45 protein-coding genes and 1 other RNA gene (2 of these 46 only partly in view) are annotated in these 57671 nt (G+C 52.3%); 13 read left to right on the top strand and 33 right to left on the bottom strand.

All coding sequences use genetic code 11. The features are described 5' to 3' along the window. The 3 genes in view from P6574_RS04065 to P6574_RS04055 are tightly spaced (at most 50 nt apart) and all read left to right on the top strand, a layout consistent with a single transcriptional unit that may run on beyond the window. Positions 1-308 carry the 3' portion of an SspB family protein gene (locus tag P6574_RS04065; RefSeq protein ID WP_310619110.1) on the top strand. It extends 292 nt beyond the left edge of the window, so 308 of the gene's 600 nt are visible here — the last part of the coding sequence; the start codon falls outside the window, past its left edge; its stop codon occupies positions 306-308. Between the two features lie 50 nt (positions 309-358). Then, complete coding sequence (locus tag P6574_RS04060) at positions 359-589, top strand: DUF4169 family protein (RefSeq protein ID WP_310619109.1); 231 nt, start codon at positions 359-361, stop codon at positions 587-589. Then, on the top strand, positions 576-863 hold the full coding sequence (locus P6574_RS04055) for a ribbon-helix-helix domain-containing protein (protein WP_310619108.1): 288 nt from the start codon (positions 576-578) through the stop codon (positions 861-863). Before P6574_RS04060 ends, P6574_RS04055 begins: the two co-directional genes overlap by 14 nt. Here the strand turns inward: P6574_RS04055 and P6574_RS04050 are convergent. Further along, entirely contained in the window at positions 816-4856 is a 4041-nt protein-coding gene (locus tag P6574_RS04050) for an AsmA family protein (protein ID WP_310619107.1), read from the bottom strand. The genes P6574_RS04055 and P6574_RS04050 overlap by 48 nt on opposite strands. Before the next feature lie 524 nt (positions 4857-5380). Here P6574_RS04050 and P6574_RS04045 point away from each other — a divergent pair. The 3 genes from P6574_RS04045 to P6574_RS04035 all read left to right on the top strand — a co-directional run bounded on the left by P6574_RS04045 (position 5381) and on the right by P6574_RS04035 (position 8309). Next, positions 5381-7000: a chloride channel protein gene (locus P6574_RS04045; protein WP_310622101.1), complete on the top strand. Its 1620-nt coding sequence runs from the start codon at positions 5381-5383 to the stop codon at positions 6998-7000. A gap of 243 nt (positions 7001-7243) precedes the next feature. Beyond that, positions 7244-7987 (top strand): AzlC family ABC transporter permease, encoded by a 744-nt coding sequence (locus P6574_RS04040; protein ID WP_310619106.1) that lies wholly within the window; start codon positions 7244-7246, stop codon positions 7985-7987. Continuing rightward, positions 7980-8309 (top strand): AzlD family protein, encoded by a 330-nt coding sequence (locus P6574_RS04035; RefSeq protein WP_310619105.1) that lies wholly within the window; start codon positions 7980-7982, stop codon positions 8307-8309. Before P6574_RS04040 ends, P6574_RS04035 begins: the two co-directional genes overlap by 8 nt. A gap of 87 nt (positions 8310-8396) precedes the next feature. Here P6574_RS04035 and P6574_RS04030 read toward each other — a convergent pair whose 3' ends face one another. The 4 genes from P6574_RS04030 to P6574_RS04015 form a co-directional block, all read right to left on the bottom strand. Continuing rightward, a complete protein-coding gene (locus P6574_RS04030; protein WP_310619104.1) occupies positions 8397-9509 on the bottom strand; it encodes a phytanoyl-CoA dioxygenase family protein in 1113 nt (370 codons plus the stop codon). Positions 9510-9623: 114 nt separating this feature from the next. Next, positions 9624-11444, bottom strand: coding sequence for an aminopeptidase P family protein (locus P6574_RS04025; RefSeq protein ID WP_310619103.1), 1821 nt, complete (start codon positions 11442-11444; stop codon positions 9624-9626). Positions 11445-12467: 1023 nt separating this feature from the next. Further along, positions 12468-13370 carry a 50S ribosomal protein L11 methyltransferase gene (locus tag P6574_RS04020; RefSeq protein WP_310619102.1) on the bottom strand — a complete coding sequence of 301 codons (903 nt, stop codon included), beginning with the start codon at positions 13368-13370 and terminating at the stop codon, positions 12468-12470. Between the two features lie 241 nt (positions 13371-13611). Next, positions 13612-16047, bottom strand: a complete 2436-nt coding sequence (locus P6574_RS04015) for an ATP-dependent helicase (protein WP_310619101.1) — start codon at positions 16045-16047, stop codon at positions 13612-13614. A gap of 282 nt (positions 16048-16329) precedes the next feature. Between P6574_RS04015 and P6574_RS04010 the strand changes: the two genes are divergently transcribed. Further along, on the top strand, positions 16330-16866 hold the full coding sequence (locus P6574_RS04010; protein WP_310619100.1) for a DUF4142 domain-containing protein: 537 nt from the start codon (positions 16330-16332) through the stop codon (positions 16864-16866). Positions 16867-16918: 52 nt separating this feature from the next. On the opposite strand, the gene P6574_RS04005 is transcribed toward P6574_RS04010, so the two are convergent. From P6574_RS04005 to P6574_RS03900, 22 genes are all read right to left on the bottom strand, one after another. Then, on the bottom strand, positions 16919-18070 hold the full coding sequence (locus tag P6574_RS04005; protein WP_310619099.1) for a nitrate- and nitrite sensing domain-containing protein: 1152 nt from the start codon (positions 18068-18070) through the stop codon (positions 16919-16921). 151 nt (positions 18071-18221) lie between these two features. After that, entirely contained in the window at positions 18222-20393 is a 2172-nt protein-coding gene (gene ligA, locus P6574_RS04000) for an NAD-dependent DNA ligase LigA (protein WP_310619098.1), read from the bottom strand. 115 nt (positions 20394-20508) lie between these two features. Continuing rightward, positions 20509-21747 carry a glycosyltransferase family 87 protein gene (locus P6574_RS03995; protein ID WP_310619097.1) on the bottom strand — a complete coding sequence of 413 codons (1239 nt, stop codon included), beginning with the start codon at positions 21745-21747 and terminating at the stop codon, positions 20509-20511. Between the two features lie 109 nt (positions 21748-21856). After that, positions 21857-23527, bottom strand: coding sequence for a DNA repair protein RecN (gene recN / locus P6574_RS03990; protein WP_310619096.1), 1671 nt, complete (start codon positions 23525-23527; stop codon positions 21857-21859). Between the two features lie 37 nt (positions 23528-23564). Beyond that, on the bottom strand, positions 23565-24428 hold the full coding sequence (locus P6574_RS03985) for an outer membrane protein assembly factor BamD (protein ID WP_405048128.1): 864 nt from the start codon (positions 24426-24428) through the stop codon (positions 23565-23567). A 154-nt stretch (positions 24429-24582) separates the two neighbouring features. Then, positions 24583-25545 (bottom strand): UDP-3-O-acyl-N-acetylglucosamine deacetylase, encoded by a 963-nt coding sequence (gene lpxC, locus P6574_RS03980; protein WP_310619094.1) that lies wholly within the window; start codon positions 25543-25545, stop codon positions 24583-24585. A gap of 239 nt (positions 25546-25784) precedes the next feature. Then, positions 25785-27530: a cell division protein FtsZ gene (gene ftsZ, locus P6574_RS03975; RefSeq protein WP_310619093.1), complete on the bottom strand. Its 1746-nt coding sequence runs from the start codon at positions 27528-27530 to the stop codon at positions 25785-25787. A 100-nt stretch (positions 27531-27630) separates the two neighbouring features. Beyond that, on the bottom strand, positions 27631-28956 hold the full coding sequence (ftsA, locus tag P6574_RS03970) for a cell division protein FtsA (RefSeq protein ID WP_310619092.1): 1326 nt from the start codon (positions 28954-28956) through the stop codon (positions 27631-27633). Next, entirely contained in the window at positions 28953-29867 is a 915-nt protein-coding gene (locus tag P6574_RS03965; RefSeq protein ID WP_310619091.1) for a cell division protein FtsQ/DivIB, read from the bottom strand. The genes ftsA and P6574_RS03965 overlap by 4 nt, the downstream gene beginning before the upstream one ends. Then, on the bottom strand, positions 29855-30778 hold the full coding sequence (locus P6574_RS03960; protein ID WP_310619090.1) for a D-alanine--D-alanine ligase: 924 nt from the start codon (positions 30776-30778) through the stop codon (positions 29855-29857). The genes P6574_RS03965 and P6574_RS03960 overlap by 13 nt, the downstream gene beginning before the upstream one ends. Before the next feature lies 1 nt (position 30779). Next, the gene (gene murB / locus P6574_RS03955; RefSeq protein ID WP_310619089.1) at positions 30780-31751 is read right to left on the bottom strand and encodes a UDP-N-acetylmuramate dehydrogenase; all 972 of its coding nucleotides are present in this window, start codon (positions 31749-31751) and stop codon (positions 30780-30782) included. Further along, on the bottom strand, positions 31751-33166 hold the full coding sequence (murC, locus tag P6574_RS03950) for a UDP-N-acetylmuramate--L-alanine ligase (protein WP_310619088.1): 1416 nt from the start codon (positions 33164-33166) through the stop codon (positions 31751-31753). Before murC ends, murB begins: the two co-directional genes overlap by 1 nt. Before the next feature lie 4 nt (positions 33167-33170). Beyond that, positions 33171-34286, bottom strand: coding sequence for an undecaprenyldiphospho-muramoylpentapeptide beta-N-acetylglucosaminyltransferase (gene murG, locus P6574_RS03945; RefSeq protein WP_310619087.1), 1116 nt, complete (start codon positions 34284-34286; stop codon positions 33171-33173). A gap of 27 nt (positions 34287-34313) precedes the next feature. Then, on the bottom strand, positions 34314-35474 hold the full coding sequence (locus P6574_RS03940) for an FtsW/RodA/SpoVE family cell cycle protein (RefSeq protein ID WP_310619086.1): 1161 nt from the start codon (positions 35472-35474) through the stop codon (positions 34314-34316). Continuing rightward, a complete protein-coding gene (murD, locus tag P6574_RS03935; RefSeq protein ID WP_310619085.1) occupies positions 35475-36875 on the bottom strand; it encodes a UDP-N-acetylmuramoyl-L-alanine--D-glutamate ligase in 1401 nt (466 codons plus the stop codon). Positions 36876-36888: 13 nt separating this feature from the next. After that, complete coding sequence (gene mraY, locus P6574_RS03930; protein ID WP_310619084.1) at positions 36889-37974, bottom strand: phospho-N-acetylmuramoyl-pentapeptide-transferase; 1086 nt, start codon at positions 37972-37974, stop codon at positions 36889-36891. 11 nt (positions 37975-37985) lie between these two features. Further along, on the bottom strand, positions 37986-42950 hold the full coding sequence (locus tag P6574_RS03925) for a UDP-N-acetylmuramoylalanyl-D-glutamyl-2,6-diaminopimelate--D-alanyl-D-alanine ligase (RefSeq protein WP_310619083.1): 4965 nt from the start codon (positions 42948-42950) through the stop codon (positions 37986-37988). Between the two features lie 91 nt (positions 42951-43041). Next, entirely contained in the window at positions 43042-44748 is a 1707-nt protein-coding gene (locus P6574_RS03920) for a peptidoglycan D,D-transpeptidase FtsI family protein (RefSeq protein WP_310619082.1), read from the bottom strand. Between the two features lie 9 nt (positions 44749-44757). After that, complete coding sequence (gene ftsL / locus P6574_RS03915) at positions 44758-45111, bottom strand: cell division protein FtsL (RefSeq protein ID WP_310619081.1); 354 nt, start codon at positions 45109-45111, stop codon at positions 44758-44760. A 4-nt stretch (positions 45112-45115) separates the two neighbouring features. Continuing rightward, on the bottom strand, positions 45116-46156 hold the full coding sequence (gene rsmH, locus P6574_RS03910) for a 16S rRNA (cytosine(1402)-N(4))-methyltransferase RsmH (protein ID WP_405048072.1): 1041 nt from the start codon (positions 46154-46156) through the stop codon (positions 45116-45118). After that, positions 46153-46623: a division/cell wall cluster transcriptional repressor MraZ gene (locus P6574_RS03905; RefSeq protein ID WP_310619079.1), complete on the bottom strand. Its 471-nt coding sequence runs from the start codon at positions 46621-46623 to the stop codon at positions 46153-46155. Before P6574_RS03905 ends, rsmH begins: the two co-directional genes overlap by 4 nt. Before the next feature lie 527 nt (positions 46624-47150). Then, entirely contained in the window at positions 47151-47363 is a 213-nt protein-coding gene (locus tag P6574_RS03900) for a hypothetical protein (RefSeq protein ID WP_310619078.1), read from the bottom strand. A 129-nt stretch (positions 47364-47492) separates the two neighbouring features. On the opposite strand from P6574_RS03900, the gene P6574_RS03895 reads away from it, so the two are divergent. Together P6574_RS03895 and P6574_RS03890 are read left to right on the top strand one after the other, a co-directional pair. Next, positions 47493-48392 carry a LysR family transcriptional regulator gene (locus tag P6574_RS03895; RefSeq protein WP_310619077.1) on the top strand — a complete coding sequence of 300 codons (900 nt, stop codon included), beginning with the start codon at positions 47493-47495 and terminating at the stop codon, positions 48390-48392. Further along, positions 48383-48967: a class I SAM-dependent methyltransferase gene (locus P6574_RS03890; protein WP_310619076.1), complete on the top strand. Its 585-nt coding sequence runs from the start codon at positions 48383-48385 to the stop codon at positions 48965-48967. The genes P6574_RS03895 and P6574_RS03890 overlap by 10 nt, the downstream gene beginning before the upstream one ends. A gap of 175 nt (positions 48968-49142) precedes the next feature. Here the strand turns inward: P6574_RS03890 and P6574_RS03885 are convergent, their stop codons facing one another. From P6574_RS03885 to P6574_RS03870, 4 genes are all read right to left on the bottom strand, one after another. Then, positions 49143-49568 (bottom strand): DUF3299 domain-containing protein, encoded by a 426-nt coding sequence (locus tag P6574_RS03885; protein ID WP_310619075.1) that lies wholly within the window; start codon positions 49566-49568, stop codon positions 49143-49145. A gap of 128 nt (positions 49569-49696) precedes the next feature. Further along, entirely contained in the window at positions 49697-50908 is a 1212-nt protein-coding gene (locus P6574_RS03880; RefSeq protein WP_310619074.1) for an ABC transporter permease, read from the bottom strand. Next, entirely contained in the window at positions 50905-51600 is a 696-nt protein-coding gene (locus P6574_RS03875; protein ID WP_310619073.1) for an ABC transporter ATP-binding protein, read from the bottom strand. Before P6574_RS03875 ends, P6574_RS03880 begins: the two co-directional genes overlap by 4 nt. A 9-nt stretch (positions 51601-51609) precedes the next feature. Continuing rightward, positions 51610-52182 (bottom strand): DUF2796 domain-containing protein, encoded by a 573-nt coding sequence (locus P6574_RS03870; RefSeq protein WP_310619072.1) that lies wholly within the window; start codon positions 52180-52182, stop codon positions 51610-51612. 410 nt (positions 52183-52592) lie between these two features. Here P6574_RS03870 and P6574_RS03865 point away from each other — a divergent pair, with 410 nt between their 5' ends. Next, the gene (locus tag P6574_RS03865) at positions 52593-53195 is read left to right on the top strand and encodes a hypothetical protein (RefSeq protein ID WP_310619071.1); all 603 of its coding nucleotides are present in this window, start codon (positions 52593-52595) and stop codon (positions 53193-53195) included. 73 nt (positions 53196-53268) lie between these two features. On the opposite strand, the gene rnpB is transcribed toward P6574_RS03865, so the two are convergent. Then, an RNA gene (gene rnpB / locus P6574_RS03860) (RNase P RNA component class A) lies at positions 53269-53664 on the bottom strand. A gap of 55 nt (positions 53665-53719) precedes the next feature. Beyond that, positions 53720-55141, bottom strand: coding sequence for a MocR-like pyridoxine biosynthesis transcription factor PdxR (pdxR, locus tag P6574_RS03855; protein ID WP_310619070.1), 1422 nt, complete (start codon positions 55139-55141; stop codon positions 53720-53722). Positions 55142-55357: 216 nt separating this feature from the next. On the opposite strand from pdxR, the gene P6574_RS03850 reads away from it, so the two are divergent. From P6574_RS03850 to P6574_RS03840, 3 genes are all read left to right on the top strand, one after another. Then, positions 55358-56752 (top strand): MFS transporter, encoded by a 1395-nt coding sequence (locus P6574_RS03850; RefSeq protein ID WP_310619069.1) that lies wholly within the window; start codon positions 55358-55360, stop codon positions 56750-56752. Between the two features lie 109 nt (positions 56753-56861). Then, the gene (locus tag P6574_RS03845; protein WP_310619068.1) at positions 56862-57362 is read left to right on the top strand and encodes a hypothetical protein; all 501 of its coding nucleotides are present in this window, start codon (positions 56862-56864) and stop codon (positions 57360-57362) included. A 163-nt stretch (positions 57363-57525) separates the two neighbouring features. Further along, on the top strand, positions 57526-57671 hold the beginning of the coding sequence (locus P6574_RS03840; RefSeq protein WP_310619067.1) for a pyridoxamine 5'-phosphate oxidase family protein. Its footprint extends 607 nt past the window's final position; the window shows 146 of its 753 coding nt (coding positions 1-146); it begins with the start codon at positions 57526-57528; its stop codon lies beyond the right edge, outside the window.

The following is a 57671-nucleotide window of genomic DNA, read 5'->3' as shown; positions in this document are numbered from 1 at the left end:
TCTCGGCCATCAAAGGTTTCTTTGACCCGTCTGTCCAGTTCGCTCTTGAGTTTGAGCCGGGCAAGACTGGGGAAGACCTGCCCGAAGAGTTTCGCGCAAAAGATGCTGAACAGCCAAGCATTCAGGAGCGTCACTTACAGGAAGTTTCTTCCAATGCAGATGCTGCGAACGAAACATCTCAGGACGCAGAACTTGGGGAGCCCATCCCCGAAGGAGCCGCCCCACAGCGCAGTGAGGACAACGAGCCTCCACAAAATAACGAGGGAGCTCATGTTGTCTCCCTTGATGCCTTCCGTAAGAAAAATTAACTTGAAGCAGTGCCCCTATTTTGGGGCACTTGTTGTTTGGAGGGTTTGTTTTGACGGCTCAGGTACTTAACCTTAGAAAGTTCAGGAAAGAGCGTAAACGCGCCAACAAAGAACAACAAGCTCAAGAAAACCGTATTCGCTTCGGCCGCTCCAAAATTCAGGAAAACGTCACGTCAAAAGCGAATGAAAAAGCCTTTCAGGCTTTGAACGGGCACCGGCTGGAAAAAGCCGTACCTACGAAAACTTCCGAACAACATTTGAAGAAAAATGACCCTGATTAAGCGCTCGATAACGCTTCATGGGCACCGGACGAGCATCGCGCTGGAGCCGGAGTTCTGGGAGGGGCTACAACTCCTTGCAACTTCAAAGAGCCTGAATCTCACCAGAACAGTTGCTATAATCGACGACCAAAGGGACCCAGAGGCAAGTCTTTCAAGTTGCATCCGCGTAGCTATACTCGATTTTTATAGGAATAAGGTGAAACTTCTGGAGAGGCCGGAGGCCAGTTTAGTTGAGCTGGATAATGCGCCCACCGGGGAGTTCACGAAACCGTAGTGTTTTTCGAGGAACCGGAGGCTTTGATTTTGGCACTCCGACTTTAGGCGTCAATCCAGCATCACCCTGATAATAGTTATAGTGAAAATCATCGTCTCCTGGTGCAACAAGAATTTGCTCACGACCAGATCGTTTTAAAGGCGGCAAATCCCGAACACTGTCAGGCAAAACGGTCCTTTCGCTGTGTGGCCCAACAGTTATAGGCGGGGCAAGTTCCGGCAAGTCGTTATCGTTGGCAGCTGTTCCCTGCACGGCTCCCTCCCCGTCCTGAGGCGCACGGTTTATTGCCCTCTCAACCGTCGCAAGAAAAGAACCGATACCATCATCTCGTTGTGCTTCTTGCTCTTGCACTGGAAGCTCCGTGACCTTTTGACCCTCAGACACACTAACGCCTGAGCTCTGTGCTGGAGCAGCCTTTTGAGACAAAACATCCTGCCCGCCCTCGCCCACCAGAGGTTGGTTCTTTTGCTCCTGTTCCAGTCTATTTCTCTGCCTCTCAAGAAGCTGCAGTTCCCTTCTAGCAGCGTCTTCCAGTTCCAGCTCTCTGAGGCGTTCGTTTTCTTCCTGTTCCCGCTTTAACTGCCGGACAAGCCGCTCCTGCTCAGCGATCTTTTCCTGTTCGACTTCAATACGTTTCACATTTTGTTCGATAGCACGTAAATTCAAATAGGATTCAAAAGGCCCGACATCCAGAGAGCGAGAAGTCCCCTTAACATCGCCAGAGAAAATAAGGGAAATTTGCGGTGTCGCACTCACGCGCTCTTCATCGAACCTCTCCTTTTTCAAGGAAATGTCTGTATTGGCACTCAAATCCTGAAGGTTAATGGTGGTAGACGCGGACATGGTCAGCCCCTCAACATCCATCGTGATATTGCGCGCCCGCATCCGACCGGAAGTAATGGACAGATTCCCCTCTATCGCTTGGTAATCCAGATTTCCATTCTCCAGATGTTTTTCAACTTCTTGTAGTAACGCGCCTTCGTTAATTTCGAGCCCTCGGTCAACCTGTGCAATCACCAAATCAAATACCTGCGGGTTCAGGCCGCGGATCTCGCCGGAAGACAGGGTAAAGCTTCCACTTCCAGAGAGACTGGAGAGGATCGCGGCGACAGATCTACCACTTCCCTCCATCTCTGCAACGACGTCCAGATCACCCGTCATGACGGCACGTCCCTGCCTTACCAAGGACACCTCCTCAACAGCAGCATCCGCAAGTTTGAAGTGCGTAGAAAATGCAGCTTGCTCGCCAAATCTGGAGATTTGAAGCCCCCCAGAAAGGGTGCCACCGGCAAACGCTCCAGTCGCATCTTCCAAAAACAGTCCGGAGGGGCGAAGAGACAACTGGCCGGAAACATCTTGAGCGTCCCAAGCATCAGTAAGTTGAAACTGATCAGCGCTCACATCAATCTTCACATTGAAGCTGTCCAGCATAGAGGTGCCCAGCGGGGTTTCTGGCCATTGACCAGTGCTGGTCAGTTCGTTTTCCCAAACTCCGCCTCCAAGCGCCAAACTGCTAAGGGTCTTGAGGTCCAGTTTGGAAAGCGCCAGATTTCCGTTTCCTTTCAACTGGCCATCCCCGGTAAACGCTCCTGCGAGCTCTCCGCTCAACGCCGTATTTCCCAGCTCTCCCGTCAACTCTTCAAGCTGGAACTTTCCGCCCTGACCTTGGGCGGTAAAACGCAAATTGGCAGAAGAACTATCAAAAAGAACAGGCAGCTGATGTCCAAACATGAGTGCCAGCGGCTGTATGTCTTGCGCTACAAATTCACCGGACCCCGACCATTTCAGCCCTTGTTTGTCCAGTAGTTTGAATTTACCCTGAGACTTGAGCTGCGCACCCGCAAGCTTGCTGTTAAACCCAAAGGATACTTCTTTTCGAGGAACCCCGTTCAGTACCAGCTGGATGTGCCCGGCCTCCAGCTGGTCGATGGGAAGAACTTCAACACCCAGCTGTCTCAAAAGACGCCCACTATCGGCTCCAGCCAGATAAACTTCCGCCCGCACATCACTGCTGCCAAGTTCATCCACTCGTCCCGAAAGGTGTCCGGTTACGTCCAGATCACTAAGCCCCGTTTGGCCGAAAATATTGAGAGAAACATCTGTAACGCCGCCATCCGCATAGGCTTCAAGTGCCCCTTGTAAGTTCACAGGTGCCAGCGCCGGCGCTGCTCGAGCCAGTTGCTGAACAAGAGCGCTATCAGGAATGCTCTTTTTCAAGACATTCACAACACCGTTCAAAGAGGTCGCTTGCAGCGTACCGTTCAAGTCTCCCGAAGGTGTTGTCGAGAGGTTTTCAATCTTTCCAGACCCAGTGAGATAAGCACCAGCAAAGTCTCTCACCCTGAGCTGTTCAAGCATCAAGGTGTCATCTTTTAAGTCAGCCTGCACAACGACACTTTTCGCAGATACCCCTTCAACAATAAGAGCATCTGTAAACACCCGCAAGGACAGGTCCTGACTGCTCAAAGACAGGCTATCCCCCGCAAATGCTTGAGTGTATTTCTGGAGCTGATTTACGTCCAGACGGTCCGTATCCACGTCCACACTCAAAAGAGGAGTTTTCCCCGAATGCCAATCATAGGCCACGCGCCCGACTGTTTTTTTCCCATCCACTTCCAAGCGCATATTATTGAAGGCCAAGGCCCGCTCATCAACATTCAACCGCCCTTCAAGTTTCACAGAATCCAGCCGTTCAAGCTTTCCCTTGTTCGAACCACGCAGCCACCCCGCAAGTTTTTGAGGCACTCTGGAGTTTAAAACCACTTGTCCGCGATAAGCTTTCTCAACCCCCAACTTGAGCGTTCCAGTTGTTTCAAACTTGCTTCCTCCGGGAAGCAAACCGGTAAACCGCTCTAGTTTCCAACCCGAGGAAACTGCAGAAAGTCTCATATCAAAGTCGGAGAGCACACTCCCCCCCAGAACCATTGAAGGAACTTCCACATGAACCCTACCGTTTCTTTGGGAAATCGGTACAAGATCCAGTAGTGTGGTCAATTTTGTGCGCGCAACGGAGATATCAAGCGGATCTTGCGGACCTCCAGCAAACATCCTGTCCAGATCAACCTGCTTGAATTTGACAGAAGCATCGAAGTCCGGATCGCGGGTAAAGTTCACCAGCAAGCGGCCTTGGGCAGAGAGTGGGCGCACTTGGGAGCCCAAAAGAATTTCGCTTTCATCCACACTCAGCTGCTCGGAACTTAACCGAAAGTGCCCACTGGCCGACCAACTGTCTTTAGTGTCTCCATCGCTGACAATAGAGCGGACAATCCCTGCCCCGTCATAAACTGGCTGCCGGTCTTCATGGGAGATATTCCCGTCCAGCGCAAACTCCACCGGTAGAGATGCCGGAGATATCTGGGTTTTCACGCGAATTCGGCCACTATCCTCCCAGCGGCCACTTGCAACACGCAAAGTATAGGGAACTCCGTCAACCGTGAGGGCCCCATCTGCCTTATAAGGACCTTCCAGCGAACGGGCACTCAGCAACATATTGGCATTGGTTGCACGATAGGTTTTTCCGGTTCGCGCATCCGTCACGCTCGCCTTTCCGCCAATCACCTCCACCCTGTCAAACACGAAGGAAGACGGGTCAATATCGGAAAAATACGTTTGTCTTGGAGGTTTTTGTAAAATATCAAGGCGGCCAAATTCGTCCAAAGACGTGCGCAGGTCCGGCTTGTCCAGAACCATATCCAGCACGCGAAACTTGCCTTGCAATAATGGAGGAATTTCTATTTTTCCGGAAAATCGGGAGATCACCAGAAGCGGGTCTTCACTTTGTCCCACCCGTACATCGGAGAAGGACACCCGCGGCGTGGGCAGCAGGCTGATATCCACATCACCCAAAATGGTGACCTCGTGTCCCAGAACCCGCTCGGCATAACGTTCATAAACAGCCCTGTAGTCTGACCAGTCTATAAACATAGGTGCGAAAAGTGCTGCCACCAGCAACACAATCAAAGTCGTTCCAATACCAATGAAAACCGAATTCAACAATGCACTCCTTCAGGGCGCACGCCAGCCCTAAAGACCAGCGCTACAGCGTAGAAACAAATCATGTATGATGCCCACGTATTCCAATAGATATGGTGCCCCTTTGGGCAGGGCCTTGGCAATGTTGCAACACCAATTTTTATGTGTTTTTCGCCCAAATTTCGCAGGATTTTTATAATCGCACTCGAATTCGGCCAATAAATGGCTTCTCAATAAGGGAATACACCTAAACCCAATCAAATTAAGGGTTCCGGCCTAACTCAAGGTCCTATGTGTAAATGCCAATACCATCTAAACATTTATCGAGTAAACAGGGGGAATCCCTAATATATATCAGATGATGTTTGGAGAATCTCTCCAAAGGGTTGTATTGAGATAATCATCACTGGTCTCCTTAGATTACTCCTAAAGAGGCGAATGATCGTTTACCTCACTGCTCATAGTTTTCAAGTATATTGATAAGCATGTCTCGATCCGTTCACTCATTGCGAAAATTCCCATTGCTTCTACGCGGTTTGAGAATAATGCGCAGGCTCACCAGTTTACTGCGCAACTGGGTCGAGCCCAACCTTCGTGTTTTTACCTCCAACAAGCTTCCTCTTGTTTGGGCACAAGCGATCTTTGTGGGGGCAACTGTTGCCATTGCAGCCATATTGTTTCGTATTCTAATTGGCTTGGTCCAGTGGACATGGCTAGGTTCCTTGTCTGAGCGGGTCGCAGGGCCAGCCTCTCATCTGCCGTGGTATGTGGTCCTTCTTGCTCCAGCCTGTGGTGGACTAATCGTCGGCATTCTTCTTCAAACCATTCAATGGAAGCAGCGTACAGGCGGTGTGGCAGATGCGATCGAAGCTCGGGTAAAGGGCGGAAAAGGTTTGCCATTCTGGCCCGGAATATCCTCCGCGATCATAACAATCATTTCCCTAGGTTCCGGCGCCAGTGCAGGCCGCGAGGGGCCCGTGGTTCATCTGGGCGCTACCCTTGGCACAGCTTTGAGCAACAAGCTCAAAATCTCCGATGCATCACGGCGCATTCTACTGGCTTGTGGTGTCGCCACGGCCGTATCCGCAAGCTTCAATGCCCCCATTGCAGGCGTGCTGTTCGCCCATGAAGTCATCTTGGGGCACTATGCCCTTACAGCATTTGTGCCCATTGTTCTGGCCTCAGCAGTAGGCACCTTGTTTTCGTGGTCCTATTTTGGAAACTCGGTCGCCTTTATTATTCCAGATTACGGCATTGCATCCTATTGGGAATTTCCAGCGTTTGCACTGCTGGGTCTCACATGCGCCGCAGTTGCTATTTTATTCCAGTTTACCTTGATCGGTACGGACTGGATCGCCAGAAACATCAATATACCTCTCTGGAGCAGGCCCATTATCGGCGGCCTTCTGGTTGGCGCCATTGCTCTCATTTTCCCTCAAGTCCTCGGCGTCGGCTATGACACCACCGATCGGGCCTTGAATTCCAGTCTACCCCTCTGGCTGATGCTCAGCTTGATTTTTGTGAAAACAGCTGCAACGGCAATCACCCTTGCCTCCCGTTTTGGTGGGGGAATTTTCTCGCCTACTCTCTATCTGGGAGCCCTGACGGGTGGCTCTTTTGGCCTTATCGCTGCAAATCTTTCACCAGAGCTGGCATCCAGTTATGGCCTCTACGCCATTTTGGGTATGGGGGCGGTGGCAGCGGCCGTTCTGGGAGCCCCCTTCTCCACGACGATGATCGTGTTCGAGCTTACAGGCGGTTACGCCCTGTCCATCGCCCTTCTCATGTGCGTATCAATTGCCGCTGGTTTAACACAGGCAGTACATGGACGCTCCTACTTCCAGTGGCAACTTCAAATGCGGGGTATCATGATGCAGGACGGGCCGCATAAATGGCTTGTGCGTATCGTAAACGTGGCCGACTTTGCCGATCCGCTCGAGACAAATGCCGACAGAGACTTTGACAGCACAAGCGACCTTCCCTTCCTTTGGTCTGATCAGACACTGGAGCAGGCTCTCGTGTGCTTTGACAAAACAGGTAAGGAAATCCTGCCCGTCATTGACAAGGCAGACCCGAACATGATCATCGGCACCGCAACACACGTCAAAGCCTTACGGTACTTCAACAGTGCTCTTATCAAGGCTAATGAGGAAGAACACCGCTAGCCACTCACCTGCCAAATCGCGAGAAACAACGTCCAACCTCCAGCATATTGGGAAGAACAGGAAATGCCAAAGACTTCAGGAGACGCTAGATTGCGCCCCGTTTTGACGGGTAAAAGCACAACCTCACCTAAAAAATAACGCCTAGCGACATTTTCTATTGCGATTTAAGGACCCAACGAGTAGGGATTCGGGCCTACTCAAATCGATATGAATATATCTTCTGTATAGAGTTTTAAAATCCCCATGGCTTTCATCACACAAGCGCAGTCAAGGCAGCCCGCCCTTACTTTTAATGACGGAATTTTGACTATTCTTCCGCTTCTCGTCGCTGTTCTGCCCATTGGTTTTCTCTGTGGTGCCCTCGCAGTTCAAAAAGGGCTCACTCCTTTGGAAATCACATTTATGAGCGCAACAGTTTTTGCCGGAGCCTCTCAATTTGTAGCGCTGGATTTATGGGCGGAACCGCTTCCATGGTTCACAATCATCATTTCTTCATTTCTGGTGAATATGCGGCATGTTCTAATGGGAGCATCCTTTGCTCCAAAGCTGCCCCATATTAAAGGTCGTCGCCTCTATGGAAACTTCTTCCTGCTGACGGACGAACTGTGGGCGCTGTGTGAGCGCAAAGCCTTGACCCACAAAATCAGCACTCCCTACATTGTAGGGATCGGCATCCCCATGTATGTGAGTTGGGTGAGCACGACCTTTTTTGGGGCATATCTTGGCGCAATTCTGGGAGACCCAGCTGAATACGGTCTGGATTTCGCCTTTACGGCGCTCTTCATTTATTTGGTTTTGGGATTTTGGAATAGCTATAGAACCGGTCTTGTCATTGCTGCCAGCGGCATAACCGCTGTTCTAGTCTACAAGGTTTTACCGGGGGCTTGGTACATCATCGCCGGATCCCTTGCCGGAATGGTAGTTGCAGCACTTCTTCCTCAAGAAGAGAAGACCCACAACGGCAATGAGGGAGAGCACAATGCCTGAGGCTTGGTATTTCATAGAAACAACTACGCTTCTAACAATCCTTGCTATGGCAGTGGGAACATATGTCACCCGTATTGGAGGTATTGTTCTGGTGCGCTTCTTCACGCTGTCAGGTCGTATCGAGGCCGCTCTTCAAGCGGTTCCTCCTGCCATTCTCATGGCAATTATCGCCCCCAAAGCTTTTGCGACCGGCCCTGAGGAAACCGTTGCCACAATTCTTACAGCCCTTGCCGCCATGAAGCTCCCCTTACTACCTTCCATAGGCGTTGGTGTTGCAAGTCTCGCTATTATGCGTGCCTATCCTGTACTCTCATTTCTTTGATGACGGCTACTATCGCGTACCTTTGAAAAGGGGAAATCCTGTTTTCAAAGGTACGCGCAAACACAAAAAGGGAAAGGTCCGGAATTTTCAAGACTTTGCCCTCGTCTCCCGCCGTACGGCGGGTGTGCTGGCAAGCACCTCTCCCACAAAAACATGGCTTGGATCCTTACCTTTCCACTTAGCTGAAAGGTCCTGCCCCCTTAAGAAAATGAAGGCTTGATGGGATTTAACTAAGGGCAGTGACGCAAGGTCCAGCCCGACCCACGGCAGGAACGGGTTACGCCGCAAAGACCCGTAGAGCCCCATGCGGACACAAGGCCGCGTACTGACCCCGCGCGCATGAAAGCCGTGGGTGTCAGCTATCACCAGAGTATTAGCCGGAACAGTCATAGCAACAGGTTCCCCAAACCCCATTTCCCTCGCCTCTTCCATCGAGGTTCGAAATGAGCCCACCGCATGGAGAACATTTTGATGATGAGCCGCACTCAGGCTCTGCTCATATTCCCACTTTCTACGCCCATCTGTGAGCCTATGAGAGCCCGGAACATAAAGGAACGGCCCATCCTCCATCTCCACATCATCAAGAAACAGCCATGCTTTTGATGTAGGGTGAAAGGTGTCGCTATGCATTTGCGTTTGCGGGTCAGCCCGTTGCTCTTCCGGATTGGACAGTACCGTGTGCAGATAGACTATCGGGTTGCCGTTTGTTCCCGCAATATACCGCAGTCCCCCTTGAAAAACTGGATTCCAAACGGTTTTAGAAAGGGCTGGAGCCCCCTTCAGCACCGACGGTGGCAGGGGAATAAAACGGGTCACTGTGCGCCCCTGCTTCATTTCCCATGCAGGCATTTTGGTAGTATGAACTTCTGCCTTCATCCTTTGAAAAAGGTCATTAGGCAAAAACCTCTCAAGAGCCAAGTAGCCCTTTTCTTCAAAAAATTCACGATGATGTGGAGGAAGGAGATGGTGCATTCGTTTGCGCCGCCATGCGGCCATCTTCTCTGCCAGTTCCATACGCCTTACATGCAGGCCCCGCTCATTCAATCGGGGGCTGCCAATAAGCGGGTTTTTACGAAACGATTTTCCCCCAAGGGCAATATCGGCAAGCCAATAGGGCGATTTTAAAACATCCACAGTCTTCAAAGGCGCATCCTCCCGTTCAAGAGAATAGGAAAGCCCTGCGCCGTTGAATATTCGCAATACTAATGGGATTTAGAGTACATCGCGTTCATCGCATTCACGCTTTGCACTCTATATTTTGCATTTTGAGCAAATGCCTGTCGTTTGACTGAACCCAGTCAAACCGAACGCGCTCTAGGAAACCTGCCGCGTAGCCTCTTTCAACCAGGCAAGCGTTTCCCCTTCCACCAAGGGGCTGATTTCCTTCCAAACGCGTGCATGATAGCTATTCAGCCAGCCCAGCTCCTGTGTGCTCATAATGGATGTATCCACCAAGCGCAGGTCAAATGGAGCAAGGGTAAGCGCCTTGAACCCGAGCATTGGCCGATCCCCGCCTTCAATGTCCGCAGCTGATTGCACCAGTTCTAGGTTTTCAAGGCGAATGCCATATTCTCCTTCAAGATAGTACCCCGGTTCATTGGACAGGATCATTCCCGGCTCCAGCGCAACTTTGTTGCTGCGCTTGGAGATAGAGGCTGGCCCTTCGTGAACACTTAAATAAGATCCGACACCGTGTCCGGTCCCGTGATCATAATCAAGCCCTTCCTTCCATAAGGAAATGCGGGCCAGAGTGTCCAGTTGCGGCCCTGTTGTTCCGGCGGGAAAACGTGCGGTGGCAATGGCAATATGAGACTTAAGCACCAAGGTGAAGTGCTTTCTTTGCGTCTCGCTCACCGCGCCCACAGCAAGCGTGCGGGTAATGTCGGTTGTCCCGTCTTCATACTGCCCGCCAGAGTCAATCAGGTAAAGGCTATTGAGTTCAATGGGCCTGTCGGTTTCATGGGTGACACGATAATGAACAATAGCGCCATTGGGTCCCGATCCGGAGATCGTATCAAACGATATATCTTTGAGTTTCCCCGTATCACGGCGGCACTCTTCCAACTTCTGTGCCGCAATAATTTCACTCAAGGTTTCCGTGGATGCGTTTTTTTCAAACCAGCACAGGAAGTTGGCCATAGCTGCGCCATCACGTAGGTGGGCGGCCTTCGCCCCCTCTATCTCGGCGCTGTTTTTAATGGCCTTTGGCAAAAGCACAGGCTCCTGCCCTTCCACCACGCTTCCCCCGTTTTCGCAAATAGCATCATAAAGCGCTTGCCCTGCAAGGCTGGCGTCTACCAAGATCCGCTTTTTCTCAATGCCCAGAAAAGCCAGAGACTTCTTCAAATCCTGCGGCTCAAAAATATCGGCAAGATCAGTAAGTTCACTACGTACTTCGTTGGAAAGTTTGCGCCCGTCAATGAAAAGACTTGGCTTTCCAGCGGTCGGCAGAATAGCAAAAGACAGTGGAACCGGTGTCCGCTCTACATCCGCTCCGCGAATGTTGAAAAGCCACGCAATCGAATCCGGCTGGGTCAGTAAGGCCGCATCCGCCTCTTTGTCCTTCACCAATTCCTTGATACGAGTAATTTTGAGGGAGGCAGCTTCGCCCGCATAAGCAAGCGGGTGCAAAGACACCTGTCCGGTTGGAAGCGCGGGTTGGTCTTTCCACACCGCATCTATCGGGTTTAGGTCGACAGCAACCAGCTCGGCCCCCGCTGTTTCACAGGCAGCTTTCAACCTTCCTGTAGCTGTTACAGGGTGAAGCATGGGGTCATACCCAATCTTCATACCTTCTTTTGCATTGGCGCTGATCCATTTAAATACAGGCTCCTCAACCAAGTGCCTGTATTCAAAGCTATCACCATCAACCTGTTCACGCACCTGTATCGTATAGCGGCCATCTACAAAAACGGCGGCCTTATCAGCCATCACAACAGCCGCTCCGGCGGAGCCTGTAAACCCCGTCAGCCATTCAAGGCGACAATCGGCTTGCGCCATCTGTTCACCTTGATGGGCATCAGCATGGGGAACAAGAAAACCATCCAGCTTTCTGGTAGCAAGCTCTTGCCTCACAGCAGCAAGATGGATCGGGCCCTGTGTTTTTCTATTCGCAATATCGAATCTTTGAAACATCTTGGATGTTTTCCCCCAATTTGGAGCGGCTGAAACTCTGCCGCTCCTTAAAAAACTTGCCTAAAGTCTAACGGATCAGATCAGTTCTGGAAGTGGAAAACCATAGTGCACCGCACCATTTCCTGCATATTTGCATGAACTTATCCCTTCCTATGCAAAAAACGCAGAACTGACATGCAATCCTGTGACTTTTCATAGGGGCTCAGGGAAGGCATATAGCTGTTCATAGACACACTGCATCGCACCGAGCCGCTTCTCTCCCCATTTATTCGAAGCATGGCTCACCTCCTCCCAATGCGATGCAATATGTACTAGTTAAAAAATTGTCGAGCTGTTCTTCCTCCCAGAGCACGACATACAAAAACCTCTGCTTCTGAATGGCAGCGCTACTCCTCCCAATCAGCGCCCGCCTCCTCCCACAGAAGCGGGGGTTTTTCTTTTTCTCCCCCAGAAAACTACAACAGAAGAATTTAGTACCTCCCACTACTCACACCGGAGTAAGTGTCGGCCTGCTATCAACAGCCCCATGCTTTACCGGATGAAAAACTACAACCAACGGGTAGGTATAAAAGCGACCTCTGCTCTGAGCGCAGAACTGACATGCAAAACTATGCCTTTTCATAGGGGCTCAGGAAAGGCATATAGCTGTTCATAGACACACTGCATCGCACCGAGCCGCTTCTCTCCCCATTTTCGAAGCACGGTTCACCTCCTCCCAATGCGATGCAATATGTACTAGTAAAAATTGTCGAGCTGTTCTTCCTCCCAGAGCACGACATACAAAAACCTCTGCTTCTGAATGGCAGCGCTACTCCTCCCAAACAGCGCTGCCTCCTCCCACAGAAGCGGGGGTTTTTCTTTTTCCATCCTCAAAAAAGAATGACTTTCCACAGGGTGAAAAGCCTATAGCCGTGCCTGTTCACTAAAAAGGGCGCCAAAGGCGCCCCCATGTTGTTCATATGTCAGAGGTACGAAGCGTGAATGATGAACGCGACGTACTCTAAACGGCAACCGTTTTAATGCCTATGGCCGCCAGTTTCCGCGAACCAGTGTCAGAGTTAACCATCCGTCGATCTCACCCCGTTTCACAAGGCGGAACCCTTGTAGGCCATAGGCGGAGATAATCCGTGGTCCCTGCTCGGTGCGAAGGCCGGAGAGGACCAGCGTTGATTTTGGTGCCATCTGGGCCGAAAGAGCCGCAGACATCTGCATAAGCGGTTTTGCCAGAATATTGGCAACCGCCAGATCAAAAGGGCCATTTTCCGCAAAGCGGCGGTCAGAAACACCGGCAGCCGTGAATGCTTTTACAAGGGGACCAACGCCGTTTTTGCGGGCGTTATCAAAAGCTGCTTCCGTCGCGATCGGGTCAATGTCCGTTGCCAGCACTTCACGCTTGCTCAACATGGCCAGTGCAATGGCCAGAACTCCGGTCCCTGTACCCACATCCACCATGCGCTGGTATTCATTGCGCTTCAAAAGCCGGTCCAGCTCCATCAGGCAGCCTGCGGTAGTTCCATGGTGGCCGGTTCCAAAAGCCTGCGCTGCTTCAATTTCAATGGCCATATCGTGGGCTTGAACAGCATCACGGTCATGGGCCCCGTGAACCAGAAATCGACCAGCACGAACAGGTTTGAGCCCCTCAAGGGATTTGGCAACCCAGTTGATTTCCGGCAGGGCTTCCACTTCACTCTCTTGCGGGAGCTTTCCACCTTCCAAATGCGCACCAAGCCGTTCTTCCACAATCTGGCGTGCTTCATCTTCGGTGGATTCCAGAACAAGAACTTCAGCGGTCCAGATAGTCCCGTCTTTGGAACTTTCAAAAACGGCCACAGGAAATCCGTCATCCCCAAAGATCATCTCCATTTTATCGGAGAGTTCTTTTGCCTCTAATTCTGGTGCCGGAATTCTTACGCGAACTGTGGCCATTTTTTACTCCAAGATTGCTTGTTTGCCTTGGCATATAGCCTTGCGGGCCTGCGAACACCAGTAAAAAGAGGGGGCCAAAAATAAAGCCCCAGACTGCATAGAGTCTGAGGCTTTGGTCTTCTCAAAGTAGTGAACCGTTTTATTGAAACAGCCCACTGCTCTAACCTATTGTTTGGGCGCGTATCTTTAACCGAAAACCACCTTCCACTTCTCAGTGCTACGCTTTAGGCTCAAAGAAAAATCAGGCGGGATCTACAAACCCGTCCAGAACCTTCTTGAGACCCGCCTTTTCGAAGTCAACTGTGAGCTTATTACCCTCAATTGTCTCGATACGGCCATACCCGAATTTGAGGTGAAAAATACGCTCTCCCAGAGAAAAGGCAGAGGCCTCGGGGCTGATCGATTTGGCAACAACTTCCCCTTCAATGGTTTTTGGCCCAGCTCGCTGCGCGCGCCTGCTCTGGTTGCCGCCGTGATACTTGCCAGTCCCACGGCCACTTGCCTGCGCTTGTTGGGCCCGTTTCCACCCCGGGGTGGAATAGCTGTTGTTGAAGTGGTCTTGCCCGTCGAAGCGGCTGGCACCATAGCCTCCACCTGATCCCCGTTCGCCATAGCCCCCATAGGTGGAGTTCTGCTCCACAATTTCCACACTATCGGCGGGAAGTTCATCCAAAAACCGTGAGGGAATAGAGGATTGCCATGAGCCGTGAATACGCCGGTTGGAGGTGAACCAGATTTTCACCCGCTTGCGCCCGCGCGTTACGCCCACATAGGCAAGGCGGCGTTCCTCTTCCAAGCCCGCTTGCCCTGTCTCATCAAGTGCGCGCTGGTTAGGAAATACGCCCTCTTCCCAACCGGGAAGAAATACCGTGTCAAACTCCAGCCCCTTGGCGCTGTGCAAGGTCATAATGGAGACTTTGTCTTCCTGCGCATCATTATCCGTGTCCATCACCAAGGAGATATGCTCAAGAAAGCCCGCCATACTCTCAAACTCTTCCATGGAACGGACAAGCTCTTTCAGGTTATCCAACCGCCCAGGCGCTTCGGCAGAGCGGTCCTGACGCCACATCTGGGTATACCCACTCTCATCCAGAATGATCTCCGCAAGTTCCGTGTGGCTCATTGTGTCCAGCTGTAAACGCCAACTGTCAAAAAGATCCAGAACACCTTTCAAAGCGTTGCGTGCCTTGGGCCGCATTTCTTCTGTTTGTGTCAGCTCTGCAGCTGCCTGCATCAAGGGTATCTGGCTTTCACGGGCATATTCATGCACCAGTTTCAGCGTTGCCTCCCCCAAACCACGCTTTGGCTTGTTCACAATCCGCTCAAAGGCCAGATCATCGGTGGGGTGCATCATACAGCGGAAATAGGCCAGTGCATCACGAATTTCCATACGTTCATAAAACTTCGGACCACCGATAACCCGATAAGGCAGGCCTAGCGTCACAAACCGGTCTTCAAACTCACGCATCTGATAGGAGGCACGCACCAAAATAGCCATCTGGTTCAGATCATGCCCCTTAAGCTGAAGACTTTCGATCTCATCCCCAATGGCACGGGCCTCCTCTTGGGAATCCCAGGCAGAAGCAACACTCACCTTCTCTTCATCATCCCCCGTTTGATCGGTGAAGAGCGTTTTACCCAAGCGCCCCTGATTGTGGGAAATAAGATGGGACGCCGCCGAAAGAATATGGCTTGTGGAGCGGTAGTTGCGCTCAAGACGAATGACAACAGCACCGGCAAAATCCTGCTCGAAGCGCAGGATATTATCTACTTCCGCCCCGCGCCAGCCATAGATGGACTGGTCATCATCCCCCACACAGCACACATTGGAGTTCCCTTGAGCCAGCAAGCGAAGCCAGAGATATTGGGCGATGTTGGTATCTTGATACTCATCCACCAGCATATAACGGAAGCGGTGCTGATAGCTTTTCAAGACATCGCTGTGCTTTTGGAAGATGGTGATACAATGCAGTAGCAAATCACCGAAATCACAAGCGTTCAGGATGGACAGGCGTTCTTGATAAAGTTCATAGAGGCGCCGCCCCAGTCCATTGGCAAAGCCCTGCGCTTCTCCGGCCGACACTTTATCAGGCGTCAAGCCCCGGTTCTTCCAGCTATCAAGCAGACCTGCAAAGGTTTTGGCGGTCCAGCGTTTCTCATCCAGCCCTTCTGCCTTGATAATCTGCTTAATCAACCGCAGCTGGTCATCTGTATCCAGAATGGAAAACGAGGATTGCAGGCCAACGAGCTCTGCATTACGGCGCAGGATTTTCACACAAATAGCGTGGAATGTACCCAGCCAAGCCATACCTTCCACATTGCCGCCCACAAACGAACCGACCCGCTCTTTCATCTCGCGGGCGGCCTTATTGGTGAAGGTCACAGCCAGAATTTGACCCGGTGAGGCTTTCCCCATTGCTAGAATATGGGCAATACGCGTTGTAAGCACACGGGTTTTACCCGTTCCTGCTCCTGCCAGCACAAGAACAGGCCCGTCTATGGTTTCCACCGCCCGGCGCTGCTCGCTGTTCAAACCCTCCAGATAAGCAGGAGCGTTTGGCCGTCTTGCCGCCATGGCCCGCGCCGCTATTCCCCCTTCACGAGGCTGAGGGGTGGAGCTGTCAAACTGGGGGTCATGCGCTGCGCCTGTTTCAGGCAAGCGGGAAGAATTCGCCATAGGGCCTATCGCTTCTTTGGTCCACGCTGGCGGGAGGGGCCAGCTCGATTCATTATTTCTAAAGGAACAATATAGCAACAAAACGATGGAAGCGAGAGCCCCCCATAGCTCCTTCACACCCTATTATCCAAGACTACCTGTTTTTCTCTCTAAACTTTCCCATTCAGTTTCAGTGGAACTTAAGCATCTCCATATCCTGTCCTTGCCTCCAATAGCTCTCTTGTACAGGCTAAGTCAAAGAGCACCGCAGAACAAATACGTAGCTATAAAAGGTAGGTTCCAATGCTGCTTAATACGCCCTCTTTAACAAGTGAACTCAACAGAAGAGGTACACTTCTTGGATTATCATCACTCACCCTTGGCTCTCTACTTGCCGTAGCGGCAAAGGCGGATAGTACTGCCAACACAGCGCCAGATGCCTATATACCCAACACTTTAAAAATCGGTATGTTCTCTTTGGAAATAAGCCATATGGCAAAAACCAAGGCCGCCTCTGACAGAGTCCGCCAGTTTGCAGTGCTCGAAGAAGACGAGCAGGCAGCAGTTGGCAGCATCTTATTACCCATAATCAAACACGCACCAAAGCGGCCGGAAAATCTTGAGAAAACTTTTCAAGAACTTGAAAAAATGCAGTCCGGCCCCGCCTTTGACCAGCTCTACATAGAGACAGAAATTGCAGGACACCAAGCCCTACTGCCAATTCAGCGGCCTGAAGCAAAGCAGCCCTCTTCAACCCCTCAAGCAGCCTCAGCCAGAATATTGGTTGCCTTTATTCATAGCCATTTGTACATGCTGGCGCAGATTAAGAAGTCCCTGTAACCAAGCGCGGGTTTGGCAAGATCGGTGTACACGCGCAATGCGCCAAAGCCGATCATTTATCCAAGCCCTTTTTGCGCAGCTCCCGCCCCCACAAGCGCATGCGAATGGCTTCTGCCACCCGTGATAATTCTCCAATTTCATCACGCCGTTCCTGTTGCGGCACTTCAAAATAGGTCTTGCCCTTCGCCAGTTCACTCATGGACTTGAGAAGCCTGGCCATTGCCCCCGTAATGCCGGTCAGGCTGATGATGGAAAAGACAAGTACTGCAAAAATCAAGGTTATCGCAATCACGGTAACAGCCAGCAGCTGCTTTTGAAGTGTTGCCAACTGAGTGGCGGAGACCGCCTTGGCTCTTTCTGCGATTTCCTCGGAAAGGTGGTAAAGTTCATCCAGTCTTTCTGTTGCACTCTCGAACCATAAACTAGCCGTTATCCCTTTTGAGTTTTGGGTCTCTGGCAATTGGGAGAGGATAAGCCGATACACGTTAAAGTCCTGAAATTCTGGACTTTTTGTTACTCTCATCAAAATTTCCATCTGCGTTGGGGTGGCTGCCGCCTCAAATGCGCGCATGAAAACTTTTTCGGCACCCAGAGCTTCCAGCATAGGCATGAAAGCACGTTCCAATGGCCTTTCCGTATTCAGGCGATTGAGCAGATCAACCCCATATCCGCGCTCCAAGCCGCCAGCCTCGCGAAGCCCCACCAATTGTAAAAGTGGCAATAACTCCTGAGATATCTGGATAGAAGGGCTCGCCTCAGTTGCCATTGCCATAATCCGCATGAATACAACGACAATACGATTATAAAGGCCAACTGCCGTATTGGCAGAGACTTTTTTGTTTTGGACCAGCTCCCGCACTTTGGAAAGTTGCCCCGCCACTGCAAAAATAGGCTGAAGCCCTTTAAACTCTTCCGGATTATTTTTTTGCAGCAGCTGGACCAACGCCTCGAACTGCACCAGCTGGTCATCAATCTGCACCCGCAGACCTATCAGATTGCGGGCTTCCTCCCGTCCGTAGCGCGAGGAAATAAGCGCGCTAGTGAGGCTGCGCTCCAGCTGGATTTGATGGATCAAGTCATCCGCACTGTCGGAAAGCTCAATAACCGGACGCAAACGCTCATGCCGGTCCACTTGAGCGTAAACCGTATAAACAAGCCAACACGCAAAAACCAAAGCACATAAAAGGGGAACTGCTGTTAGCAATACGAGTTTGACCTGTAAAGAGCCTGCTTGTCCTATAGCGCCATCTCCTCAACTCACAACTTGGCCTTGCTCAGTTGTACCCCTCTTATATTCAGTTTTATCCCTTCATATGTGGTGGGAAGCTTTTATTGGTTTTCAAAGGGTGAACCCTCTACAAATCTTTAGTCAAATCAAACCAGTCATCCTCGGAGATAACCGAGATGCCCAAGGATTGCGCCTTGGTCAGCTTGGAACCTGCTTTCGGACCGGCGATCACCATGTCGGTCTTCTTGGAGACCGAGCCGGAGACTTTCGCACCCAGCGCTTCGGCTCGGGCTTTGGCCTCGTCCCGGCTCATGCGCTCCAAACTGCCGGTGAACACCAGTGTTTTTCCCGCAACAGGGCTACCCGATGTATCAGCAACAATAAAATCGTTAGGGGTGATCTCGCTCAGCAGTTTGTCCAGAACTTCCAGGTTGTGAGGTTCGCTAAAGAACTCAACCAGAGCAATTGCCACCGCGCTGCCAATGCCGTCAATATCATTCAACTCCTTAAAGGCCTCGCTTCCTTCCTCATGGGCAGCCCGCATAGCTGTCTGAAAAGCCCCCCATGAACCATAGGCCCGGGCCAGAAGTTTGGCGTTTCCCTCTCCCACATGGCGAATTCCAAGACCAAAAATCAGCCGGTTGAGGTCAATCTGGCGACGGGCGTCAATGGCATCGAAGAGTTTACGAGCGGAAACGGCTCCCCATCCTTCACGGCTGCGCAATTTAACAAGCGAGGCCTTATCCCGCTCTCGCAACGTGAAAATATCAGCGGGTGTATGAACACCGCCCTCTTCTAACGAGAGTTCAAAAAATGCTTCAACCTGCTTTTCGCCCAGCCCGTCGATATCAAAGGCGTTGCGGGACACAAAGTGTTTGAGTTTCTCCACCGCCTGCGCAGGGCAGATCAAACCACCCGTACACCGGCGCACAGCGTCCATACGGCCGGATGCTGGATTTTTCTCCCTCACCGCATGAGAACCGCAGGCCGGACAAACTTTTGGAAATTCAAAGGCGCAAGCCTCTTCATCTCTCTTGTCCAAGTCCACATCCACAATCTGCGGAATAACATCACCCGCCCGCTGGATGATCACCGTATCACCTGCACGAAGATCCTTTCCTCCACGAATGGGCTCGCCGTTCTGTCCAATACCCTTGATGTAATCTTCATTATGCAAAGTCGCATTGGAGACAACCACGCCGCCCACGGTAACCGGCTCCAACTTGGCAACCGGCGTCAGCGCCCCCGTGCGCCCTACCTGAATTTCAATCTCGTTCAAAGTGGTAAAGGCCCGCTCCGCCGGGAATTTATGGGCAATGGCCCAACGGGGAGAACGGGAAACAAACCCGAGCCGTTCTTGCAAATCCAAACGATCTACTTTGTAAACCACCCCGTCTATGTCATAGCCAAGGTCAGCTCGGTCCTCTTCAATACCGTGATAAACGGCAAGCAAGTCCTGCGCGCTCTCGCATCGCTTCATGAGCGGGTTCACCACGAACCCCCACTTGGCGAAAGCCTCAACCATGCCCATCTGGGTATCCGCGCTCATCTCGGACATCTCCCCCCACGCATAGGCAAAGAACTTCAAAGGACGGGACTCAGTTATTTTGGAATTTAGCTGCCTTAAAGACCCGGCAGCCGCATTGCGCGGGTTGGCAAAAGCTTTGCCGCCATTGGCCACCATACGCTCGTTCAAACCAGTAAAATCGGCGTGAGACATATAAACCTCACCCCGAACCTCAACGACCTCAGGAACGCCTTCTGGTAATTCTTTTGGAATATCAGCAATGGTCAGCGCGTTGGCTGTCACATTTTCGCCCGTAGACCCGTCACCACGGGTCACCGCATGCACAAGCTTTCTCTTTTCATAGCGCACAGCAAGAGAGAGCCCGTCAATCTTCGGCTCTGCCGTAATAGCAAGTGCACCCATCAATGGATCATAGCGTAAGAACCGGCGCACCTTGCCGATAAAGTCTTCCACGTCCTTGTCATAGAACGCGTTATCAAGGGAAAGCATGGGGACAGCATGGGAGATTTTGCTAAAGCCCTCAGCAAGCTCTCCGCCAACCCTTTGCGAGGGGCTGTCCTGACGCACCAAGTCGGGAAACAGGTCCTCCAGCCTCTCGTTTTCCCGCCGCAACCTGTCATAGTCCGCATCAGTTACCAGCGGCGCGTCTTTGGTGTGATAGGCTTCATCATATTTTTGAATGAGCTGTGCAAGCTGCTCTAACCTTTGCTCGGCCTCAGCCTTGCTCAAATCGTCTTGGGAGATCTCGTTTGGACGAAGCGATTCAGCCACCAGCTTTTCCTATCCTGTCGTTTGAAGTTTTCAGCTATTTTGCATAGCTGTGTTTGAACGACAAGAAAGCTTTAGCCCTCTCCAGCAGTTTCTCAAAGGTAAGTGGCTCTTCCCCTCAAGAACGCTGGGAACTTGCCGCATCCGGTATGTGAAGGTTCTCGCTCCGGGCCTCGGCCATCGCTGCCCGCGCTGCACGCTTTTGTACCATCAGATCATATAGCAAATAGGCCAGAGCACTGATGAGAACAAAGGGCCCAATTGGAAAACCGTGGGCCGCCAGCCCAAAGCCCACCAGCGGCAACAAATAGACCCCCATGAGAAGCGCCGCCCCCGTATAGGACGAGCCCAAAACATTATCGAACACTTTCGATTTACAGGCGAAAATGAACATGAGCGGCACAACAATCGCGAGATCCCACAAAAACACCAGAGGAGAGGCAAGTAGGCAGCACAGGCCAAACGCCAGATTGCGGCTGGAATGCTCCCGAGGGGTCAGGAACAGCCAGAATGTAATGCTAAGAGCGGCCAGAAACGATACTCCCATTACAACAAGAGCCAAACTCCCTGAAAATCCGAGAAGCCTCATAGCCCCATAGATTGACGGCATCAGCTGCAAGGAAACACTATCTGCAGATGTAAGAAGAGAGAAAAGAGCTTGCGGCCCCGTATCCAGATAGTTCAACCATGCTGGTGCCCCGAAAAGCAAAACGCTTCCAACAACTGTGAGCCCTGCACTCGTTAACATGGTGCAAAACCCAATAATGTTGCCTTGCGCAATTAAGGCGAACGGTATCAAAAGGGCTAGTTCCGGCTTTATAAACATAAAGCCCAAAAGCAGTCCCCCTAAAGCCGGACGATTATCAATTAAACGCAGTCCACCACATAATATTGCGGCCACCAGCAACCCGCTTTGTCCAAAAAACAAAACGACTAGAGTTGCAGGTGCAAAAAGAAGGAAGATACTCCGTCTAAGGGGATGCAAATATCCACTACAAGAAGCCAGAAAAACAACAAGGCTCAGGCCGAACCACAGCAGATAGCCATTCAAAAAACTAAAGGTAGAAAAGGGGAGCAGGATCGCCAGAAAGCTCGGAGGGAAAACCCAACTATAATAGTTTCTTCCACTATCATAAACTGGGGACGCCCCCGCATAATTCATCAAGGCTTCCGCCTTGCCCATAACCGCAAGCTTTGCACTGTCATAAAAATACAGAAAATCCCCTCCCACACTGGAAAGGTCCTGAAAGTGGTCCGAGTGGTTCCACAGTGCCCAAATATAAATGGGACCACCAATGCAGGTAACAAGAAGAATAACAGTGAAATAAGCACTCAGACGTGGAAAAACACCCAGCATAGCACAGCAGCTTTCCTTAGTGGGGAACCATGCCTTTAGCCTAGGTTAAAACTGGTTAAATTATTGAAAAAACAAATCTAACTAGTTTTTACAACTGCCTTTTACTGGCTTAGCTAGAAACATTCCCCATCAGACGCATGGCAGCGGCTCTTGCTTCTTCGGTGATAACCGCACCGGAGAGCATTCTGGCAATTTCTTCCTGTCGGTCCGCCTCTGCAATCTGTTGGACCTGCGTGATAACCACGTCTTTTTCCACCTCCCCTTTTTGAATGAGGAAATGGCCGTTGGCTCTTGCGGCCACTTGCGGCGCGTGGGTGACAGTGAGCACCTGAACCGTTGCGGCCAAGCGTGCAAGACGCAAGCCAATAGCCTCGGCCACCGCTCCGCCCACGCCCGTATCAATTTCGTCAAACACAAGCGTCGGCGCAGAGCCTTTGTCCGCCAAAGACACTTTAAGGGCTAGCAAAAAGCGTGAGAGCTCACCACCTGAGGCCACTTTAAACATGGGGCCGGGACGACTGCCGGGGTTAGTCTGGGCCCAGAATTCGATAGTATCTGTGCCATCTGCCCCGCGGTGTTCCAGCTGTGTTTCCTGCTGGATAATGAAGCGAGCCCGCTCCAGCTTCAAAGCCGGCAGTTCTTGGTGGACTACCTCCTCCAAAGCACGGGCAGCTTCCCGCCTTTTCTCGCTAAGTTCCTGAGCAAGTTTGTCATAGGCATCCCGCGTCTGGCCAACAGCGGCTTCAAGCTCAAGCAGCTTGCCCTCCCCTGCATCCAGATCGCCAAGATCCCGCTCCATAGTTTCACGAAGGCGCGGCAAGGCATCTACATGGCAAGAATACTTGCGTCCGGCAGCTCGAAGAGCAAACAATCGCTCCTCGGTCTGCTCAAGCTCGCGCGGATCAAAGTTGGTATCGCGAACAGCATCTTCCAAACCTGAACGTGCATCCTCGATATTATCGAGCGCGGCACCAAGTTGCTCCACCACACCTGTCAGATACTGAGGGGCCAGATCAACTTTGCGTTCCAACCGGCGCCAAAGGCTTGAAAGCTCGGGAACCGGAGAAGATGGCCCGTCCAGCGTATCAAAGGCGTCTTTCAGGTCTCCTGCAACTTTCTCAACCTGCATCATGTCCTGACGGGAAAGGGCAAGCTCTTCTTCTTCCCCCTCTTGCGGGTTCAAAGTGGAAAGCTCATCAACACTGGAGCGCAGATAATCCGCTTCGCGCCTAGCCTCTTCAATGCGAGCGCGAAGTTCCTTCAGAGCTTTTTCTGCGGCTTTGTATGCTTGGAACTTTTCACCAGTGGCGGAAACAAGGTCTTCCAAAGAGCCGAAACTGTCGAGGATCTGGCGATGGCTTTCAGGGTCAATCAACGCTCTGTCGTCGTGCTGCCCATGCACTTCAACAAGGCTCGCCCCAACTTGACGTAAAAGGCCAGCGCTTACAGGAGAATCATTGATAAAAGCACGTGTACGCCCATCGGAAGCCTGAACACGGCGCAAGATTACATCCGCATCCGCTTCCAGATCATTTTCAGCAAGCAGTGCCCGCACCTTGTGGCTCATGGGCACGTCAAAAACTGCCGTAACCTGACCCTGCTTGGTACCATTGCGCACAAGGCCAGCATCACCACGCCCACCAAGAGCAAGGCTCAAAGAGTCCAACAGGATAGACTTACCGGCTCCAGTTTCACCGGTAAGTACACTCATTCCTTCATTGAACTGCAGATCAAGCCTGTCAATGAGCACGATGTCGCGAATAGAAAGTTCACAAAGCATGAGACCCGCGATGCATCCTTAAATCTAGTCCTGTCCGTTAAGACCCCGCAATAGCGCCAAATGCTTTACTAATCCAGCTGCGCTTATTCTCTTCAGGCTCATAACCACCCTTTTGCAACAGAGAATAGGAATCACGGTACCACTGGCTCTGCGGGAAGTTGTGCCCCAGAACAGCAGCAGCAGTTTGTGCTTCATTAATAACACCCAGAGCGTAGTAGCTCTCTGTCAAACGGAACAGGGCTTCTTCCACATGGCGGGTGGTCTGGTAGTTGGTTACAACCACTTTGAAGCGGTTGATGGACGCAAGATAGTTCTTGCGCTTGAGATAGTAGCGCCCCACTTCCATCTCTTTACCGGCCAGCTGATCCTGTGCAATGCGGATTTTCTTGCGTGCCTCAGTTGCATACTCTGAATCGGGATAACGCTGGATAACCTCTTGCATGGCGCCCATAGCTTGGGCTGCCGCTTTCTGGTCACGCCCGATATCCGGGATCTGCGCAAAATAAGACTGACCGATCAGGAACAGTGCATAAGCAGAATCCTCGTGACCGGGATAAAGGCTCACAAAGCGTTTTGCAGCGGAAACCGTTTCTGGATAACGCCGCATGGTGTAATTCAGGTATGCGATATTGATCAGGGATTTACGTGCATATTCCGAGTAAGGATAGACACGGTCCAGTTCAGAGAACTTGCGCTCCGCTTCCTTGAGATTGCCTTCGGCACGCAAAGCCAGACCTTGGTTATACAACAGCTCGGCAGGAGCTTCTTCAAAGTCCAGATCCGAAGTTTGATCCTTGGACGCGCAACCGGCCACAGCGATCAAACTCACAAGTGCGAATGTCTTAACAATATTAGAAAGTCGAAGGCTCGGCTTAGCCCCCCGAACAGTACCAAAAAGCAGCAATTTATCCAGCTCCTCACAACAGAATGGATTCGGAAAACCCTTCCCCTGCTCAGCTTCTAACCTAATGCAACGACCACGTCACGTACCCGTGGCCGTTTTGATGCTAAATTATGCCAGTCGAAGAAGAAAACCTATGTATATTTACTATTTATCAGGCCACTTTCGGACTGAAAGCAGCTGTGTGTAACCCGCCAGCCATTTCCGCATGGCCTTTTTCCATAGGAACGCGATCAGCAATAGAGTGATCAGATTCGACAATCTCGAAAGCCTCTGGGTGCTTGAAGAGTTCCACCAAGATAGCGTGGTTCATGCGGTGGCCGCCTTTATAAGAGCGGTATTCACCCAAGATCGGCAGGCCTGCAAGGGCCAGATCCCCAACGGCATCCAGACTTTTATGACGAACGAACTCGTCGCCCCAGCGTGTACCTTCGGGATTGAGAACCTTGTCCCCGTCCAGCGCAACTGAGTTTTCCAGTGAAGAACCCATGGCAAAACCCAGTTTCCAGAGTTTTTCCACATCGGCCACAGAACCAAAGGTGCGGGCGCGGGAAATTTCATTCTTGAACAGCTCGGGCGTCAGGTCGAATTCGATCTTCTGCTCACCGATCACGGCACTATCGAAATCAATTGTAATGTTGAAACGCTGACCATTATGCGGGTGCAGCTCACACCACTGATCGCCCTGCTCCACGCGCACGGATTCTTTAATGCGAATGTAGCGACGCTTGGCATTGAGTTTGCGCAGACCAGTGTGCTCGATAGCTTCCACAAACGCCTCGGAGCTTCCGTCCATAATTGGCGTTTCAGGGCCATCAATTTCAATCAAGGCATTATCAAGACCCATGGCGCGGATCGCGGCCATCAGGTGCTCAATGGTGGAGACACCGTTGCTGTCAGGGTCACCAATCACGGTACACAGGGCTGTTGCAGTTACAGCTTTCCAGTGTGCCGGAGTTTCGCTTGCAGCTTCATTGTCGGTTCTTTGAAAAACGATGCCCGTATGCGCTTCTGCAGGATGCATGGTGATGGATGCAGGTCGCCCGGAGTGCACTCCAATCCCGTTAAGTGTAACGCTGTCTGCAAGCGTTGTCTGTTGCGCGACACGCATTTTCATAATTAAAGCCTTTATTGATTTGGCCCAGTCATTTCTTACGCTGATTGGCCACTATCTGAATTGCCCCACTGATTAATCCTAAGAATACCGATAGAGTCAGTCAGATTGAAATAAAGCTTTATTACGTTTTGTAACGAAGGACTTTTTATGGGTAGTTTTGCCTAGTTAGTACCCTGAAAAACGCTGCAGCAATCCGGAGATACTCCGAATTGCTGCCGAGAGACGCGAGTTTTCAACACCTAGTTGGCTTGCCTACGTAAAAACGCAGGGATCTCCAACTGGTCATCTTCAATGGTCGAACGCTGTGCACCAACTGCACGGCCATTCTGGTCCAACTGACCGGCTGCTCCGTGGTTGCCTGCGGGTGCAGAGCCATCTGGCGCAGAGCGGAATGTTGGTGCCTGACGAGGAGTTTCAAAAGGATCACCTTCGTCACCCTCATGAGCATCCTCTGAATGTTCATCTTCACGGCGAGCCAGTCCGCCAGCCAAGCGACGCAGAAGACCCATAGGACGGCGATCTTCTTCCTCATAGTGTACATCAGAGCCACCTGTGAAAGGGGCCGCTTCAGCAACAGGAGCTGACTGAGCAGGCTTCGAAGGTTGGGCAGGCTCTACTGGGGCACTGGTTTTAACAGCCACTTCACGCTGAGCAACTGGAGGAAATTCGTCGGCACGCGGCATGCGAGGCGAAAACTCAACCTCTTCCGCGGCCGGTGGAATAAAAGGCTGGGGAACTAATGTCTCCTCAACCGTCGCAGCAGGAGTTTGCTCGTCCATGTCCTGCAAATTGCTTACCTGCTGGTCATAGCGCCGGGGCTGGTATGGAGCAATTTCCACTTCCGGATCACTGGCAGCTGCCACTGGGGCTTGCTGAGCAGGCGTTGGACGCGGAGCAGCGGGGGGCGAGGCTTTGCGCGGTGCAGCGGGCGCGGCAGCAGGCTTTGCAGCCCCTGCAGATTGTAGACGTTCAGTCAATTCCGCCAGACGTGCATCAGTAGGAGAGGCCGCGGCCTGTTCAGCCAGATCAATACCGGTCGCAACAACAGAAACCCGAATGGTGCCGGAAAGATTTTCATCAAAGGTTGCACCAAGGATGATGTTGGCATCAGGGTCCACTTCCTCACGAATACGTGTGGCAGCTTCATCCACTTCAAACAAAGTCAGGTCATTACCACCTGTAATGGAAATCAGAAGGCCGCGCGCACCTTTCATGGACGTTTCATCCAGAAGCGGGTTCGCAATTGCAGCTTCTGCAGCCTGCTGGGCACGGTTTTCACCGGAAGCCTCACCAGTACCCATCATAGCTTTACCCATACCGCGCATTATGGAGCGAACATCGGCAAAGTCCAGATTAATCAGACCTTCTTTGACCATCAAGTCTGTTACATTTGCAACACCGGAATAAAGAACCTCATCTGCCATGGAAAAGGCATCCGCAAATGTCGTCTGGGCATTTGCAATACGGAACAAGTTCTGGTTCGGAATTACAATAAGTGTATCAACGTGGCGCTGAAGTTCTTCAATTCCGGCTTCTGCAACACGCATACGGCGGCTGCCTTCAAACTGGAAAGGTTTGGTAACGACACCAACAGTCAGTATACCCTGTTCACGGGCAGCACGGGCAACAACAGGAGCCGCACCTGTACCGGTGCCCCCGCCCATACCGGCGGTGATGAACACCATATGGGAACCGGAGAGATGATCATTGATCTCGTCAATCACTTCTTCCGCAGCCGCACAGCCAACTTCTGGCTGGGATCCTGCGCCCAGACCTTCCGTTACAGCCACGCCCATCTGAATAACACGCTCGGCCTGACACAGGGCCAGAGCTTGCGCATCCGTGTTGGCAACCACAAAGTCACAGCCTTGCAGGCCAGTCGTAATCATGTTGTTGACGGCATTACCACCGCCGCCGCCGACACCGAAAACGGTGATCCTCGGCTTCAGCTCCTGAATATCAGGCATTTTCAGGTTAATTGTCATATTACCCTCGCGACCCTTTGGATAGGTCCATAGGACCTAATACCATCTCTCTCGTGCGTTCGCCCCAACCATGGCGAAATTCAACTCCAACGCCCAAGCGTTAGAAACTCTCTTTAATCCATTGCCCGAAACGGGCAAAATAATTACCTCGGCCCCCCCAGCTGCTACGAGCCGAGCGTGGTTCAAATTGTTCAATCTGCGCAACTTGCGGGTAAACCAGCAAACCCGCTGCAGCAGAATAGGCTGCCCCCTTGGCTTCATCCGGCAAACCCGAAACCCCAAGCGGACGACCCAACCGCACATTACGCCCCCAAAACCGGCGTGCGGTTTCTGAAAGTCCGGTCAGCTGAGAGGCTCCCCCCGTCAGCACAACCCTTTTTCCAACACGTCCTGCGAACCCGGATTCCACCAAACGGTCCCGAACCATTTCCATGGTTTCCTCGATACGCGGACGAATAACGCGCGTTAGCATAGCACGGGGAACTTGCGTCGGGAGATCTCCATCCACATCTACCGGTGGAACAGAGATAAAATCTGTGTCATCCACAGCGCTGTGCAATGCAGAGCCATAAAGTGTCTTGATCCGCTCCGCATCCTCCAGCTTGGTCGAAAGCGCCTGTGCTATATCTGTCGTAACATGTTGTCCGCCAATGCCAATGGCGTCCAGATGGACCATTTGCCCATCTGCAAAAATCGAAATCGTTGTCGTCCCGCCTCCCATGTCGATACAGGCAACACCCAGTTCCATCTCGTCTTCTACAAGACAAGCCAAACCAGATGCATAAGGCGTGGCGACCAGCGTTTCAACGTTTAGGTGTCCTCTTTCGATACACAGTTCCAGATTACGCACAGGTAGAATATCTGTGGTGACCACTTGCATGTCCACACCCAGCTTGCGTCCCATCATACCGCCCGGGTTACGCATACCGCTATTTCCATCCAGACTGTAGGAGATTGGCAGGGAATGCATAATGGCCCGCCCCTCAGTCACCGTATGGGAGGATCCTGCCGACAGAACCCTCTGGATGTCATTATCTGAAACGCTTTCGTTTTTAAGGGGAACGCTGGCTGTGAAAATTTCGCTTTGCAAGCGGCCACAAGTTACACTTGAAATCAGGGATTCAACGCGAACCCCGGCCATTCTCTCCGCTTTATCAACTGCACGGCGAATGGCTTTTTCCGCCAAGGCCAGTTCCACAACACCGCCGCCGCGCACACCCTCCGAGCGCTGATAGCCATAGCCGAGAATTTCAATCGCGTGGGAGCGCCCTTCAAGCAGCTCCCCCTCTTCCGCAGGCTTAAGGCGGGCAATCAGGCAACAAACCTTTGTAGAACCCACATCCAGAACAGAAACAACGGAACTGCGCCTGCTGGAAAGCGGGCGCATACGGGGTAGATAAATTATGTTCTTTTTCCCCGTACTCATGTATCGGCCCCTATTTTGGAGCGGCTCGGGCGTGCCTTGATCGCGGCTTTGCGCCTGAGGGCAGCGGCTTCGGAAAGCCGAACCACAACCCGGTCATTTAAACGCAAATCAATCGCCACAATATCTCTACTCAGTAGTCCACCCTCTTTATCCAAACGAGTGAGTTCACTCAAAGCTGCAAAAATGCCGATTTCCGGCAAACGGACGGTAATTCCGTTTTCAAGGTTCAAATCCCAGCGACGATCCGAGATAAGGCTGGCTGCGCGGACTCTGGAGCGAAGTTCAGGAAAGCGTTCCAACTCCAGCATAATTTCTCCTGCGCGCCGCTGCGCCCCGTGGTGCACCACCCGCAACAGGTTTGCATAGCGCCCATCCACTTCATCTGTAATCACTTCTCCCTGTTCGTTGATCACCGAAATAATGTCCCCCCGCTGCCATAGCGCGTAAGGAACCTGTTCATCAATCTTGATCTTCAGCGTACCGGGGAAAAGCTTTTGAATACTAACGCTTTTTATCCATGAAATCTTCTCAAGGCGCTCTCGCGCCGAATATGCATCAAAAAGTATCAAAGATGGCCGGTCTTCCAGCTCCAGCGCCTCCAGAATCTGGAACTCTGCCACCCTCTGAAGGCCATCCAGTTCGATTTCATCCACGGCAAACCCGAGGGAAGCGGTAACTGATTCGGAAAATGCACGCCCGTGCCCGCCCAAAACGATACCATATCCAGCGGAAAGCAACAGAAAACCCAGCGCTCCGGCTGGCCCTGCCCATCGGGGCAGAAAAGCAAAAAAACCCTCAACCCCATGAGGGGATCGTTGGTGCAGACGAGACACACCTGAACGTGGCCCGAGTAGTGCCCGGGTGAAGCCAGATGAACGCCAAACGCCTAATTTTGCCTTTATCTTCCGCAACTTGCGTCCTCCACCATCCAACTTACCAGTTCTTTGAATTTGTAGCCGGCGTGTGCCGCCATTTCAGGAACAAGCGAAGTTGGTGTCATGCCTGGTTGTGTGTTTACTTCAAGACAGATCAGCTCACCTGTACCGCTAGGTCCATCATCAAGCCGAAAATCAGCCCGTGAAATACCGCGGCAACCCAAAGCTTCATGTGCCTTAACACTTAGTTTCTGTAGTTCTTGGTAAACAGGAGGTAAAATTTCCGCAGGAAGTATGTGCTGAGACCCACCGGGAACATATTTGCTATCATAATCATAAAAGCCATGCCCAAGTGGCACGATCTCGATCACGTCCAGCGCTTTGCCGTCCATCACAGCACAGGTCAGTTCCCTACCGGGAATAAACCGCTCCACCATCACCATGTCCTCATGGGACCAGTCATGACGGGTTAGCTCTTGTGGAGGGTGTTCCTGATCCTCGCGAACGATCAAGACGCCAAAGCTTGAACCTTCGCTGATGGGCTTCACCACATAAGGCGGTTTCATCACATGCGACTTCGCCGCCACAAAACGGTTTACGATAAACTCTTCGGCCACGGGAACGCCTGCCGCCTGCATGATAGCTTTGGCTTTCACCTTGTTCATAGCCATTGCAGAGGCCATGACACCCGAATGGGTGTAGGGAATTTCCAGAATCTCCAAAATGCCCTGAATACAGCCGTCTTCGCCAAAAGGACCATGCAGGCCGTTAAACACCACATCGGGCTTCAGGTTCTTCAAAACCTCAGCAATATTGCGGTCCACATCAACGCGGGTCACTTTGTAGCCAGCACTTTCCAGTGCATCGGCGCAGGCATTGCCAGAGCTCAAAGACACGGGCCGCTCGGAAACCCATCCACCCATCAATACGGCAACATGCTTGCTCATGTTAAAGCTCTTCTTTCATCGCACCTAGAAATGGCTCCACGCCCTGCCCGTCCTTAAACAGGCCAAGACGTTTAATTTCCCATTCCAGCTCAATACCGGTTGTTTCAAGAGCGCGGGCCCGAACGGTTTCCCCAAGGCTTTCCAGATCGAATGCACTTGCCCCCTCAACGTTCAACATAAAGTTGCAGTGCAATTCCGACATTTTTGCGCCGCCGATTTGCAATCCACGGCATCCAGCGGCATCAACCACTTTCCAGGCGCTGTTATCCTCAGGATTTTTGAATGTAGAGCCGCCAGTTTTCTCGCGAATGGGCTGAGCCTTCTCGCGGTGGGCAATAACTTCGGCGATTTCCTTGCGGACGTCTTCCTCGCTCTGGTGGTAGCCCTCAAACACCGCACTGGTGAAAATCATAGATTTAGGAGCGCTGCTGCGGCGATAGGCGTATCCCATCTCCTCGTTTGTCAGCGTCACCAGTTCCCCCTCACGGGTGACACCGCTCACACTCACAACACGGTCTTTGGTCTCCGTGCCATGGGCACCCGCGTTCATACGCAGGGCACCGCCTACAGCACCGGGAATACCGGCATAAAAGGCAAAGCCACCCAGTTCATGCTTGGCAGCCACTTCCGCCAGCTTTTTATCGGGAACGCTCGCCCCCACTTTCAAGCGGTGATGGCCCAAATGCTCTATTTGCCCGAAGCCTTTCATGGGCAGGCGGATCACAACGCCTTCAATACCGCCATCACGGACCAGAAGGTTGGAGCCAAGCCCCACAACGGTCACGGGCACATCTACGGGCAGCGCCTTCAGGAATACGGTAAGGTCCAACTCATCGGCTGGCTGGAACAACAACTGCGCTGGCCCACCCACACGAAACCATGTGATACTTGAGAGCATTTGGTTGGGCACAAGGCGGCCGCGAATTTCATCGCGGACATCCCCAAGACGTGGCAGAAGATCGGGGAATTCCATTAATTGTTCTCCCCCGCATACTGCGCCAGTTTTTCCGGCAATTGAGCCGCCCACAGCGTGATATTTCCAGCGCCTAGGCACACGACGAAATCACCGTTTTGCGTGAGGTTTGCAATCTTTTCCGGCAGGTCCAATGGCCCATTGATGGCGTGGACCGAACGGTGGCCTCCCGCTTTCAGCCCTGAAACCAGATCGGACTGCTCCGCCCCTTTGATAGGTGCTTCGCCCGCTGCGAAAATCGGCGAGACAATCACACTGTCCGCATCGTTAAAGCAGGCACAAAACTCGTCAAACAGGCTTTCAAGGCGGGAATAGCGGTGCGGCTGCACCACAGCCACCACTTTACCATCTGTTGCCTCACGCGCGGCATGCAGTACGGCTTTAATCTCAACAGGGTGGTGCGCGTAATCATCAAAAATCTCGACACCGTTCCAGCTGCCAGTTCTGGTAAAGCGGCGCTTCACACCGCCAAAACCGGCAAGCCCTTTGCGGATCTGCTCACCGGAAATACCAAGCTGGTGGGCAACAGCAATGGCCGCTGTGGCGTTGGCCACGTTGTGCAAGCCCGGCATAGGCAGAACCAGCTGTTCAAGCGTTTCTTCCACGCCGCTTTGCCGGTCACGGATTTGAACGTTGAAGATTGCTTTTGCCCCGTTCATTGTAACATCAGAAAAGCGCACATCAGATTGCGGATTACTGCCGTAGGTCACGATCTTGCGATCTTCAATCTGCCCTACAAGCGCCTGCACTTCAGGATGATCCAGATACATGACTGCAAAGCCATAGAACGGCACATTTTCGACAAACTGGGCGAAGGCTTTACGCACGCCATCAAAATCACCGTAATGGTCCAGATGCTCTGGGTCGATATTGGTCACAACCGCCACATCCGCCGGAAGCTTTACAAACGTCCCGTCGGATTCATCGGCTTCCACCACCATCCAGTCACCGGAACCCATGCGGGCATTGGTTCCATAGGCGTTGATGATCCCGCCGTTGATGACAGTGGGGTCCATTTCCCCTGCGTCCAGCAAGGCCGAAACCATAGAGGTGGTTGTGGTCTTTCCATGGGTGCCGCCAATTGCAATGGCTTGCTTGAAACGCATGAGCTCGGCCAGCATTTCAGCGCGGCGCACCACCGGCAAGTGGCGCTCGCGGGCAGCTTTCAGCTCCACGTTTTCGCCCTTGATGGCGGAAGAAATCACAACAACGGCAGCGCCCTCGATGTTTTCCTCACGGTGCCCCACCATCACCTTGATGCCTTTTTCACGAAGGCGCTGCACATTTGCATTCTCAGACATGTCCGAGCCCTGCACTGTATACCCCAACGTGCTGAGTACTTCGGCAATTCCACTCATGCCGATACCGCCGATACCGACGAAATGAACCGGACCAATGTTAACTGGCATTTTCATAGGGTTAGTCCCCTTGTGTTCTGTGTGGCGGCATGGCTGCAACGTCTTCAACCAAATCGGCGAGACGGGAAACCGCATCCGGTTGTCCCTTCGTTTTTGCAGCCTGTGCCGCAGCACTTAATGTTTCAGGAGATCCCATCAGGCGGCGCAGTTCTTCTGCCAGCCGCTGCGGGCTCAAATCTTTTTGGGCGATAGACCACGCACCGCCAGCTTCTTCCAGAACCTTGGCATTGTTGCCCTGATCATTATCAATAGCACCGGGCAGCGGCACCAGAATGGACGGCCTGCCAATTGCGGCCAGTTCACAAACGGTCGTTGCACCAGCACGCGAGAGAACAAGATGCGCGGCGCTGATATGGGCGGGAAGGTCTTTAAAAAACGGGGCCAGCTGGGCGGCAATGCCAAGTTCGCGGTAGGTGGCTTCCACCCGCTCCAGATCTTCCGGTCGGCACTGCTGTACAATGGCAAGGCGGGAGCGCTCTTCACTTGTGAGCAAGCCAAGCGTTTGGGGCATAACCTGCGAGAAGAACCTTGCACCTTGACTGCCACCAGTGACTAACAGGTGGAACGAGCCGCCCACCTCCGGTGTATGGTAGGCCACATTGGAAACCGCCAGCACGTTATCGCGCAAAGGGTTACCCGTAGTCACCGCTTTGGCCTTCAATGCAGGCTCCAGTTGTTTAAGCTCGAAAGTGGTTGCCAGCGCACTCACACCCTTGGCAAGCATGCGGTTGGCTCTGCCCATCACCGAATTGGCTTCATGCAAAATGGAGGGCAAGCGCGCAAGACGCGCTGCAAACATGGGCGGGAATGTGGGATATCCTCCAAACCCGATAATCACAGTGGCATTTGAGCTGCGAATAATCTTGTAGGCTTGAAGCGTCCCCTTAAGCAGCTTGAAAAGTGTTTTTGCCAAATTCAAGGGATTGCGTCCCCGAATGGTTTCACTTTCAATCAGGTGAACTTTTTCCGCCGGAAAGGCCGAGCCGTATTTATCTGCCCGCTCATCAGTCAGGAGCTCCACAGCATAGCCCCTGCGCCCCAGCTCTTGCGCCAAGGCTTGAGCTGGAAACAGGTGCCCACCTGTTCCTCCTGCTGTCAGCAAAATCTTCGGCTTCATTCCTTTAATAACTCCAACTTTTAAAACTTAAGTAACGGACTGTGTATGTATGGCTGAGCGCGAAATTTTCCGGGTCTGACGTGGCCGTGCCCTGCGGCGGGACAGCGCCAAAACAAACCCCATGGTCAGCGCCAAAGCCAGCAATGAAGACCCACCATAGGAAATAAATGGAAGCGTCATTCCCTTAGCCGGAATAAGGTTCAAATTCACAGCCATATTGATGCAGCTTTGCAGCCCGAACATCATCACTAAACCCGAAATTGCCAACCGGTTGAACGGATCACTGTCCAACGTGGCACTGCGTAGTCCGCGTAGAACCACAAACGCAAACGCGATGACAAGGCACAGGCAGATCACAATGCCGTACTCTTCCGCCACCACTGCGAAAATGAAATCCGTGTGACTATCAGGCAAGATACGTTTCACGGTCCCCTCTCCCACACCGCGCCCGAACCAGCCGCCAGCCAGAAAGGAATCCAGAGCCTTGTCTATCTGGTAATTGTCTCCTGAAGAAGGGTCCATAAACCGCATCACACGCCCGCGCACGTGCGGCAGGTAGGTGTATCCGGCAACCATGCCGCCAAGCCCCCCAAGGCCCATGGGTACAATGGCATACCAGGACAAACCGTTCAAAAAGAACAAACCGCAAAACACAACGGTGAGCAACATGGTCTGCCCAAAATCGGGCTGGGCCACGAGAAGAGCCACAACAATTGCATAAAGAAGAAAAGAGATAATCCCGCCCGGTACTTCCGGCCGCTTCCTCGCCTCGGTCAAGCAAAAGGCAACCAGAACAACCAGCGCCGGTTTAATAAATTCGGAAGGCTGAATGGAAAAGCCAAATATGGAGAACCACCGCCGCGCCCCTTTGATCTCCACACCCGTAAACATAGTCGCGACCATTAACAGGCCAGCGCCAATGAAAACAGCCAGAGCCACCCTGCGCACCATTCGCGAGGACATGGACGAGACACCAAGCAAAATCACCAGAGAGGGGATCAAATAGAGCGCTTGGCGTTTCACAAAGTGGTAGGGATCTTCAATGCCGATACGCTCTGCAACGGCAGGACTGGCGGCAAGCGAAAGCACAATGCCCGATGCCATGAGTACAAAAATACCCAAAAGCATGTAGCGGTCAATTGTCCAAAGCCATTCGGCAAACGCGCTGCGGTCAGTCCTTGAAACCATTTAGGCCTCTCCCCCTTGTGCAAGCAAGCGCAGGCATTTCTGGCTCACCGCTTCAAAAGCATCCCCTCGAATTTCAAAATTGGCATATTGATCAAACGAGGCGCAGGCAGGAGACAGCAAAACAGCAACCTCAACGCATTTGTCTGTAGCTGCCTCTCGGCTTGCAGCAGTTACCGCCTCATCCAGCCCCCCAAAGGTCTGGCAATCCATCTGCCCTTCCACGGTTTTGGCAAAGTCATCAGCAGCCTCACCAAAGAAGTAGGCTTTAGCCACCTTCGGGAAGTACTCCCGCAGGCTCTCAATACCACCAGATTTTTGCCGCCCGCCCGCCAGCCAGTAAATTCTGTCAAAGCTTGCCAGTGCATGGGCTGTAGCTTCCGCATTGGTGGCCTTGCTGTCATTTACAAACAACACATGCCCATGTTGTCCGACCAGTTTCAGGCGATGAGCAAGGCCGGGAAAGCTCTTCAAACCCTCCTGAATTTCCTCCATGCCCAGCCCAAGTGCTGCAGCGGTGCTAAGGGCAGCGGCAGCGTTTTGCGCATTGTGGCTACCCCGAAGGCTCAAAATTCCCGCAAGTTCAGCCGCCTCCAGACTCTCGCCTTCAACGCTTTCAAAAAGCGCGGAGCCTTGCGCATAAACTCCGTTCTTAACGGTGTTTATGCACGAAATGCGCTCAACAGCCGCGTCTTTTTCTTCCAAACGCCCGGCAATGGCCGCACAGAGCTCGTCATCCACTCCCACAACAGCCAGCCGGCTTCCTTTCACCAGACGCTCTTTGATGGCCGCATAATTTTCCAAGGTGCCGTGCCGGTCCAGATGATCTGGCGACAGGTTCAGTAAAATACCAACGTCCGGAGTCAGGCTGGGCGCAAGGTCAATCTGGTAACTGGAGCATTCAACCACATAGACCCTATCTTCGCTGAACGGGTCCAGATCCAGAACAGGGCGGCCAATGTTGCCGCCCATCTGCACGTCCATGCCCGCACTTTGCAAAATGTGCGCAATCAATGCTGTTGTAGTGGATTTACCGTTGGTGCCGGTAATGGCCACGAAAGCGGCTTCAGGACACACGGCTTCACGTTCAAGGTTAAACAGCTCAATATCGCCGATTACATCAACGCCCTCTGCTTTTGCCGCCTTCACCACCCAATGGGGTTCAGGGTGCGTCAGCGGCACACCGGGTGCCACCACCACAGCGGCATAGCGGGAAAAGTCTGCATCATGCAGATCAATGGCATCAAGGCCAGCGTCAAGTGCTGCGTCTACACGCTCAAGACTATCGTCCCAAACGTCTACACGCGCACCGCCTGCTTGAAGCGCCTTGGCTGTCGCCAAGCCCGATCCACCCAGGCCGAACAGGGCCACTTCACGGCCTTTGAATATGGTAATCGGGATCATCGCAGGCCGCCCCCTAGCGCAGTTTCAAGGTTGCAAGCCCGATGAGAGCCAGCACCACAGCAATGATCCAGAAGCGGATCACAACTTGCGATTCAGTCCAGCCCAAATGCTCGAAATGGTGATGGATCGGTGCCATTTTAAACACCCTCTTGCCAGTGAGCTTGAAGGAGGCCACCTGAACAATCACCGAAACAGCTTCCAGAACAAACAGGCCGCCAACAATTGCCAGAACAACTTCATGTTTTGTGGCAACTGCAATGGCACCCAGCATGCCACCAAGGGCAAGAGATCCAGTATCACCCATGAAGATGGCGGCGGGCGGCGCATTGAACCACAAGAAGCCAAGCCCTGCGCCAATGACAGCACCGCAGATAACAGCCAGCTCTCCCGTTCCCGGCACATGGTGAATTTGCAGATAGTCCGCAAACACGGCGTTACCCGTGAGGTATGCAATCAAGGCAAAGGAGGCAGCGGCAATCATTACCGGTACAATGGCAAGGCCGTCCAGACCATCGGTCAGATTCACCGCATTGCCTGCGCCCACCACCACGAAGGCGGCGAAGGGCACGAAGAAAATACCGAAGTTGATGGTCAGCTGTTTGAAGAACGGAAAGCCGATGGACGTTGAGAACGGTTGCGCATCCAGCAAAGTCACCGCATAGGCAGCGCCCCCAGCAATGGCAAACTCCAGAGCAAGGCGCGTTTTACCGCTAAACCCCTTATGGGAAGAACGGCTCACCTTAAGATAATCATCGTAAAAGCCGATCATGCCAAACCCGATGGTCACACCCAGTACAATCCATGTGTAAGGATTTGCAAGGTTTGCCCAAAGAAGAGTCGCCACGATCATGCCGGACATAATCATGAGCCCGCCCATGGTCGGCGTACCCTTTTTGGTCAGCAAATGGCTCTCAGGCCCATCTTCGCGTATTGGCTGACCACCATTTTGGCGAAGGCTCAGAGCAGAGATGATTTTCGGCCCAAAAAGAAACACGAATAGAAGCGCCGTCATAATCGCGCCGCCTGTGCGAAACGTTATGTAGCGAAAAATGTTTAGTGCCGAGAACTGATCCGCAAGTTCCCCGAGAAAGTATAGCATTCAAAAAGTCCTCAAGCCGTTTCCGGCTTTACCTCACTGGGAAATTTCTGTTTCAAGGCGTCCACGAGTGGCCCCATCCGTGTTCCAAGTGATCCCTTAATCATAACAATATCGTTGGGACGAACGTCGGCCAGCAGCCGCTCGCGCAAGTCCTGTGACGTTTGTGCATAAGCTCCGCGCAGGCTGTCAGGCAAGCGTTCCCACAGTCTCTCCATGTGTGTACCCACACAATAAACGCAGTCGACTTTTGACTGCGTAATTTCACGCAGTAAATTTACATGGAAGCGGGCGGATTTATCCCCCAGCTCCAACATGTCCCCAAGGACTGCAATTTTGCGTCCACGCCGCTCGGGCACCTGTGCGCCCAGCAGTTCCAGCGCCGCTTTCATACTCGCAGGATTGGCATTATAGCTTTCATCAAAAAGCGTTGCCGAACCCCCAGCCAGTTGAAGCTGGTAGCTTTGGCCCCGCCCTTTTGGAGCCCGCATTTCTGCAAGAGCCAGCGCACCAAGTGCAAGATCTGCCCCCAGCGCTTGAACACCTGCCAGAACGGCAAGGGAATTGATCACATGGTGCGCCCCGGGAGCGCCGATCTTATAGGTAATTTCATGGCCCAAAACGGTTGCTGTCAGGCAGCTTCCCTCCTGGTTTTCGGCAATTTTGCCAGCGTGGCTGTCGGCCCCACTGCCAAAGCCGAACGTGACGACGCGCTTGATACCCTCAACGCTTGCCAGATACCGAAGCAAATCATATTGCCGGTTGTCTCGGTTCAAAATGGCAACACCGCCCGGCTCCAGTCCTTTGAAGATCTCCGCTTTGGCCTTGGCGATCTGCTCAACGGAATCAAAGGCGGCAAGGTGCACCGGCTCCACAGTGGTAATAATCGCCACATGCGGGCGCACCATCTTGGTCAGCGGTGTAATTTCGCCAGAGTGGTTCATTCCAATTTCAAAGATGCCGAAATCCGTATCCGCAGGCATGCGGGCCAGAGTTAAAGGAACGCCCCAGTGGTTATTGAAGGAAGCAACCGGCGCATGGGCTTTGCCTGAGGCAGAAAGCGCCAGACGCAAAGCTTCTTTGGTACCCGTCTTACCAACGGAACCAGTCACAGCAATTACACGGGCATTGGTGCGCTCACGCGCAGCGACACCCAGCCGCTCCAGCGCCCGCAGCACGTCTTCCACAATCAGGTAAGCGCCGCTATATTGAAGGATATCCGAGTGCGCTTCATCCACAACGGCAATAGCCGCTCCCTGCTCAAGGGCCGCATTGGCAAAGTCATGCCCGTCAAAGCGGTCTCCGGCAATTGCGAAGAAGGCATCCCCTTCTCCCACACTGCGGCTGTCAATGGAAATTCCGTTAATGATCTGGCTAGGTGTACCTCTCAGCTCACCGCCAATGGCCACGGCAAAGTCTTTCAAAGTCCAAAGAGCAGTGTCAGCCCCTTCCGGCTCGTCTTGCGCAAGCTGTGCATTGAGCAATTCCGGAGCGACATTTTCATCCCTTGGCGGAAGCGGAAGAACAATTGGCTTAATCCCGAAGCTGGTTTCAAAGGAAGGCCTTGGGGTCGGCTCTGGATCAGCCTCTACAACAGCCTCCTCCTCAGCAGGATTCTCCTCTTCAGCAAGAACCTCGTCCTCAGCGGGAAGATCGTCTTCAGCTGGCACCTCATCTTCAACTAGAGGCTCTTCATCAGCCTCTTCCGCTGCAAGACTTTCTTCTTCACCAGCAAGCTCCGGCGCATCCTCGGTTGAATGCTCTTGGTCTAACGGCGTTTCCTCGTCCGCATTCTCAACAATATCGGCTTCGGCTTCGGCTTCGGCTTCGGCTTCGGCTTCGGCTTCGGCTTCGGCTTCGGCTTCGGCTTCGGCTTCGGCTTCGGCTTCGGCTTCGGCTTCGGCTTCGGCTTCGGCTTCGGCTTCGGCTTCGGCTTCGGCTTCGGCTTCGGCTTCGGCTTCGGCTTCGGCTTCGGCTTCGGCTTCGGCTTCGGCTTCGGCTTCGGCTTCGGCTTCGGCTTCGGCTTCGGCTTCGGCTTCGGCTTCGGCTTCGGCTTCGGCTTCGGCTTCGGCTTCGGCTTCGGCTTCGGCTTCGGCTTCGGCTTCGGCTTCGGCTTCGGCTTCGGCTTCGGCTTCGGCTTCGGCTTCGGCTTCGGCTTCGGCTTCGGCTTCGGCTTCGGCTTCGGCTTCGGCTTCGGCTTCGGCTTCGGCTTCGGCTTCGGCTTCGGCTTCGGCTTCGGCTTCGGCTTCGGCTTCGGCTTCGGCTTCGGCTTCGGCTTCGGCTTCGGCTTCGGCTTCGGCTTCGGCTTCGGCTTCGGCTTCGGCTTCGGCTTCGGCTTCGGCTTCGGCTTCGGCTTCGGCTTCGGAAGACGTATCTTGGTCAGCTTCGCTTGCAAGAACTTCTTGCGCAATATCAGCAGTTTCTAACCCTGCACCCGCCAGTTCATCCAAAACCGCCTCAAGGCCCGCATCGAAGTCCAGATCCACTTTTGGCTCTGGCTCTGGCTCTGGCTCTGGCTCTGGCTCTGGCTCTGGCTCTGGCTCTGGCTCTGGCTCTGGCTCTGGCTCTGGCTCTGAAACTTCAACGGCAACATCGCGAAGGTCAAGTTCAAGGAACTCACCTTTAATTTCCGAAGAAATTTCAGGCACTGGATCAGCAGGAGCATCCTCGCTATTCTCCGCATCCGCTGGCGTTTCTATGAGTGAGACAGGCTCGTCCTTCTTTTCACTGCCTTGGATCAGCTCGTCCAGCTCCCTCAAACTGTCAGCCAACAGCTCCTCGGAGGCTTTCAGGTCTTCGCTCATATCCTGCAAAATATGGGTAAGATCACTGGAGTTGTGTTTCTCGTCAGAGGCCTCACTCTTAGGCTTTTCCTGCTCCCGCGTATCACCTTCCGCAGCAACCTCTTGTTCAGGTGCAGCGTCTTGCTTTACAGGCTCACCTTGCAAGTCAGATGTGAGCGCGTGCTCTTGGGAAGTAGTTTCAGGCACTTCCTGTTCCGGCTCGTCATCGTTTGACGACACTTCCTGTTCAATATCGCCTTCCTCACCCAAAATATCACCAACGCTCAGCTCAAGGCTTTCTTCCAGTGACAACACGACTTCAGAAGACGCCTCATCCTCAACCGCTCGAAGTTCTTCTAGGGCTTGTTCGGGGGACTGAGAAGCTTCTTCACCCTCCTCCGCTTCAGGTTCAGGCGGCGCAAAACTGGTAGACTCTCCCGCTTCCATCGCAGCTTCCATGGCCAGTCTTTCAACTGCAACCGTTAGCTCTTCAAGGGAGGGAACATCCCGTTCCAATTCTTTTACTGGCTGCTCCTTAGGAGTGCCTGCTGCCGTCTCTTCACTCAGCGGCTCAGCAAGCAAGCCATTGTCTTCAAGCTCATCGCCCTTGTCGCTTTCCGCTCCTGAAAGTTCCCCCAAATCCAGTTCTTCCACCAGCCCGTCAAGGTCAACAAGCGCACCATCTGCCACTGCCCCATTCTTTGCTCCAGTGACTTGGGAAAGCGCGTTTTCCTGTTCCGCCTGCAACAAGGCCCGCTTCAGCTCTTCATGGTCGGAAAAAGGAAGGACTTCATCGCCAACAATCTGGCCTGTCTCATGCCCTTTGCCAGCCACGCAAAGAACATCACCGCCGACCATCATTTCCACGGCGCGGGCAATCGCCTGCCCCCGATCACCAATTTCGATGGCAGCAGGGCAAGCATCCAGAATTTGAGCGCGAATGGCTTCAGGGTCTTCCGAGCGCGGATTATCGTCGGTTACGATGGTCACATCAGCAAGGTTTGCAGCAGCTGCTCCCATCAACGGGCGTTTGCCCGCATCCCTGTCTCCGCCGCACCCCATAACGCAAATCAAGCGCCCTTGGGTAAACGGGCGTAGAGCTGCAAGAACATTTTCAAGGGCATCTGGCTTATGGGCGTAATCCACAAACGCCAAAGCACCGTTATATTTCGAACCCACGTACTCAATCCGCCCCGGCGCGCCGGTCAAATGTTCAAGCGCTCTCATGGCGAGCGATGTCTTGATGCCCGATGCGATCGCAAGTCCTGCTGCGATCAAAGCGTTCGATACCTGGAAATCTCCGGCCAACGGCAGGACAATGGTGTAAACCCCTTCCACCGTCTCAACGCCCAGAACCTGACTAAACCCGTCTGGCACTACAGAAAGCAGGCGCAGGTTATCACCATTGGGGCCAACGGTGAACGGAATAAGCCCCCGTTCACCGGCCACTTCCAAAATACGATCGGCAAACGGGGTATCAGGATCCACCACAACAGCCGCCCCTTCCGGCAGCAGTTCCGAGAACAGCCTCAGTTTTGCCTGAAAATAGTCCTCAACCGTTTCGTGGTAATCCATATGGTCGCGGCCAAGATTGGTAAAGCCTGCCGCCATAAGGTTCACGCCATCCAGACGGAACTGGTCAAGGCCATGGCTGGAAGCTTCCATCGCCGCATGGGTGACACCGTCATTGGCCAGTTGTGCCAGATCGCGGTGCAAGGTGACCGGATCGGGTGTCGTCAGCCCGCCATAACTCTGGCCGGCTGATGTAACAGTGCCGATGGTTCCAAGACTTGCCCCGTGTACTCCGGCAAACTCGTAGATTTGGCGCACAAAAACAGCAACGGAGGTTTTCCCACTGGTTCCGGTCACTGCCACCATATTTTCCGGCTGGTGAACAGCAAAGCGGGCAGCCATATAGGCCAGCTCACGGCGCGCATCATGAGAGGCAACCAGAACAGCCTCACCTGCGTCTTTCACAACCTGATCGTTGACCTTGTCCGCATCCACCAAAATTGCAGCGGCACCAGCCTCAACAGCCTGAGCTATGAACTGGAGGCCGTCGACCCGCGAACCTTTCAGGGCAGCAAACAAAAAGCCCGGCTCAACAGCCCGACTGTCAGCGGTAAGGCCAAGAATATCAACTTTATCGCCATTTTCTGGCTGAACGGCGGTTTCAATTACATCTTTTAACAGCATGGCGTTGATATGTCCGGCCTATAAGTCTTCAATATGGCGTCCGCGCTCTTCATGGGCGCAGCAACCGACTTTCCCCAAAATTTTCACGCCGCTAAAATTTCACGGCGATCGTTTCTCCGTCCTCGGCAAAGTTAGGCTTCACCCCAAGCATTGGCGCAATTCTGCGAATGACAGCAGCAGTCGTTGGAACAGCATTCCAACCGGCAGTGGCGTAGTTCTGCCCCTCCAGTTTTTGCGGCTCATCAAGCGAAATCAGCACGACGTATTCAGGGTCTGCCATAGGGAATGCGGAAAGGAAACTGTTAAGGTAAAGTCCCTCCACATATTTACCGTTAACCACTTTTTGAGCGGTCCCCGTTTTTCCGCCCACATCATACCCGGGAACAGCTGCCTTACGACCAGACCCCTTCAGCACATTTAAGCGGTTTAAATAGCGAATCGCATCACTGGTTTCTTTGGAAACCGCCCGTGTTGCCACCTTCTGCGCCTGCTCTTGCGTGCGGGGAAAGAATGTAGGGTTGATGAGCTGCCCGCCATTCACCAGTGCCGCTGCCGCCGTTGCCGTATGCATTGGGGTTACAGAGATCCCGTGACCGAAGGAAATGGTCATGGCAGCCAGTTCATTCCACTTTGGCGGCATCAGGGGCCGCGCCCTCTCGGGAATTTCTGTATCCAGAGGCCTCGTCATGCCCAGCCGTGTCAAAAAGTCCTTTTGCGCTTCCACTCCTGCCGCAAGCATCATCCGTGCGGTGCCGATATTGGAGGAAAACACGAAGATTTCCGGAACAGACAGAACCCGCCGTTTGCCGTGAAAATCATTGATGGTTTTGCCGGAGACCCGAATAGGTTTGGTGGCGTCAAAGCTGTCATCTATTGACACTTTGCCGCTATCAAGCGCCATTGCCACCGTAATCCCCTTGAACACGGAGCCCATCTCGAAAACACCGGCGGTTGCCCTGTTCAGGCGATCAGGTCTCAACGCCTCTTGACGGTCATTGGGATCATAATCGGGCAAAGACGACATGGCGATCACTTCGCCGCTGTTCGCCTTCAGCACAATACCAACAGCAGCCTTTGCCTTGTAAAGCTCAAGCGCCCGCTCCAGCTCGTCCCGCACCGCATACTGCACCCGCAAATCCATGGAAAGCCGAACAGGTTCCAAAGAGGTATCGGTGGCAAATCCCAACTCGCGCAGGTCTTTCAGCCACGCACCGTCAATGTATTTCTCGATACCGGAAATACCTTTGCCATCCACATCCACAGTACCAAGAATATGGCCAGCGGTGCGGCCACCGGGATAAAAGCGTTTGCGCCCTTCTGTAAAGCCCACGCCCGGCAAGCCAAGCTGATGGATCTCCTCGCGCTGCGCAACAGAAATTTCACGCTTCAGCCAGATAAAGCCAGCATTACTCTTTAAGCGGGCCTCTATCTTGGGTGTATCCAGCTCCGGCAATACGGAAACCAGCCCCTCAAACACCTCATCCGCATCCGGAATTTTGCGCGGCTCGGCATAAAGGGAGGCGCTTTTGATGTCTGTGGCAAGAATTTCGCCATTCCGGTCTAGAATATCCGGACGCGACGCCTGCAAATTGGATTGGGAAGACGCATAGGACTCGCCTGTTTCGGGGGGCTGCAACCCCAAAACCACCAGCCGACCAGCAATCGCTACAAAGACAACAGAAAATGCCAGCATGGCAATGAAAATGCGAGATTTGGAAGGACCACGCCCCGCCACCGGGTTTCCCCCTTGAGAAAAGTGCGACGCATACCGATTGGAAGGGCTTTTAGGCAAATCCATGAAAAGCTCCTATTGAATATCGGGAAGCTTGCCCGCGTAGCCACCCATGCTGTCCGCCGCAACCGGCTCCAGCAGAACAGGCTTCACAGGAAGCGCTTCAACGGTTGTAATTTTCTCGGCACTCAAAGGCTCAAGCTGAAGATAGGTGTTGTAGCGATCAACCACACCTTGCAAACGGGAGGGCTGGTTCAAAGCGCTCCACTGTGCGCGGTACCACTGGATATCATCGCGCTCTTTCTGGATGTCTCGTTTAAGCTGCGCAACACGTTCCGTCAGGTGCTCCGCCGACATTTTAATGTCGTATACGGCAACGGCCCCCACAATAACCGCAAGCAAAAAGACAACGTTAATAATACGCAGCAAAACGTCAGCCTCCCAACCCTTCGAACGCCGCCAGACGCGGAACGCCTGCCCCATGAATATCCAATTCCCGTGCAGGAGCCTCCAACCTGCGTGCCGCCCGCAATCGGGCAGAGCGCGCTCTCGGATTTCCTGCAACTTCCTCGTCGCTGGCATCTTGATTACCCTTCACCACATATTCAAATGTGGCCGGTGGCACATCCACCTCGGGCATATGCCGCGACCCGCCCCCACGGGTCTTGGTCCGGTCTGCCAGAAAACGCTTCACGATACGATCTTCAAGACTATGGAACGTCACCACCACAAGACGGCCACCGGGCTTAAGAATTCGCTCCGCTGCCGCCAGCGCGCCCGCTGCCTGATGCAATTCCCCGTTCACATAAATGCGCAGAGCCTGAAACGTTCTGGTTGCAGGGTGGATACCCGGTTTCTTGGGGTTACGCCCCACAACCTTTTCCACCACCTTGGCCAGCTCCAGCGTACGCTCGAACGGCTTTTCCTCTCGCGCCCGGCAAATAGCCGCGGAAACTGCGGAGGCCCGCTTTTCCTCGCCAAGCAAGCCGATAATACGGGTCAGGTCTTTGCGTTCCATCTGGTTGACTACATCTGCAGCACTTGGCCCCGCCTGCTCCATACGCATATCCAAAGGCCCGTCACCGCGGAACGAAAAGCCCCGCTCCGGCTGGTCCAGCTGCATGGAGGAAACACCCAAGTCCATCACAACGCCGTCCACGCCCTCAAAGCCAAGATCACGGGCATGGGCATCCAGATCAACAAACTGCCCGTGCACAAGCTTCAGTTTACCATCTGATTCTTTTAGGAGAGGTTGACCACCGGCAATTGCATCGGGATCGCGGTCAATGGCAACAACAGTGCTGCCAGCTTGTAAAAACCTTGAGGTATAACCACCAGCACCAAAGGTCCCGTCAACTATAACCTCTCCCGGCATGGCATCCATTGCTGCCACAACCCGGTCCAGAAGAACAGGAATGTGACGGGTTGGTCCGCCAGCGCCATTGGATGTTCCATTGTCGCTACCTGTCATCACTCCGGTCCTTCTGTGTTCATTCCGGCAGCTCCGCCGCCTGACAGAACTGCAAGTGCCCGCTTCATTGCTTCTTCGCGGTGCGCCTTAAACTTTTCAGGTGCCCAAATCTGAAATTTGAACCCCTGCCCTACAAATGTGACCTCCTGATCAATGCCTGTATGTGCACGAACCATATCGGACAGAACCACGCGCCCGTCCCGATCCACCTTCAAGGTTTCACTAGCTCCAAACAGCGCGGTGGACAGAGCATCATACTCCAGAGACAGCGTTGAAAATCCGTCGAGTTTCTTTTGAATTTCACCCACGAGACCGTGCCCGCCCGCATCGACAGCTTCTTGAAACGGAGAGGGAAAGCAGTAAAGCCCCTCAAATCCGTCCTTCGCCAACGCCGCACGGAAAGGTGCAGGGATCGAAACACGTCCCTTGGCATCCACCCGATTGGTGTAGTGCGATACGAAGCCTGACATAAGTCCCTCGATGCGCGTGCAGCCCGAATGGGCGCGCCGTTCTTTCAAAAAATTACAAGACTAGAATGCTATTCCCCACCCACGCGTTGAACCGATCGAAACAAATCGGATTTCTACGGGATACTATGGGATAACATGGGACAGCATGGGACGTCAATAAAATGCCCCCATTTCGGCTGGTTAAGTTTTGCAAGGGTGCCGCAAAGGGAATTGCATGGGTTTCAATATAGCCATGATGGGATTTTATCCTTGTAATACAAAGATTTATGTTATCTTACTATTTGGATAAATCGTGGGGATAGCGGTTGAAACCTACGGGTAACATCGCCTTTAAGGTGAGATTTTCTTCGTATTTTTATTACGTAAACTTCGGTGAAAATTTGCTAAAATTTTACAGATCTATGGGATTTGACGGGTGTGTGGGGCAATTTCCCAGAGAATCCCAGAGAGCCCCAATCACGCGATAATATGCCCCTCAAATGGCCCAAGCCTCCCTATTCAGGCCCTGCTTGCCTCTCGTTCAGTTGTCATCTCCCTTGAGAACCGCACTCGATAAGGTAGCGATCGATGATCCAATCTAGAAACGTAGAGGCGCATACACCCAATATGATCGCAAAGGGGGCGACTTTTTTGATTCCCTCCCACCACAAGGGCAGAAAGGAAGCACCTTGCGCCAGATTAAGGCCAACCATAATTGCCGACATACCGGTTATCATGACCGTCAGCATACCAGCGGTCATTATGTATTTCTTATATTTGAGCGGAATTCGTTTCATGCGCTAAACCTCATTTACTTCTATCCTGTCATGGGATTTAATCATTCGCATCTGTCGTTCATAGACACAACATCGTAAGTTAATATTTCAAATATGAAATCATTAGACCTAAACTCACTCCATCGCTTCTACTTAGCTGTAAAGCTGGGAAGTCTGGCGAAGACCGCAAGTGTTTTAAAGGTCTCACCCGCCACCATGTCACGCAGCCTGACACAGCTGGAGGATGAACTGGGGTCAAAATTGATCCACCGCAACTCCAAACAGTTCCGATTGACTGCCGAGGGCGAACGTTATTATTCCAAGCTCAGCCCTCTACTGGAACAGCTGGATGAAGACCTTGCCGTATTACAGGATGAGGAATACGACCTTTCCGGAAAAATTCGCTTCTCTTGCCCTGAGACCCTTTATATTTCGCAGGTTCATGCTTGGATTTGCGAGTTCATGCAGCTTCACCCGAAAGTACGTATAGAGGTGGCCTTCACCTACTCCGAGCAAGATCATATCTCCAGCCGCATTGATCTTGGCATCACACTCAACTCCCCTCAGGCACCAGAGCTGGTCCAACGTAAACTTTTGGAAAAGTCCTACTGGATCGCAGCAGCCCCTGACTATCTATCTCGTGTCGGAACCCCGCAAAATGCAGGTGAGCTTGCCCAGTTCGACACCATAGGGATGGATAGTGAGGAGCTATGGATCTTTGAGGGCGCTGGAAAAGACAGGAAAGTTGCGGTTCAGCATCGTCTGGCCCTTCACAGCCTGCGTGCGATTGTAGATTCCGCCATTCTTGGCCTTGGCATTTGCCGTACCCCCAAAAACCTCATTGCGCCTGCAATCAGGGAGGGGAAGCTTGTGAGAGTGCTGGAGTATGAGACCGTTAAGCCTCAACCACTTTATCTCGTGACAACTCATAGGAAACTGATACCGGCTAGAGTGCGTAGCCTGAGAGATTTTATCCAACGTAAAGCAAAGAGTGACCTGCGCCAATGGACATAGACTGGGGCCCGTACCTTTCCTCAACGACCTCACTTCCGCACCGACCTGAAACAGAGTTGGCAGTGAAAGCCAACCAATCCCCCACTCGTACAGCGATAGATTGTGGATGCGGAGCAGGCCGGGATATTGCCTACCTCAGGGAGCAAGGTTATCAGACCTTCGGTTTTGATAGTGATGTTGCAACTGTCGATGTGTGCAAGCACCGCTTCGCGGACGACAATTCAGTCACCATCTCGCACGCGAGTTTTGAAACCTACGAGCCCCCGCAGGCAAGTTTAATTCTAGCCCATTCCAGCCTGTTCTTTTGCCCCCGATATACCTTCGAAATTTTCTGGGATAAAATCCTTAAATCTCTCGAACCCAAAGGGGTAATCAGCTGCAATTTCCTAGGTCAAAAAGACAGCTGGCTGGGAAAGCAGTTCCACCGTGGCTTTGCAGTGAACCTTCAAGAGATCAATAAGCTCTTCAGCCAGTTTGACATCGTGAAACTCTCAGAACGTAATGAAGATGGAGCAACTATTACAGGAGACCGCAAGCACTGGCACACCTACACCGTCATTGCACGCCGGAAGTAACGTCAAGCTTTGATGCTTCACGGTTAAAGGTGCGTAGAATGCTCCCTGCTCTTCTCAAGTACAGGTGAACGCATCCACGTTGAAATCCAACGCTCCTTCGCCAGACCTATCTCCACTCCTTCCGAGCCAGTTCACCCATAACGCTGTCAAAAAACATAAGGGCGACAACTCCCCGTCACTCATAGGGCTCGATTTTATCGGCTGTCAGTGTGTATCCGATTTGAGCCAGATCAGTATCTGTTGCAGTCAGCTTAAACCGGCCTGTCACATAAACAGGTTCAAAGAACCCTTCTGTTGCATAGGGCTGTTTCGCATTTACCAAGACAAGCTGGTTGGGCGGCGGCGGCGGCATGTGAATGCAGGCTCCTACAAACGGCGCGAGAATAAAAGTCGATATCCGTGTGGATTCAAAGTCCAGAGGGATCACAAACCCGGGCAAGCGGACCAGTTTATCATTAAACTTATCCGTCAAAGAATAAGTCAGAGACTGGCTGAAACCATTGGCATTCTCACTAAACTGCTCATTTTGTGCACCATTGGGATCACCAACAATAATGCCCTCCCCCTCTGCGGGCTCCAGATCCTCCCAGTATAATTCCAACACCTCCTCCGCTTGCGCTTTTGTCAAGGGCGGAAGAAGACCACTTACGGCAAGCCCCGATAAAAATAGCCGTCTGCTTAACATTTTCACTCCACTCATTCTAATAGTTCAGAACCACTTGTAATGGGCTACGCCCTGACACGCATGCCATCTGCCAGAGACACCCTGTAGGCACGAAGAGCCGGAGCCAAACCGGCCAGCGTACCGATTATAATAACAAAGCCTAGAAACTTCAGATCTTGAAGTGTAGGAGGACCAACTTCCAGATAGATGCCGAACTGTGTGTCTATGTAGGAGCGAGCTGCCAAAAGGGCGATATAGAAGAACCCTAGACCCAGCAGGGAAGCAAACAAACTCATGAGAGCAGCTTCCGCACTCAACAACACTATAATTGTTCGTGGCCGAGCACCTACAGCTCGTAAGGTTGCCATCTCGCGGCGCCTCTCATTCAAGCTGGAAAAGATCATCGCGACCATCCCAAGGAATGCTGTAGCTATGACCATAAGTGAAACGCCGATGATTGCCTTTTCGGCAGTATTCATAATGGTCCATAACTCGCTGAGGGCCACACCGGGGATAATGGCAAGAAGCGGCTCCTCAGAATATTCATTAATCCATCTTTGCAGCTTGAATATTTGCAGCCGCGATTTAACCCCAACAAGGGCCGCAGTCACGGAAGTCGGCTGAGAGTTGTAGGCACTGTGTCCGCCTTGCGAATGTATGGCGTCAATGGCCTCCAAGCTGACAATAACCGTTCTGTCTACTGGTGTTCCCGTTTTCTTAAGAATACCTGTCACCCTAAACGGATTGTCATCATGATCTATAAAGGACTTTAGTCCATGGCTAACAATAATCTTTTGGCCAATGGTATAGCCCAGCTGCTTTGCTACATCCGCGCCAACAACGGCCCCATTCAACCCGTCAACGACACTCCCCGACGCGAAGGCGAAGCTTTGCTTCCCACGATATTTGTAGTGCTTGAAAAAGTCTGCTGTTGTTCCCATCACCCGAAAACCACGATGGCTATCGCCAAGTGACATGGGAACCATCCAGTCCACTTCCCTACGGTTTGCGATATCCTGATAGCTTTGCCACGTGATGTTGTTGGTGGCATTTCCAATGCGAAATACTGAGTAAAGCAACAGCTGCACACTGCCCGTTCTTGCCCCAACGATTAAATCGGTTCCAGAAATCGTGTCCGTAAAACTACTTTTCGCCCCCACCCGAACTTTCTCCACCCCCAAAAATAAGGTCACAGACAGGGCGATGGATAGAACCGTGAGGCCAACAGTGAGCTTTCGGTTCCATAGAGACAGCCACGCCAATCGCAATAAGCTCATGCCAACTCTCCCGCACACTGGGTTAAGTCTTCCAGATCAATACGGCGGTTAAAATACTTTGCCAGTTGCAAGTCGTGACTCACCATTAAAAGCGTGGACCCAATACTCGAAACTTGCTCTCTCAAAACTTCTATGAAGGCTTTTTGAGAGTTGCCATCAAGTGCGGAGGTTGGTTCATCCGCAATAACCAACGCGGGCTTCCCTATGAGCGCACGAGCAGCAGCAACCCGTTGCTGTTGCCCGATGCTCAGCTCTGCTGCTTTTTGACCGGTAACCAGTTGACCATCCAGCCCCAGCGCCTTGGTAAGTCGCAGAGCCTCAGCTCTGGGGTCTTTCACCGACTTTGCACGCGCGGGGGCAAACTTTAGCGGTAAAAGAATATTATCAAGAGGAGAGGCATAGGGCAGCAAATTGAACATCTGAAAGATGATACCCATATGGTCGGCTCGAAACCTGTCTCTTTTCGCTCCTTTGAGACGCGTGATGTCTACACCACCTACCGTTATAGCTCCTTGGTTTGGCTGAATAATGCCGCAAATCAAATTGAGAAGTGTAGACTTTCCTGCCCCACTTGCCCCGCTCAGCAGCACTGTTTCACCCACATCAATTCCAAGGTTTTCTATGTGTAGAGAAAACTTCTGAGCACCTGACCATGCGTACTCAATATTCTGGATTTCAATTGCCCTATGCACTTGCGTCCCCTAGTTCCGCGCCGCTGCCGCTAGTTTAAGGAGGGGGGCGCTGCGGCTAACTTCATCTTTTAGAGCTGTAGAGGGCGTCACCAATTGCACTTCCAGTTCCTCAGCATTCTTAAACTCTGTAAAGTAGGGGAACTCGATTTGGGTCAGTTCCCCGATGTTTGCGCAGGTTAGTTCATAAAGGGCAGAAAATTCTGCGTGATGCTCTTCATGCTCGGCCCCATTTGAGGAGTGACCATGATCCAGTTCCTCTTCTTCATCAACTAAATTTGTTTGCACTGAAACGACGCTACACTGCGCGGCTTCAGGCAGGACAAATAACGCATTGAAGCTATTCAACTTATCAAGTGCATCTGTCATGGCAGTTTTTTCTTCGGCAGTTTCCGCTTCATGTTCGAAACCAACCAAATCATACCCCGGAGCCTCTAGCTCCAGTAGCAAACTGTTGCCATCAATGGAGATATTGAGTTTGCCATGACCATGCTCATGGGCATCAACATGCCTTATTTCTTGAGCAAAGGCAGAAGAAACGCAAACGGAGAAAGCAGCACATAATACGATAGGGGTTAGTCGCATAAAAACACCATATTCAGAAGGTTTATAAACGTCAAAATTCGAGCAGCTCTTAATGTAATGTTATTACATAACATCTCTAAGTCAAGCGACTTGAAGACCATTGACTTAACGAGCTCGTTTCTCATTTTTCTCGCTGAACCTACTGAAATACTTGATACAAACAGGCTAAAGATTTCAAGTACTGCTCGTTTGGATAGATTTTCCCCACAGCTTTACAGTCAGCCACTAAGAAAACAAAGATGATGTCATAGCTTCAGCTAATTTAAATCTATGGTATATTTTCCACATCATCGCACTCATAGGAAGTATCATCCTTTCAATTATAAAGTGGATGCTGTTTATTAACAGTTGTTAACCTTTCCTGCCCCCTATACTGAATTTGTTCATCAAAAACGAAAAAAAGTATCACTATGCTTTCAAGAATTCTCATTGTGGCAGCAACCCTGCTATTTATCACGGGCTGCCAGACCAGCGCACCAAGAGGCCCATCCCAAGGCCCTAAAAACTTCTCTAACAGATCCAACTACCTCATCGTTCCCTTAGACTTGGTGAACTTTAAAGGTCAGCCGGGTTTCTGCGAGATCGACAAAGACACAAACATTGCATCCTGCGATCCAAAACACTTCCAGTTTGGTGCCCTCTCCCAAAGGCTCATCCAATCCAGCATTGGTCCCTTGTTCTTTGCATCCAAGCGCAGCAACCGCTCGGGCCGTTTTGCTTTTGCAGGAACATTACATAAAGAACCCGGTCGGGAAATCATTACCAGCATGGGAAAGAGCACATTCGTGGCTGACTTTAAGCCGGGAACAGTTGTGATTATTGCCAATGTAAAGAAGAGCAGGGAGCAAGCCCTGATCAATACGGTTAGAGCAACCCTCCTGCAAAAGTTTGGCAGGCAGGTCCAGTTCATGAAATATACCGTGGCCCAGCCCTATTCTCTTGACTGTGACAGTGACGAGGGCTTAGGGGCATTCAATCCAAGAAGCGCCAAGTGTAAAGTCACAAGGAAGTAATTCCTGCAAAAACACTGCAGGGCCAAGTCCTGCGGTGGATTTTGCACATTACGTAACCACAACTAAAGAATAAAATGCCAGTCGGTCTATAAGCCGGGTTTTGTATGGCATGCACCCGAAAGCACACACGCGGCGACTATTCATCTGGGACGCCCATTGCTGAGCGCCTCTAGCAACCAACCCGGGTGGTCAGGTCTGGAAAAAGACTGGAAGACAAGCTTCCGCGCCACCCCTATTCGGTTTTGCTCCCGGTGGGGTTTACCATGCCAGCACTGTTGCCAGAGCTGCGGTGAGCTCTTACCTCACCCTTTCACCCTTACCCTCACATGTGAAGGCGGTTTGCTTTCTGTGGCACTTTCCCTAAGGTCGCCCTCGCCGGACGTTATCCGGCACCGTTTTTCCATGGAGCCCGGACTTTCCTCCCCCACGGCCTTTCAGCACTTGTGGCAGCAGTCGCCCGACCGACTGGCCTGCCTCACCTACGTCTAGTAACCGCCAAGGTCAAGCCTCTTTAAGGCTTTCCTTTAAAGAAGAGCTTTTAAATGCTGCACAAATGTTTGAGCAGTGGGTGCATTCAGCTCGGAAAATCCCAGCACCAGCCCCTGTTTTTTGGCACTAAGGTAATGAAGAGACAAAGGGTTCACACCAAAGCCTGCCCTGTTCAGATTATCGGCTATTGCCACATCATTACACTCTTCTGGAAGAAACAGCGGCATTTGCAAACCACCTACCGGTTTTGAAAACCCTACCGTATTGCCCAAGCTCCCACGTAGAGCACTCATTAAGATCTCAGCGTTTGTCTGGTAGGCCCCACGAATTTTGCGAAGATGCGAACGGTAATATCCCTCTTCTATGAAGTGAGTCAACGCCGCCTGAGCATGTACATTGCCCAGCATTCCCATGGACTGGTGAGCTGTGCGTAGTTCTTCCAAGTGCCCCACTGGCATCACCGCATAGGCCAGTCTGATGGCGGGCATCAAGCTTTTTGCGGCCGTTCCCAGATAGATAATATTATCACTCTGCCCCAACCCTTGAAGGGAAACGAGCGGACGCCCCTCCCAAAGAAACTCACTGTCATAATCATCCTCCAAAATCATGGCACCGGTTTGGGCTGCAAAGGCCACCAGTTCCTCCCGCTGCCTCATGCTCATGCGCATGCCCAGCGGGAATTGGTGGGAGGGCGTCACGTATATAAGGGAATACGCTTGCCTTGGCGCGGCCTTCACACCTTCAGACGGGTTAAATCCATGCATGGTGAGGCCAGAGGTCTGCAAAGCATCCCGTGCCCCCAAGTATCCGGGATCTTCCATAAGCGCATGGTCCTGCGGGTCACTGTAGCACTGTGCCACTAGCGAAATGGCCGCTTGTACACTGGGAAATATAAAGACCTGCTCCGCTACGGCTTTTACCCCGCGCTCCTGCGCCAGATATCGGGCCAGCACCTCCCGCAGCTCTGGTAAGCCCTGACGGTGATCATACCCCAGCACCCCGCCCTTCACCATGCGGGCTGCACGCCTTAACGAGCGCGCCCACTGTTCATAGGGAAACAGCTCTTTCGAAGGCTCCCCCGGACGCATAAGCTCGCCCCGTGCTCCCGCTGGTTTATAGCGGCTGGCACAAGCATATTGCTGGCCCCGCTTGGAGAGGCGCCCAGCCTTGGCAACCGGTAAAGGCTCCCCTTCCACCGCAAACGCACCCGCTCGCGCCCGAACAACAGGAGCCGTCCCGCTGCACACAAGGATCAATTCCTCTGCAATAAGCAGTTCATAGGCACTGTTTACAGTATTACGGGAAACGCCAAGGCTACTGCTCAGCCTGCGAGATGAGGGAAGCTTCTCTCCTTCCCTTACCCTGCCAGTGACAATGGCAGTACGAAGCCCGCGGTAAATCTGGCTGGAAAGGGGAATGGGTGAAACGCGATCCAGATTGATCAGATACTCAAGCAAACTGGTACCATACTTTGTGTCTTGGGATTTTTTCTATAGAGCCAAATCTACTCGATTTCCAGCAGTAAGCCAGAACTTTAGACTAAGCGGTAAGGCCCAGTCAGAGCTTTCTCATAATTTTAAGGGAGTTCTCATAGTCATAGGGGTGACCAACACCGATCACTTCAACACCTAACAGGGAGCCAGAAATGGCCACGCATCGCAGGAGGTATTTGAATGCTCTCAAGTGATGCCAGCCGTAAATGGTGGGTTCTGGGGGCAATGGGCTGCATACTGGCCATCATGCTGCTAGGCTCCACAGTGATAGGCGTGATCCTGCCGGCAATGAGCAAAGATATTGGACTGTCAGAGCTTGGTTCTCACTGGGTGATCAACGCCTATTTTCTGGTGCTGGCGGTGGGAGTTGCTGTTTTCGGACGTATCGAGGACATACTGGGGCAAAAGTCCATCTTCTTTTTAGGACTGCTGTTGTTTGCAGTATCATCCGCCTTGTGTGCCACCGCACAAGATACCGCAATGATGGTTGGTGCCCGTATAGGTCAGGGCCTTGGCGCAGCATTCTTTCTACCTTGCGGCCTGTCTATTATCGCAAATGTATTTGAGCCGGACCAGCATGGGTTTGCCTATGGTATCCAAACAGCAATCGGCTGTATTGCTATGGCCTTTGGTGTGGTTGCCGGTGGCATAGTTGCCGAAGCCATATCATGGCGATGGGTCTTCTGGTTCAATATCCCGCTTCTTCTGGCAATTGCTCTCATCATGCTTTGGAAAGGCCGTGACAAAGCAAAGGGTCTAAGTGTCTTTTCTTCAAGACCAGCCCAAAGAGAACCTTTCGACCTAACAGGCTGCCTATTGTTCACTCTAGGGCTGTGCCTTAGCGTCATCGCGATGTTACAGGTCGTCCGATGGGGCTACATCCTATCGGGAAGTACACTATTAATCAGCATAGTTCTCTTGGCCGTGTTCTACAGACAAGAAAAAAGAACAAAAGCATCCTTCATAGATCTCTCTCTTTTTAAGAGTAAAGGATTTACCTCCTACAATCTGGTAATCGTTGCAGGACAGTTCCTACAAACATCGACGATGGTTTTTGTTCCGATTTTTCTGCAAAGCGGGATGGGGCTCAATCCCCTCTGGGGCGGGCTTGCGATGTTACCGGCGTTCATTCACCTTCCGCTCACATCCATCTGGTGCGGCCGTATTTCCGATAGGTGGCCGGAACGCAAGCTGGCTCTCTCCACTCTGGCTATAAGTGTTATCACCCTCACCCTGATCGGGGTCGCCGCCTATTTCAAATCTTACTGGCTTTTCATTCCTGGCCTTATCCTTTGGGGGGTAGCTTTTCCATTTCACTTTGTCCCCTCAAGGAAAGCTGTTGTAGAAAGCGTTACCAGAGATGAAGTGGGTCAGGCCAGCGGCATTTGCCTTGCCTCCCAGCTGGTTGGCGGGGCGGTTTACGTTTCCTACGCCAGTGCAGTCCTGTCACTTTTTGAAAGTTACACGCTGCTGTTTGTCAGCACTGGCGGCTTACTCCTGCTGATCTGGCTGCTTGTTTTTGCATGGATGCCAAGGAAAATAGTGATCGAGATCAATCAGGCCGGTGGTTCTTGAAGCTCCTTCGTCACAGAGTATTTACTCTCCTCAAAGGAAGCGGAGAAAACCTACAGTTTAATAACCGGAGAGCCTTTTTAATGGGCAGACCGACACTCTGGAGATTACCATGGGAAAACTAAAAACAAGCATCTGGATCGTTCTGCTGAGCTTGCCATTTTGGACATATCCGCTCTTCAACGCATCTGCGGAAGAAAAATACATAGACAACCGCAGCACCCCGCAAGGCCTTATCGCCAGCCTCTACAACGCAATAAACTCAAAGCAATACGCCCGCGCCTACAGCTATCATGAATCTGGCACCATTAAAGAGCCCTATCAAACATGGCTTGATGGCTATAAAACCACAAAGCACGTGAAAGTTATCCTTGGAAAAACACAGGCCGAGGGAGCCGCTGGCAGTATTTACTGGTCTTTACCAGTCGCCATAAGAGCTGAACACACAGACGGGGCCACTCAGGTTTTCGCAGGGTGTTACGTCCTTCATCTGACACAACCCCTCATGCAGCAAACACCTCCTTACATACCTATGCAGATAAAGCAGAGTAATCTGGTCAAAAGCTCAAAGCCCTTTGAGCAGTCCCTACCCAAAAGCTGCCCTGACAGTTAGAGGCTCCCCTTAAAGCGCGTTCCGTTTGATTGGACTTATTCAGCGGCTAAACAATAGGTTAAAGCAGCGCCAACTGTCCTGTTATATTTGGGGAGTCGTTGAGTACACCAACAAACTGGTTCCTAGAAATTCCACAGAAGTGGATCTTTAAGGAACCAGCTTGTTGGGCAATACTGATCCTATGTGCCGATTAGTGCTCAAAACCGAGGATCAGATGACGGTTCAAAACAACAAAAGTTTCCAAACACCCGCAGGCCCGGACACGCAGTCAAGACCGCCGAAGTTTGCAAGGGTACGCAACACCAAGTA

The sequence above is a fragment of the Pseudovibrio sp. M1P-2-3 genome (genome assembly GCF_031501865.1).
GTDB classification, from domain to species: domain Bacteria; phylum Pseudomonadota; class Alphaproteobacteria; order Rhizobiales; family Stappiaceae; genus Pseudovibrio; species Pseudovibrio corallicola.
The sequence above is the reverse complement of the archived record's forward strand: the minus strand, read 5'-3'. Positions and strand labels throughout refer to the sequence as shown.

What these genes read in the sequence shown, in the direction of transcription:
- P6574_RS04055 (WP_310619108.1), top strand. Translation starts at nt 576, where the DNA reads ATGACCCTGATTAAGCGCTCGATAACGCTTCATGGGCACCGGACGAGC.
- P6574_RS04045 (WP_310622101.1), top strand. Translation starts at nt 5,381, where the DNA reads ATGCGCAGGCTCACCAGTTTACTGCGCAACTGGGTCGAGCCCAACCTT.
- P6574_RS04040 (WP_310619106.1), top strand. Translation starts at nt 7,244, where the DNA reads ATGGCTTTCATCACACAAGCGCAGTCAAGGCAGCCCGCCCTTACTTTT.
- P6574_RS04035 (WP_310619105.1), top strand. Translation starts at nt 7,980, where the DNA reads ATGCCTGAGGCTTGGTATTTCATAGAAACAACTACGCTTCTAACAATC.
- P6574_RS04025 (WP_310619103.1), bottom strand. Translation starts at nt 11,444, where the DNA reads ATGTTTCAAAGATTCGATATTGCGAATAGAAAAACACAGGGCCCGATC.
- P6574_RS04020 (WP_310619102.1), bottom strand. Translation starts at nt 13,370, where the DNA reads ATGGCCACAGTTCGCGTAAGAATTCCGGCACCAGAATTAGAGGCAAAA.
- P6574_RS04015 (WP_310619101.1), bottom strand. Translation starts at nt 16,047, where the DNA reads ATGGCGAATTCTTCCCGCTTGCCTGAAACAGGCGCAGCGCATGACCCC.
- P6574_RS04010 (WP_310619100.1), top strand. Translation starts at nt 16,330, where the DNA reads ATGCTGCTTAATACGCCCTCTTTAACAAGTGAACTCAACAGAAGAGGT.
- P6574_RS03995 (WP_310619097.1), bottom strand. Translation starts at nt 21,747, where the DNA reads ATGCTGGGTGTTTTTCCACGTCTGAGTGCTTATTTCACTGTTATTCTT.
- recN (WP_310619096.1), bottom strand. Translation starts at nt 23,527, where the DNA reads ATGCTTTGTGAACTTTCTATTCGCGACATCGTGCTCATTGACAGGCTT.
- lpxC (WP_310619094.1), bottom strand. Translation starts at nt 25,545, where the DNA reads ATGAAAATGCGTGTCGCGCAACAGACAACGCTTGCAGACAGCGTTACA.
- ftsZ (WP_310619093.1), bottom strand. Translation starts at nt 27,530, where the DNA reads ATGACAATTAACCTGAAAATGCCTGATATTCAGGAGCTGAAGCCGAGG.
- ftsA (WP_310619092.1), bottom strand. Translation starts at nt 28,956, where the DNA reads ATGAGTACGGGGAAAAAGAACATAATTTATCTACCCCGTATGCGCCCG.
- P6574_RS03960 (WP_310619090.1), bottom strand. Translation starts at nt 30,778, where the DNA reads ATGAGCAAGCATGTTGCCGTATTGATGGGTGGATGGGTTTCCGAGCGG.
- murB (WP_310619089.1), bottom strand. Translation starts at nt 31,751, where the DNA reads ATGGAATTCCCCGATCTTCTGCCACGTCTTGGGGATGTCCGCGATGAA.
- murC (WP_310619088.1), bottom strand. Translation starts at nt 33,166, where the DNA reads ATGAAAATGCCAGTTAACATTGGTCCGGTTCATTTCGTCGGTATCGGC.
- murG (WP_310619087.1), bottom strand. Translation starts at nt 34,286, where the DNA reads ATGAAGCCGAAGATTTTGCTGACAGCAGGAGGAACAGGTGGGCACCTG.
- P6574_RS03940 (WP_310619086.1), bottom strand. Translation starts at nt 35,474, where the DNA reads ATGGTTTCAAGGACTGACCGCAGCGCGTTTGCCGAATGGCTTTGGACA.
- murD (WP_310619085.1), bottom strand. Translation starts at nt 36,875, where the DNA reads ATGATCCCGATTACCATATTCAAAGGCCGTGAAGTGGCCCTGTTCGGC.
- mraY (WP_310619084.1), bottom strand. Translation starts at nt 37,974, where the DNA reads ATGCTATACTTTCTCGGGGAACTTGCGGATCAGTTCTCGGCACTAAAC.
- P6574_RS03925 (WP_310619083.1), bottom strand. Translation starts at nt 42,950, where the DNA reads ATGCTGTTAAAAGATGTAATTGAAACCGCCGTTCAGCCAGAAAATGGC.
- P6574_RS03920 (WP_310619082.1), bottom strand. Translation starts at nt 44,748, where the DNA reads ATGGATTTGCCTAAAAGCCCTTCCAATCGGTATGCGTCGCACTTTTCT.
- P6574_RS03905 (WP_310619079.1), bottom strand. Translation starts at nt 46,623, where the DNA reads ATGTCAGGCTTCGTATCGCACTACACCAATCGGGTGGATGCCAAGGGA.
- P6574_RS03900 (WP_310619078.1), bottom strand. Translation starts at nt 47,363, where the DNA reads ATGACCGCTGGTATGCTGACGGTCATGATAACCGGTATGTCGGCAATT.
- P6574_RS03895 (WP_310619077.1), top strand. Translation starts at nt 47,493, where the DNA reads ATGAAATCATTAGACCTAAACTCACTCCATCGCTTCTACTTAGCTGTA.
- P6574_RS03890 (WP_310619076.1), top strand. Translation starts at nt 48,383, where the DNA reads ATGGACATAGACTGGGGCCCGTACCTTTCCTCAACGACCTCACTTCCG.
- P6574_RS03880 (WP_310619074.1), bottom strand. Translation starts at nt 50,908, where the DNA reads ATGAGCTTATTGCGATTGGCGTGGCTGTCTCTATGGAACCGAAAGCTC.
- P6574_RS03870 (WP_310619072.1), bottom strand. Translation starts at nt 52,182, where the DNA reads ATGCGACTAACCCCTATCGTATTATGTGCTGCTTTCTCCGTTTGCGTT.
- P6574_RS03865 (WP_310619071.1), top strand. Translation starts at nt 52,593, where the DNA reads ATGCTTTCAAGAATTCTCATTGTGGCAGCAACCCTGCTATTTATCACG.
- P6574_RS03850 (WP_310619069.1), top strand. Translation starts at nt 55,358, where the DNA reads ATGCTCTCAAGTGATGCCAGCCGTAAATGGTGGGTTCTGGGGGCAATG.
- P6574_RS03845 (WP_310619068.1), top strand. Translation starts at nt 56,862, where the DNA reads ATGGGAAAACTAAAAACAAGCATCTGGATCGTTCTGCTGAGCTTGCCA.